This is a genomic window from Caulobacter sp. GW821-FHT11A05, from assembly GCF_058809015.1.
In genome coordinates, this window is record NZ_JBXASF010000023.1 from 1 (window position 1) to 52,649 (window position 52,649).

The window sequence follows — 52,649 nt, forward strand, 5'->3', positions numbered from 1 at the left end:
CCCCCCCCCCCCCCCCCCCCCCCCCCCCCCCCCCCCCCCCCCCCCCCCCCCCCCCCCCCCCCCCCCCCGCGCCGGCTTGTCAGGATGGAGAACGTTCTGGCGCGGACGAAGATGACAGCGTTCAGGATCAACCCGCACCGCCGGTGCTGCCCCCTCCACCACCGGCCCTAAAGTCGGGCCGGCGGTCCCCCTCCCCCGTCGCTTCGCGCCGGAGGAGGAATTAGGCCTTGGCCAGCCGCGCCAACACGCTCAGCACCTTCTCGGCGGCATCGAGCCGCGCCGCCGAGGTGTCCCACTCGCCCTTCACCACGATCTTCTGGTCCGGCCGCAGCTTCCACACCGCCGCGTTCTTGGCGATATGCCCCACCAGCGCCCCGGGGTTCTCGAAGGTGTCGTTCCTGAACTGGATCACCGCGCCCTTCGGTCCGACGTCGATCTTCGAGACATTGGCCTCGCGGCACAGGCCCTTGATGGCGACGACCTTCAGCAGGCTGTCGGTCTCCGGCGGCAACGGACCAAACCGGTCGATCAACTCCGCCGCCAGGGCTTCGCGGTCGGCGGACTTCTCGGCCTCGGACAGGCGGCGGTAGAGGGACAGGCGGACGTTGAGGTCCGGCACATACTCTTCGGGGATCAGCACGGCGGCGCCGGTGTTGATGGCCGGCGACCAGCCGCGGTCGCTGAGCGACTCCTCGCCGGCCCGTTCCTTCAGCGCCGCCACCGCCTCTTCCAGCATCTGCTGGTACAGCTCGACGCCAACCTCGCGGATATGGCCGCTCTGTTCGTCGCCCAGCAGGTTGCCGCCGCCGCGAATGTCGAGGTCGTGGCTGGCCAGCTGGAAGCCGGCGCCGAGGCTGTCGAGGCTCTGCAGCACCTGCAGCCGCTTCTCGGCCGACAGGGTCAGCTGCTTTTCGACCGGCGTGGTCATATAGGCGTAGGCCCGCGCCTTGGACCGCCCCACCCGGCCGCGCAGCTGGTAGAGCTGGCTGAGGCCAAACATGTCGGCCCGGTGGATGATCATCGTATTGGCCGAAGGGATATCCAGGCCGCTCTCGACGATCGTCGTCGACAGCAGCACGTCGTACTGGCCGTCGTAGAAGGCGGTCATCACCTCCTCGAGCTGGGTCGGGGCCATCTGGCCATGGCCGACCACGAACTTGATCTCGGGCACCGAGACGCGGAGGAATTTCTCCAGGTCCGGCAGGTCCTTGATCCGCGGGGTGACGAAATAGCTCTGGCCGCCGCGATACTTCTCGCGCAGCAGGGCCTCGCGCAGGGAAACCTCGTCCCAGGGCATGACGTAGGTGCGCACTGCCAGCCGGTCGACCGGCGGCGTGGCGATGATCGACATCTCGCGGATGCCGCTCAGCGCCATCTGCAGGGTGCGCGGGATCGGCGTCGCAGTCAGGGTCAGCATATGCACGTCGGCGCGAAGCTCTTTCAGCTTCTCCTTGTGCTTGACCCCGAAGTGCTGCTCCTCGTCGACGATGACCAGGCCCAGGTCGCGGAAGCTGACCAGCTTCGACAGCACCGCATGGGTGCCGATGACGATCTCATACTCGCCGTTGGCCAGCCCCTCACGGGTCTCGGCCGCCTCGGCCGCCGGGGCCAGGCGCGACAGCCGGCGGATCTTCACCGGCCAGCCCTGGAAGCGTTCGACAAAGGTCTTGTAATGCTGCCGCGCCAGCAGGGTCGTCGGACAGACCACCGCCACCTGCTGGCCGCTCATGGCCATGACAAAGGCCGCGCGCAGGGCCACCTCGGTCTTGCCGAAGCCGACATCGCCGCAGATCAGCCGATCCATGGGCTTGCCCGATGACAGGTCGGTCAGCACGTCGCCGATGGCGTTGAGCTGGTCTTCCGTCTCCTCATAGGGGAAGCGGGCGCAGAACTCGTCGAAGACGCCGGACGGCGGGTCGATTTCCTCGACCGACTTGGTGGCGCGGGCGGCGGCGATGGCGATCAGGCCCTCGGCCATGACCCTCAAGCGTTCCTTGGCCTTGGACTTGCGCGACTGCCAGGCGGCCCCGCCCAGCTTGTCGAGCTGCACGCCGTCGCCCTCGGCGCCGTAGCGGGTCAAGAGGTCGATGTTCTCGACCGGCAGGTAGAGCTTGGCCTCGCCGCCGTACTGCAGCTCCAGGCAGTCGTGCGGCGCCTGCTGCACCTCCAGGGTCTTGAGGCCCTCGTAGCGGCCGATGCCGTGGTCGATGTGGACGACCAGGTCGCCGGGGGTCAGGGCGCTGGCCTCGGCCAGGAAGTTGGCGGCGCGGCGCTTCTTGCGCGGCCGGGCCAGCCGGTCGCCAAGAATGTCGGTCTCGGAGATGACGGCGAGGTTGTCGGTCTCGAAGCCGTTCTCCAGCGGCAGGACCACCCGCTGCGGGGTCTTGGGATCGTTGGCCTTGGCCGCCTGCCAGTAGCGAGCGACCGGCAGCTTCTTCATGCCGTGGTCGGCCAGCATCGTCCCGAGCCGTTCGGAACTGCCCTCTGACCAGCTGGCGAACAGCACCCGCTTGCCGGCCTCGCTGAGGGCCTTGGCGTGGGCGGCGGTGGCCTCGAACAGGTTGACGCTGTCCTGCTGGCGCTCGGCGGCGAAGGTGCGGCCCAGTTTCGCGCCCATGTCGACGACGGCCGCGCCCTCGCGTTGGAACGGCGTGAACCAGCGGGTGGCGCGCAGACTCATCAGGCCGTCGAATTCCTTGGCCGTCAGGTAGAGGGCGTCGGGCTTCAGCGGCCGGTAGCTGTCCTTGCGCTGGGCGTCGGCGCGGGCGTCGTAGGCGTCGGTGATCACCGACAGCCGCTCTTCGCGGGCCTCCAGGGCCTGGTTGTCGAAGGCGATCAGGGCCTCGTCCGGCAGATAGTCGAACAGGGTCTCCAGCCGCGGGTAGAACAGCGGCAGCCAGTGCTCCATGCCGGCCCGCCGGCCACCGTCGCTGACCGCCGCATAGAGGGCGTCCTCGCCGGGGGCGCCGAACTCGCCGACATAGCCCTTGCGGAAGCGGGCGACCGCCTCCTTGTCGAGCAGCGCCTCGCTGACCGGCAGCAGGCGGATGTCGTGCAGCTGTTTGGTCGAGCGCTGGGTCTCGGGATCGAAGGCGCGAATCGATTCCAGCGTGTCGCCGAACAGGTCGAGCCGCACGGGCTCCTCGGCCGCCGGCGGAAAGACGTCGATCACCCCGCCCCGGATGGCGAACTCGCCGCGCTCGGAAACGGTGGAGGCCCGGTGGTAGCCGTTGACCGCGAAATAGCGTTCCAGGTCGGCGATCTTCACCGTCGCGCCGGGCCGGGTCGAATAGCTGGCCTCGGTGACCGCCTGGCGCGGCGGCACCCGCTGCATGGCCCCGGCCATGGCGGCGACCAGCAGCAGCGGCTTCTTGGCATCGACGCCGGCCGCCAGCCGCGACAGGGTGGCCATGCGCTGGGCGGCGACGCTGGGGGCCGGGCCGACCCGGTCGTAGGGCAGACAGTCCCAGCTGGGGAAATGCACCACCTCGAGCTCGGGGGCGAAGAAGGCCATGGCCCCGATGAAGGCCTCGGCCCGCGCCCCGTCCCGGGCGACGAACAGCGCCGGCCCGCCCCGGGCCCGCAACAGGTCGGCCATGACCAGGGCGCCAAAGCCTTCCGGCGCCGAGGTCAGCTCCAGGCGGCCCTCGGCCTTGGCGATGGTCTTCAAATCCCCATCACGCGCCACGGATGATGCCCTGGCTGGGGTCGAAGGCCTGCAACCGCTTCATCAGGGGGGTGTCGTGCTCGGGCGGCGGCGGTTCCCGGCCGATGATCCAGCCGTAGACGTCCTGGTCGGGGGCATTGAGCAGGGCTTCGAAGGCCGCGAAGTCCTCTTCGCTCAAGGTATGGGCGTGCTGGTCCGCGAACGGCCCCAGAATGAGGTCCATTTCCCGGAAGCCGCGGCGCCAGGCGCGAAGCCGGGCTCGTTTCAGTCGTGCATCGTCCATGAGGAGCGGCGGATATAGGTCGCGCCGACGACGGGGGCTAGGGGGAAAACCCCTGCCGACAGCAGGCGATAATCCGGGGACACTATATAGATTTCCTTGGCTCCCGGTCCGAGCCCACAAAGCGGCGTGCGGAAATCTATATAGTGTCCCCGGATTATCGGCCGCCGCCGCCGGAAGGGTGTTGGCCTGGGCGTGGGGCCAGCCCGCCGACGCCTTCAGGCTTTCAACGCCCGGCCGACACAAGCTATCCACAGGCCCATGAAGGCGCCCGCCAAACGCTCCGGATCGAAGAAAACCCTCAACCTCGCCAACCTGGAGCGGCTGGGGCCCGAGCGGCTGGCCGCCCTGATGATGGAGATCACCGAGGGCCAGGCGGCGATCAAGCGGCGGCTGCGGCTGGAGCTGGCCGGCGAGGCCGGGCCCGAGGACCTGGCCAGTGAGCTCGACAAGCGGCTGGCCTCGATCGCCGAGAAACGCACCCGCATCACCTGGCGCCGCTACGCCGAGTTCGTGCGTGAGCTGAGGCAGCTGCGGGCCGCCATCGCCGGCAAGATGGCGGAGCTCAATCCGTTCGTGGCGCTGGAGCTGCTCTGGCGGCTGCTGGCGCTGGCCGATCCGGTGGTGGATCGCATCGACGATAGCAAGGGCGAGGTCGGGGCCGTCTTCGTCGCTGCCGTGCAGGACCTGGGGCCGCTGGCCATGGCCGCCAAGGCGCGGCCGGCGGGCCTGGCCGACCGGGTGTTCGAGACCCTCACCGCCGACACCGAAGGGCTGATGTCGGGGATCGTCGCCGCCGTGCTGCCGGCCCTCGACGACGCGGCCATGTGGTCGCTGCGCGAGAAACTGACCGGGGCCATCAACCGCCGGGCCCGCACCAGCCCGACCTTGCGCCGCGCCGTACAGCAGATCGCCGACGCCCAAGGCGACGTCGAGGGCTTCATCGAGACCTGGACGCCCAAGGAGCTGGAGGAGCCTCTGGTCGGGGCCCATATCGCCTCGCGCCTGCTGGCCGCCGGCCGGGTGGCGGAGGCCTTCGCCGCCCTGGAGCGCTCGCGGCCGACCGGCGGGGTGCGGACGCGGAGCACGGCCGACTGGGAGCGCGGCTGGCTGGCCGCCCTGGAGGCTGACGGGCGCGAGGCCGAGGCGCAGGAACTGCGCTGGGCGGGGTTCGAGGCGCGCCTCGACGCCGACCTGTTGCGGGCTCACCTCAAGCGGCTGGGCGACTTCGACGACGTCGAGGCCGAGGACCGGGCCATGGCCTTTGCCCGGGGGTATCCGAACGCGGCGATGGCCCTGCGCTTCTTCGTGGAGTGGCCGGAGCCGGCCGAGGCGGCGCGGCTGGTGCTGGGCCGGACGGGCGATCTGAAGGGCGACGCGGTCGACCTCCTGGAGCCGGCGGCGCGGCTGCTGGAGGCGCGCCATCCGCTGGCGGCGGCGCTGGTGCTGCGGGCGATGATCGAGGACACGGCCAAGTGGCGGCGGCACGAGCGCTACGGCTCGGCGCAGCGCTGGCTGCTGGAGGCGGCCTCCCTGGAGCCGCAGATCGACGACCACCAGGGGTTCGGGACGCACGAGGATTTCCTGAGGAAAATCGAGCCCTTGCGACGCTTCTGAGCAATATGTCTAGACATATTCAGGCGCCGTGGAGGCCTGTCCAAGCCCCCGACGGATCGTCGCGCGGCCGGCGTTGGTCGCGCCGGGCAGGCATCAACCAACATTTCCCGCCGGTCGACCAACCCCCAGGCCAACGCCCGGACCCACATTCACGGCCGGTCAGCCCATCGGAAAGCCAACGCCGCCGGGCTTTTCCCGGCTCCGGCGCGGACTCGCGGCATGATGTTGGTCTCTCGCCGGCGCGGTATAATGGTTGGCCGCTTCGATAACCGTTCAGGCGGGCTTTCGGTGTCGGCCTCCCCGCCCCCGCGCTATAGCTTGAGCCCATGCGTCCGGAGATTCTCTTCCCGCTGTTCGCCCCGATCTCGACCCTCAAGGGCGTCGGGCCCAAGGTCGCGCCTCTGGTCGAAAAGCTGGCCGGGCCGCTCGTCCGCGACGTGCTGTTCCTCAAGCCCCACAGCCTGATCCGCCGCAAACCCTCCAGTTTCCTCAGCCTGGTCGACGGCGAGGTCGCCACCCTGTCGGTGGTGGTCAACGACCACGCCCGGCCGCGTGGCCCCAACCAGCCCTGGCGCATCCGGGTCGTTGACGGCGAGAGCGGCTTCGTCACCATCACCTTCTTCAAGGGCCACGGTCCGCATCTGGAGCGCCAGCATCCGGTCGGCGCCAAGCGCATCGTCAGCGGCAAGGTCGAGCGCTTCCACGACAGCTGGAACATCGTCCATCCCGACTACTTCGTCGACGTCGCCCGGGCCGACGAGGTGCCGGAGCTGGAAGCCATCTATCCGGCCACCGCCGGTCTCGCCGCCCGCACGGTGCGCAAGCTGGCGCATGAGGCGCTGGAACGGGCGCCGGAGCTGGCCGAATGGCAGGATCCGGCCTGGCTGGCGCGTGAACGCTGGCCCAGCTGGCGGGCGGCGCTGGAGCAGCTGCACAACCCGCAGAGCGAGGCCGACATCGCCCCGCTGGGGCCGGGGCGCCGGCGGCTGGCCTTCGACGAACTGCTGGCCCACCAGCTGGCCCTGGCCCAGCGCAAGGCCGCCCGCAAGGCCGAGCCAGCCCCGGCCATCCTGGCCGGGCCGATGGCCGACCGGCTGGAAGCGGCCCTGCCGTGGAAGCTGACCGGCGCGCAGATTCGGGCGCTGTCGGAAATCCGCGGCGACCTGCAGGCCGGCGAGCGGATGAGTCGCCTCCTTCAGGGCGACGTCGGCTCGGGCAAGACGGTGGTCTGCACCCTGGCCATGGCCGACGTGCTCGACGCCGGGCGGCAGGCGGCGCTGATGGCCCCGACCGAAATCCTCGCCCGCCAGCATTTCGAGACCATCGCCCCGATGCTGGAGGCGCAGGGGGTGCGGGTCGTGCTGCTGACCGGACGCGACAAGGGCGGGGTGCGAGCCGAGAAGCTGATGGCGCTGATGGATGGCACGGCCGGCGTCGCCGTCGGCACCCATGCGCTGTTCCAGGACGAGGTGAAGTTCCGGGGGCTGAGCCTGGCGGTCATCGACGAACAGCACCGCTTCGGGGTCAATGAGCGCAAGCGGCTGACCGACAAGGGCGAGGGCGTCCACCTGCTGGCCATGTCGGCGACGCCGATCCCGCGCACCCTGGAACTGACGGTGTTCGGCGACCTCGATGTCAGCCGCATCGACGAGAAGCCGCCCGGCCGCACGCCGGTGGCCACCGCCGCCGTCCCCTCCCCGCGCCTGCCGCAGGTGATCGATCGGCTGAAAAAGGCGGTGGCCGAAGGGGCGCAGGCCTTCTGGATCTGTCCGTTGGTCGCCGAGTCGGACGAGCTGGACGTCATGGCCGCCGAGACCCGGGCCACCGAGCTGCGCCAGGTGATGGGTTCACAGGTCGGGCTGGTGCACGGCCAGATGAGCGGCGGTGAAAAGGACGAGGTGATGGCCGCCTTCGCCGAGGGGCGGCTGCCGGTGCTGGTCGCCACCACGGTGGTCGAGGTCGGGGTCAATGTGCCCAACGCAACCATCATGGTCATCGAGCACGCCGACCGCTTTGGCCTGGCCCAGCTGCACCAGCTGCGCGGCCGCGTGGGTCGGGGGCGGCGGGAGAGCGCCTGCCTGCTGATCTACGACCCGCCGCTGGGCGACATCGCCGAACAGCGGCTCGACATCCTGCGCAAGACCGACGACGGCTTCGAGATCGCCGAGAAGGACCTCGAGCTGCGCGGCGGCGGCGATCCGTTGGGCCTCAAGCAGAGTGGCTTCCCGGCCTACCGCCTCGCCGACCCGGCGGCGCACCGCGACCTGATCGCGGTGGCCGCCGACGACGCCCGGCTGGTGCTGGCCCGAGACCCGGACCTGAAGGGCGAGCGCGGACAGCGCCTGCGCCTGCTGCAGGAACTGTTCGACTGGCGGCCGGGCGGGCCTGGGGACTGAATTTTTTCACCGTCATCCCGGCCGTAGCGGAGCGGAGAGCGGGGACCCAGGGGCCGCCGCACAGCACGCGGCCCCTGGGTCCCGGGTCGCCCTGCGGGCGCCCGGGATGACGGATTGGGTTTAGGCCTGGGAAGCCGTCTCCCCATTGGGCAGTTCGCGTAACGTCCGCAGGGGCGAGAAGATTGGGATCAGCCCGGCCAGCACCATGCCGATGACCGCCACCCACATGGCCTCGCGAATGCCGATCGCCTGGCCCAGTCCGCCGCCGATCAGGGCGCCGAGGACGCTCATCGCGCCGCGGGCCACATGGAAGACGGCGCCCGTCCGACCAAGCTTGGCCTGGGCGAACACCGACTGGCGCAGGGTCCCGGCCGGGATCATCGCCGCCACCGCCAGGGCATCGCCGAGGATCTGGCCGATGATCAGGAAGGCCGCGCCGCCGGCTACGCTCGCCGGAGCCAGCGGAATGACCACGGCCGAGGCGGCGGCCGCCAGGCCAAGCCCGATGATGGCGGGGCCAAGGCCCAGCCAGCGGACGGCCAACGGCGCGATCAGGGCCCCCAGCAAGGCTCCGCCGCCGCCGACGGCGATGACCAGGCCCAGGAGATCGGTGGTCAGGCCCAGGGTCCTGATCGCGAACAACAGGTAGAGGGCCGCGAAGAAGCTGCTGAACAGGGTCTGGACGATGGTCATGATCAGCAGCGGCCGGACCAGCGGCTGGGCGAGGACGGCCCGGACGCCGAACATCAGGTCGGAGAACGGGTGCTCGGCCTTGTCGACCGGCTCCGGCGGCGGCTCAGGCGTGCGGATGGTCCACAGGAAGACGGCCGAGACGAGGTAGGTCGCGGCGTTGACGGCCAGGGCGAAGGGGGCGGTCAGGTATTTGAACAGCAGGCCGGCCAGGGCCGGCCCACCGATCTCGGCGATCGACTCGGTGACGCCGAGCTTGGCGTTGCCGTCCATCAGCTGCTCGCGGCCGATCAGGCCTGGCAGATAGGCATGGTCCGCGATGGCGAACATCAGGCCGGCGGCCCCGACGATGGCGGCCACGACATAGAGCTGGGGCATGGTCAGCCAGTGCATCCAGGCGGCGACGGGCACGCTGAGCAGGACCAGCACCCGCAGGATGTCCGTGCCGATCAGGATCGGCCGACGATAGTTCCGATCGGCCCAGCCGCCGGCGAACAGGCCGAGGATGACGCCCGGCCCGATGCTGAGGGCGGCCAGCAGGCCAAGCTGCGCCGGTTTGGCGTCGAGGGTGAGGATAGCGGCCATCGGCAGGCCTTCGCGGGTGATCCGCGAGCCGAAGGCGGAGACGGCCTGCGCCGCCCATAGTTTCAGGAAGTCGCGATGGCGCCAGAGAGACTGGGTCATGGATGGCTTTCGATGGAGTCATGAGGCGTCGCCCCGCGCTGCGGGTGACGAAGGTCCGGGCGGCGCGCCTTTGGCGCCGACGGACTACCGGATGGCGGTGGCCTGCATGGTGTTGACTCCTTTCACGGAAGAGACCGGGAAAGCCCGCGCAGGATGACCACAGTTCGTCCAAACCGCAACCGGTTGACTGACGGTGGGTGAAGGGTCGGAATCGAAGGCATGGACGATCTTCAACAGGCCCTCGCGCCCCTCGCCCCGCAGCTGGCGCCAGGCGCCACGACGGTGGTCAACCTGCGCCGCCTATCCGGCGGGGCCAGCCAGGAGACCTGGGCCTTCGAGACCGACACCGGCGCCCCGATGATCCTGCGCCGCAAGCCGCCCAGCGCCACGGGCAGCGGCAACGCCGTGCCGCTGGCCACCGAGGCCGCCCTGATCCGCGCCGCCGCCGCCAATGGCGCCGCCGTGCCCAAGGTGCTGGCCGAGAGCGCGCCCGGCAGCGCCATCGGCGAGGCCTATGTGATGGCGAGGCTGGAGGGCGAGACACTGGGCAAGCGCATCACGCGCGATCCGCCGTTCGAGGGTATTCGGCCTGGCCTGGCCGCGCAGTGCGGCGCGGCGCTGGCCGCCATCCACGCGGTCTCGCTCGAAGGCCTGCCGCCGCTGGCCACCTCCAACGCCCTGACCGAGCTGGAGAAGTACGAGGCGGTCTACCGCGCCTCGGGGGCCGAGCGGCCGATCTTCGAGGCCGCGCTGCGCTACCTGAAGGACCGCGCCCCATCGCTGGCGACGCCGGTGCTGGTGCATGGCGACTTCCGGAACGGCAACATCATGGTCCATCCCGAGCAGGGCCTGGTCGGGGTGCTCGACTGGGAACTGGCCCACCTGGGCGATCCGGCCGAGGACATGGGCTGGATCTGCATGCGCAGCTGGCGGTTCGGCGGGGCCAAGCCGGTCGGCGGCTTTGGCGACTATGCCGACCTGCTGGACGCCTACGAGGCGGCCGGCGGCAAGCCCGTCCCGTTGGAACGGGTGCTCTACTGGGAGATGCTCGGCTCGCTGAAATGGGGCTGCATGTGCCTGACCATGTACCTGGCCTACGCCAGCGGCGCCGACGCCTCGGTCGAGCGGGCGATGATCGGCCGCCGCACCAGCGAGACCGAAATCGACCTCGTCGCCCTGCTGGAGGCCGCCGCATGATCACCCATCCGACCAGCATCGAGCTGCTTGAAAGCGTCATCCGCTTCATTGAGGAACGGGCGGCCCCGCAGCTGAAGGACCGGGATGCGTTTCACGCGCGGGTGGCGGTGAACGCCCTGGCGGCGATCAAGCGGGAGATCGCCGAAGGAGCGGCGGCCGAGGCGGCGCAGGTCGAACGGATGGCCGAGCTGCTCGGGCATGATGGCGACTGGACGGCGCTGAACAGCGAGCTCTGCGGAAAGATCCGGGATGGCGCGATTGCGCCGACCGACCCGGCGCTGCTGGCCCATCTGAGGGCCTCGATCATCGACCAGGTGAGGATCGACCAGCCGCAGTACGCGGGGCTGAAGACGCTCGCGGGCTAGTCGATCTTGTGGGTCGGCACGGTTCCGACCGAGATCGACTGGGTGATCGGCGGCGCGGCGCTGGCGCCTTCCGGCACGCCGAGCAAGGCCGCCACCCGGGCCTGCGCATCCGCCTCCAGGTCGCCGTAGAACAGGTTGTAGGGCGGCATCCGCAGGCGGTCGGCCCAGCCGCCGGACCGGCGCAACGCTCCCGACTTCGGCCGCGACACCTTCAGGATACCCTCGTCGCACCGGGCATGCACCGCCCGGGCGATCAGCGGCGGCCGTTCGCCCCAGGCCAGGCGCGAGGCGTTGGCCGCGCCGAGGTTGGCCCGCTCCGGCGCTTCGTCATTCGTCGCCGTCCCGGTCAGCGGGTTGACGCACAGGGGCGTCCGGCCGGCCAGGTTGACCAGGGTCCCGTTCGGCCCCCAGACCAGCGACCGCTCGCGGATCCGCCCCCGCTCCACCGCCCCGCCCGACTTCCAGGCCAGCACGCAGCCGGCCTGATAGCGGGCCGTGCAGGCGGCCGGCGGGTGGGTCGGGCCGTAGGCGTCGGCCGGCACCACCGTCTCGATGAAATAGGCCGCCGCCATCCGCTTCATCAGCGCCTCGTCCGGCGCGATCTCCTCGGCCAGCAGCCGGGCGGCCAGCAAACCACCCTGCTCCACCCCGACCAGGATGAAGGGGCGCGTCCCCCCGTACTTGGTCTTCCACTGCCGGAAGGCGCCCAGCACGTCTCCATAGGCGAAGGCCCGCGCCTCCCGCGCGTCCTCGCGCAGGGTCAGCTGGGCGTAGAGGCTGGCCTGGCGGTAGTGGGGCGCGAACACCCGGCCGGCCTTGGCGAACGGTCCGGCGTAGTTGGGCAGCATGACCTCGCGCGTCAGGCGGGTGGCTTTCGAATCGCGGAACGGGCCGTTCCAGTGGTCGCCGCCGTCATAGGTGGTCGGGTGAATGAAGAAGACGTCGGCGACCGGGTCGTCGACCCGCGGCTTGTCCGGCGCTCCCGGCAGCAGAGCCCAGGCCCGCGCCTGGAAATACTTGGGCGCGCCCGGCGGGTCGTAGGTCTGGAACGGCACCCGGGGGTCCAGCGAGGCGCGCAGCACGTCGACGCCATAGACCATCCAGCCAAGGCCAAGCAGCGCCGCGAGCGCCACGGCGCCCAGCGCGATCCAGAGTCGGCGTCCTGTAAGCCACGGCGGCATGAGGTCAGCCTCGCATGCCGCGCCCTGAGGGTTAAGCCCCCTCCTGTTCGATGATGGCGCGGGGGCGATCATGACCCTGAAGCAGGCGCTCGCCGGTCGCTGGACAGGCGCCCGACCTCGTGGGAGGGTCTCGGTTGTATTTCGCAGGCCGCTATCTTGAGGCGTTTCCGACAGGCGGCCAGATCAAACCCGGATCCCAGCCATGACCAATGCTCCCGCCCCGGCGCCGCCCCTCACCCGGCTGCAGAAGATTCTCCAGGCGCTCAAGGCAAAGCTGGGCTCCGGCAACCCGCCGCCCGCGCAGAACGCCGACCCGGGCATATTCTATGAGCCCAAGCCCCAATTCCATGACGTCGAGCCGCCGACCGGCGGCCCGACGTCCTGACCGCGGTTATCGGTACGGGTCGCTCGCCGCCAGGTACCTGGTCACATACTCGGTAATGCCGTCCTCGAGCGGCGTGAACTGGCCCGGGTAGCCGGCCTCGCGCAGGCGGTCCATCTTGGCCTGGGTGAAGTACTGGTACTTGTCGCGGATGCTGTAGGGCATGTCGACATAGTCGATCAGCGGAGCCTTGCCGGCCGCCTTGAACACCGCCTGCGCCATATCCGCGAAGCTGCGCGCGGCCCCCGAGCCGAGGTTGTAGATGCCGTTCACCGACGGCGTCTCCAGGAGCCAGGCGATGACGTCGGCGACGTCGCGCACATAGACGAAGTCACGCAGCTGGCCGCCATCGGCGTAGTCGGGGTTGTGGCTCTTGAACAGCTGGACGGTGTGGCCGGACTTCACCTTCGGGAAGATCTGGGCGGCCACCGACTTCATGCTGTCCTTGTGGTGCTCGTTGGGGCCGTAGACGTTGAAGAACTTCAGCCCCACCCATTGCGGCGGCTTGTAGTCCCGCGCCGCCTGCCGGGCCGCGAAGACGTCGAACAGGGCCTTGGACCAGCCGTAGGCGTTGAGGGGTTTCAGGGCCTTGAGCGCCTCCAGGTCGTCGTCGTCGGCGAAACCGGTGTCGCCGTCGCCGTAGGTGGCGGCGCTGGAGGCGTAGATGAACCGGCGCTGGCGGTCGGCGCACCAGCGGAACAGGTCGCGGCTCAGGCAGAAGTTGGTCTGCATGATCTTGTCGGCGTCGGCCTCGGTGGTCGAGCTGATGGCGCCCATGTGGATGACCGCCTCGACGTCGCGCCAGCGCTTCTCCAGCCAGTCGAACATCTCTTCGGGCGGCACGAAGTCGCCGATCGGGTGCTTGGCGATGTTCTTCCACTTGCCGCCGTCGGCCGTGCCCAGCCAGTCGCAGACCACGACGTCGAGGCTTGGGTCCTCGCAGAGCCTGGCGACGATGTTGGAGCCGATGAAGCCGGCCCCGCCGGTGACAAAGACGATGCGGCGGGTCATTGGGCGGATTCCTTCCCAGTCTGCAGGGGCGATGTCATGCGCGCGATGGCGGCGGAGGTCGAATAGCCGTCGACCAGCGGCGCGAGCTTCACCTCGCCGCCCCACCCCTGAACCAGGTCGTGGCCGACCACGCCCTCGACGGTGTAGTCGGCGCCCTTGATCAGCACGTCGGGCCGGGCGGCCTCGATCAGCTTGACCGGCGTCTCCTCGTCGAAGGCGGTGACCAGGTCGACGCCGGCGAGGCCCGCCAGCACCATGGCCCGGCTTTCCAGGTCGTTGACCGGCCGGCCCTCGCCCTTGAGGGCGCGCACCGAGGCGTCGCTGTTGACCGCCACGATCAGCCGGTCGCACCAGGCCCGGGCCTGGGCCAGGTAGGCGACGTGGCCCTTGTGCAGGATGTCGAAGCAGCCGTTGGTGAAGCCGACCTTGAGGCCCTGCTTGCGCCACTCGGCCGCCTGCTGGGCCATCTGGGCCGGGCTGGCCAGCTTGGCCTCGGCCGGGGCCAGGTGGGCGGCGATCTCCGCCTCGACCAGGTCGCGCGGGGTGGCGGTGGCGGTGCCGGCCTTGCCGACCACCACGCCGGAGGCCAGCAGGGCGAAGCTGACCGCGTCGTCCATCGCCTGGCCGGCCGCCAGGGCCAGCCCCAGGGCCGCCAGGGCGGTGTCGCCGGCCCCGGAGACGTCGAACACTTCGCGCGGCCGGCCGGGGTAGTGTTTCACCCCCTTCCCGCGCACCGCCAGGCTCATGCCCTTGGCCGCCCGGGTGACCAGCACCGCCTTGCAGCGCGACAGTTCCAGGGCGTGTTTCAGCGCCGCCTCGACCTCTTCGTCGGTCTCGGTCGGCATGTCGGTGGCCCGGGCCAGTTCGCTGGCGTTGGGCTTGACGATGTCGGCGGCGCCGTAGCGGGCGAAGCTGCGGGCCTTGGAGTCGACGATCAGCACCACGCCGTTGGCGCGGGCCTCCAGGCAGGCCTCGATGACCTTCTGGGTCACCGCCCCCTTACCGTAGTCCGACAGCAGGATGGCCCCCGCCCCTTCGGCCGCGTAACGCGCCGAGGCGGCCAGCTTTGATTCCGTTTCACGCACGGCCGGCGAGGCGTCTTCCGAATCGACCCGCAGCAGCTGCTGGCCGGAGGCGACGTAACGGGTCTTCACCGTGGTCGGGCGTTTGGCGTCGGTGATCAGGTGCGATTCCAGGCCGGCCTCGGCGCTGATCATCCGCAGGGCTTCCCTGCCCGCGCCATCGTCGCCGATCAGCCCGGCCAGGGCCGCCTTGCCACCCAGGGCCGCGACGTTGCGCGCCACATTGCCCGCCCCGCCCAGCATCGCCGTCTCGCGGCCCAGCGCCAGCACCGGCACCGGCGCCTCCGGGCTGGTGCGGGAAACGTCGCCGTAGACGAAGCGATCGACCATCACATCGCCCACGCAGGCCACGCGGGCGCCGACGATGGCGTCGAGGAGTTTCTGAAGGCCGGCAAGGTCCATGGATCGCAGGCTGTGCTCTTTGACGTTGGGACGGTCAAGACCGCCGGTGGCAGGCTCCCGAATTTGCGAAACCTGTCGAAGCCGGTCATCCATATGGCCAGGACGACCGTATCTTAAAGTGCTTGGCCGGGCTGGAGACAGCCTGGACGTGATTGCCCGAAGCCCCATCGACCAAGGCGAGGCTCGGGATCGTGCGCTGAATGTTTACGTGGTCTCTTGGGGCCGCGCCTCGGGGAGACGGACCTCACGTGAAGATCGCTGTCATCGGTTCGGGCGTCGCCGGCCTGAGCGCCGCCCTGGCGCTCAAGGATACCCACGCCGTCACCCTGTTCGAGAAGGACGGCCGGCTGGGCGGCCACGCCAACACCGTCACCGTCGACTGTTCGGACGGCCCGGTGGCCGTCGACACCGGCTTCATCGTCTACAATGAGAGCAACTACCCCAACCTCGTCGGCCTGCTGGACAGCCTGGGGGTCGAGAGCCGGCTGACCGACATGAGCTTCGCCTGCGCCGGCGGCGGGGTCGAATGGTCGTCCAACTTCCCCAAGGGGGTGTTCGCCCAGAAGCGCAACCTGCTCAATCCCTCCTTCCTGTGGATGCTCAATGACATCCGGCGGTTCAATGACCTGGCCCGCAACGACCTCCTGAAGGCCGACCTGAAGGACCTGTCGCTGGGCGCCTATCTGAAACTGCGCGGCTTCGCCGAGGGCTTCCGCGACCGCTACCTGCTGCCGATGGGCGCCGCCATCTGGTCGACCACCGAGGGGCGGATCGGCGACTTCCCGGCCGAGAGCTTCCTGCGCTTTCTGTCGAACCACGGCCTGCTGCAGTTCACCCCGCCGATGTGGAAGACCGTCACCGGCGGCAGCCGCGCCTATGTCGAGAAGATCGGCGCGCTCCTCGGCGACCGGGTGCGGACGGGCGCGGGCGTCGCCTCGGTGCGCCGCGCGCCGGGCGGGGTGCTGATCGAGGCCGGGCATGGGCCCGAACTGTTCGATCAGGTCATCCTCGCCTGCCATTCCGACCAGAGCCTGCGGATGCTGGCCGACGCCGATCCCGAGGAGCGCGCCTTCCTTGGCGCCGTCCGCTACTCGGCCAACAAGGCCGTCCTGCACCGGGACCCGGCCCTGATGCCGGTGCGCCGCCCGGCCTGGGGCAGCTGGAACTACATCGGCGATAAGCAATCATCTTCAACACCTTATGTGACTTACTGGATGAATAACCTTCAGATGCTCGACACCGCCGACCCGCTGTTCGTCACTCTCAACGGCCCGCCCGCCGACCCGACCCTGGTCATCGCCGAGTACGACTACGACCACCCGCAGTTCGACACGGCGGCGCTGGCCGCCCAGCGCCGCATCGGCCGCATCCAGGGCCGCGGCGGCGTCTGGTACGCCGGCGCCTGGCTGGGCTACGGCTTCCATGAGGACGGCGTCACCTCCGGCGTCAAGGCCGCGCTGGCGCTGGGCGGCCGCGTGCCGTGGGACTTCGTCGACCACCGCGTCGCCAGCTTCGAAGGCTCCACGCCGGCCTTCGCCAAGGCCATCGCCGCATGAGCGCCGCCGCCCTCTATGTGGGCGAAACCTGGCACAAGCGTTTCGGCCCCCGTCCCCACGACTTCCGCTACCGGCTGTTCCAGCTGCTGGTCGATGTTGATCAGCTGGATCAAGCCTTTGCGGGCCTCAAGTGGATGAAGCTCGGCCCCAAGGGCCTGATGAGCTTCGACCCGCGCGACCACGGCGACCGCCGCAGTGAGCGCCTGAGGCCCTGGGTCGGGATCACCCTGGCCCAGGCCGGCGTCCCGGCGACAGCGGTGACCATCCGCCTGCTCTGTTTCCCGCGCGTGCTGGGGTTCGTGTTCAACCCGCTGTCGATCTTCTTCGTCCATGCGGCGAACGGACGGCTGGAGGCGGTGATCTATGAGGTCAACAACACCTTCGGCCAGACCCACGCCTATGTGATCCCGGCCACCGGCGGCCCGCGCGAGACCCAGCGGGCCGCCAAGCGCCTCTACGTCTCGCCCTTCTTCAAGGTCGAGGGCGAATACCGGTTCGACATCTCCAGCCCCGGCGAGACCCTCGATCTGCGCATCGTCAAGGCTGTGGCCGGCAAGCCGGACTTCGTCGCCACCCAGACGGCGAACCGGGAAGCGCTGACAGATCAACGCCTTAAGGCGCTCTTCTGGTCGATCCCGCTACTCACCCTGAAGGTGGTCGCCGCCATTCACTGGGAGGCGCTGCGGCTGTTCCTCAAGGGCGCGCCGTTCGGGGCGCGGCGACCCGGACCGAAAACCGGACTCAGCGCGGGCGAGCCCTTGGGTCTCGCGCAACCGAAAAACGGTGGTACAGTTTCCCCAGAGACGCGGAGCGACCATGAGCGAAATCGCCGCAAACGCCACGTCGGAGTGGGAAACGCCTGACTTCAGGGCCGCGCCCGCGGCCTTCCGCACGGCCATGAAGGTCCTGCGCAGCAACTGGGATACGGGCGAACTCGACGTGGTCATGCCGGGGGGCCGGCGCCTGTTGTTCCGGGGAACCCAGCCGGGTCCGGCGGCAGAGCTGATCGTCAAGGATTACAAGGCCATAGGGCGGGTCATGTCAGCCGCCGACATCGGCTTCGCCGAGGGCTACATGGCCGGCGAGTGGGACACTCCCGACCTGCCGGCCCTGCTGACCGCCTTCACCTACAACCTCGACCGGATCGGCCGGATCATGGCCGGCAACCCGCTGGTCAAGGCCTGGAACTTCCTGATCCACCTGACGCGGCGCAACGACCGCGAGGGGTCCCGGCGCAACATCCACGCCCACTACGACCTGGGAAACCAGTTCTACGAGCTGTGGCTGGACCGGACGATGACCTACTCCTCGGCCCGCTTCGAACGCCCCGACCAGCCCCTGGAAGAGGCCCAGCGCGAGAAGTACGCGGCCCTGGCCCGCGCCATCGACTTGAAGGCCGAGCAGAGCGTGCTGGAGATCGGCTGCGGCTGGGGCGGCTTTGCTGAGTTCGCGGCCAAGGAAGTCGGCGCCAAGGTCACCGGCATCACCATCTCCCAGGCCCAGTACGACTACGCCCGGGAACGCCTGTTCAAGCAGGGCCTGGCCGAGAAGGCCGACATCCGGCTGATCGACTATCGCGACGTCGACGGCCGTTTCGACCGGGTGGCCTCCATCGAGATGTTCGAGGCGGTCGGCGAGCAGTACTGGCCGGCCTATTTTGGCAAGATCCACGACGTGCTGTCGCCGGGCGGCCGCGCCGGCCTGCAGATCATCACCATCCGCGACGAGCTGTTCGGCCACTACCGCGCCCACGCTGACTTCATCCAGAAGTACATCTTCCCGGGCGGCATGCTGCCCAGCGAGGAGAAGCTCAAGGCCCAGACCGATCGGGCGGGCCTCAGCTGGACCGGCCTCAACCGCTTTGGCGAATGCTACGCTGACACCCTGAACCTGTGGCTGCACCGCTTCGACGCGGTCTGGGACCAGGTCAAGGCGCAGGGCTTCGATGAGCGGTTCCGCAAGCTGTGGCGCTTCTACCTTGCCTATTGCGAGGCCGGCATGCGCACCGGGCGGACCAACGTCGTGCAGCTGGGCCTGTCACGCGCCTGAATCTTCGTTGAGAGGGTCGTCCTCGACCCGGGCGCGCAAGGCCGCCAGGCTGGCCGTCTGCATGTCGCCGAACCGCGCCAGCCAGCCGTCGTTGAGCGCCCGCAGCGGTTCGGGCCGCAGGCTGTAGTAGCGGCCCCTGCCCCGCCGACTCACTTCGACGACGCCGCAGTCGAGCAGCACCTTGAGATGCCGTGAAATCCCCGGCCGCGAGGCCTTGGCGAACCGGCCGGCGATGTCGCCCGCCGCCAGACCGTCCCGGTCCCGCAGCAGGTCGAGGATGCGCCGCCGGGTCGGGTCGGCGATGGCCACATAGGCGTCCCGCTGGCTCATGCCTCAACGATGGCCCGCAGCGCCTTGAGGTGCTTGATATCCCAGCCCTCCTCATAGCCCTGCAGCTGGTCGGCGGCGTCGGCGCCCAGGCGTTCGAAGCCATGATGGAAGATCTCGACCAGGGTCCCGTCGTAGTGGGCCGTCAGGCGCAGGGTCCAGAAGGTCGGGACCGCCCAGGCCATGGCCGGGTCATGCCACTGGCTGGTGAACGACGCCTCGCGGCCCGGATCGAAGACCAGCACCTCGCCGCCGTAGTGGCGGCGCACGCCGTCGATCTCGACCGAGAACTCGGTCCGCGCCCCGACCCTGGGCTCGAAGGCGTGCAGGGTGTGACCGATGCCGAACCAGGCGGCGAACCGCTCGGTCTCCTCGAACTCCTGCCAGACCCGGACCGGCCGGGCGCGGATGAACAGGCTGCGACGGACGTGCAGAACACCGATCTCGAGACCCATGATCCCCTCTCCCTTCCGGATGATGGCCAGTCGATACTATATGTAACACATCGGTTACGCAAATTGGCGGCTTGGGTCGCCCTCAGTTTTTCTCCCCTTGCGGATCGGGGGGCGCTCACGATCTAGAGGACCTGAACAAAGACCATCGAAGGCCCCCCGCATGACTGTCCGCCCCAGCGTGATCGAGGCCATCGGCAACACGCCCCTGATCCGCCTGCGGGCCGCCAGCGAGGCCACCGGCTGTGAGATTCTCGGCAAGGCGGAGTTCATGAACCCCGGCCAGTCGGTGAAGGACCGGGCGGCGCTCTACATCATCCAGGACGCCGTCGCCTCGGGGGCGTTGAAGCCCGGCGGCCGTATCGTCGAGGGTACGGCCGGCAACACCGGCATCGGCCTGGCCATGGTCGGCTCGGCGCTGGGCTACAAGACCACCATCGTCATCCCCCGCACCCAGAGCCAGGAGAAGAAGGACGCCATCCGCCTGGCCGGCGCCGACCTGGTCGAGGTGGACGCCGTGCCCTACTCGAACCCGGACAATTACGTGAAATATTCCGGGCGCTTGGCGGCCGAACTTGACGCCAGAGAGCCGGCCGGGGCGATCTGGGCCAACCAGTTCGATAACGTCGCCAACCGCCTGGCGCACGAGGAAACGACCGGCCCGGAGATCTGGGAACAGACGGCCGGCGGCGTCGACGGCTTCATCTGCGCCGTCGGCTCGGGCGGCACCCTGGCCGGCGTCGCCGCCGCCCTGCGCGCCCGCAAGCCCTCGGTGAAGATCGGCCTGGCCGACCCGCACGGCGCGGCCCTGCACAGCTGGTACACCACCGGTGAGCTGAAGGCCGAGGGAAGCTCGATCACCGAAGGCATCGGCCAGGGCCGGATTACCGCCAATCTTGAAGGCTTTACGCCGGACTTCTCCTACCGCATCGACGACGAGGAACTGGTCCGCATCGTCTTCGAATTGGCCCAGCACGAGGGCCTGCTGATGGGCGGCTCGACCGGCATCAACATCGCCGGGGCCATCCGCCTGGCGCGGGACCTCGGCCCTGGCCACACCATTGTGACGGTGTTGTGCGACCACGGATCGCGCTATCAGAGCAAGCTGTTCAACCCGGCCTTCCTGGCGGAGAAGGGATTGCCCTCCCCCGGCTGGCTGTAAGAAGGACCCGTCCATGGCGCAGGACCCGCTCGTTTCCACGGCCTGGCTGGCCGAGCACCTGGATGCGCCGGACGTGCGCGTCATCGACGCCAGCCTGTTCATGCCGGGCGACCCGCGCGATCCCAGGGCAGAGTACGCCCTGGTCCACATCCCGGGCGCGGTGTTCTTCGACGTCGAGGAGATCGTAGACGAGACCAGCGACCTGCCGCACATGCTGCCCAGCGCGGTGAAGTTCGCCGCGCGGATGCGCCGGCTCGGCGTCGGCGACGGGGCGCGGCTGGTCATCTACGACAGCCAGGGTCTGTTCTCGGCGGCCCGCGTCTGGTGGACCTTCCGGGCCATGGGCCACGAGGACGTGGCGGTGCTGGACGGCGGCCTGCCCAAATGGATCGCCGAGGGGCGCCCGGTCGAGGACGGCGTTCCGCCGCCGCGCGAACGCCACTTCACCGCCCGCTACCGCAACGACCTGGTCCGCGACCAGGCCCAGGTCCGCCGCGTCCTGGCCAGCGGCAAGGAACAGCTGGTCGACGCCCGCTCGGGGCCCCGCTTCCGCGGCGAGGCGCCCGAGCCCCGCGCCGGCCTGCGCGGCGGCCACATGCCGGGCGCCCTGAACATCCCCTTCCAGCAGGTGATCGCGCCCGACGGCACCATGAAGACGCCCGAGCAGCTCAAGGCCGTCTTCGAAGCGGCCGGGGTCGACCTGGCCCGGCCGATCGTCACCACCTGCGGCTCCGGCGTCACCGCCGCCATCCTGAGCCTGGCGCTGGCGCGCCTGGGACACGACCGCAACGCCGTCTACGACGGCAGCTGGTCCGAATGGGGCCTGCCGGGCGACACCGAGGTCGTCACCGGCGCCTGACTCTGAAAGGTTGATCCGGGCCCGTCCCGGGCCGTAACTGAGCCGATGGACGAGAAGACCCGCCTGATCCACGCCGGCCGCAAGGTGGAGCCCCGCGCCCGCACCGTCGGGCCGGCGATACAGCGCGGCTCGACGGTGCTGCTGCCCAACTCCCGCGCCCTCTACGAGGACGACCTCGGCTACGGCCGCGCCGGGCTGTGCGCCCAGGACGCCCTGCGCCAGGGGCTGGCCGAGCTGGAGGGGGCGACATCGGTCCACCTCTACCCCAGCGGCCTGGCGGCCCTCTCCGGGGCCCTGACGGCGGTGCTGAAGGCCGGCGACGCCATCCTGGTCACCGAGGGCGCCTACAAGCCGACCCGCATCTTCTGCCAGCGGGTGCTGAGCCGCTTCGGCGTGCGGGTGGAGCTCTACGACGCCCGGCTGTCGACCGACGCGCTGATGGCGCTGGTGAAGGACGACACCCGCCTGATCCTGCTGGAATCGCCCAGCTCCCTGACCTTCGAGATGCAGGACGCGCCGGCCATCGCCGCCGCCGCCAAGGCTCGCGGGGTGCTGACCCTGATGGACAACACCTGGGCCGCGGGCCTGTATTTCAAGCCGCTGGCCCACGGCGTCGACATCGCCGTCCAGGCGCTGACCAAATACGTCTGCGGCCACAGCGACATCTTCATGGGCAGCGCCGCCACCAACGACGCGGGGCTGGCCGCCAAGCTGGAGGCCGGGGTCCACGACTTCGGCTGGGCGGTCACCGGCGACGCCGCCTACGACATGCTGCGGGGCCTGCGCACCCTGCCCACGCGCCTCGCCCGCCACGACGAGACCGCCCGCGCCGTCGCCGGCTGGCTGAGCGCCCAGCCGCAGGTCGCCCGGGTGCTGCACCCCGCCCTGCCCGGCGACCCCGGCCACGCGATCTGGGACCGCGACTACAGCGGCGCCAGCGGCCTGTTCGGCTTCGTGCTGAACCCCTGCCCCATCGAGGCCGAACACGCCTTCCTCGACGCCCTGACTATCTTCGGCCTCGGCTTCAGCTGGGGCGGCTTCGAAAGCCTGGCCATCCGCTGCGACCCGCAGCTGAAGTCGCGGACCTTCGTGAAGGAGTTGGAGGGACCGCTGTTTAGGCTGCACATCGGGCTGGAGCAGGCGAGCGACCTGATCGCCGATCTGGCGGCGGGGTTCTCGGCGCTCGACGGGGCGCGTTGAACCGCAGCCATTTGGATAGGATACTGTGGCCGTTGGTCACGGAGGCGATCATGAAGACGATGCCAATCCGCCAAGCAGCTGCTCATCTTTCGGCCCTGATTAGGGCCGCTGAGAATGGCGAACCGACGACCATCACTCGTAACGGCAAACCGATGGCCGTGCTGATGTCGGTCGAAGATGCAAAGCGAGTCTACGAACAGACGAAGCCCTCCTTCGCCGAGCTCCTGCTTGCTTGTCCGGGCGGCATCGAATTCGAACGTGATCGGACGCCGCCGCGAGAAATCGATCTTTGAATTGGCGACTCCAGTAGGATTCGAACCTACGACCGTCCGCTTAGAAGGCGGATGCTCTATCCAGCTGAGCTATGGAGTCTCAAGGCGCTCAAATATCACGCCTAGTGCGTCCAGGGGGCCCGTCTGTTGGTGGCGAAGTTGTCGGCGTAGGCCTTGATGATCTTGCGGGGCTCTTTGGGCTCGATGACCTGGAAGGCGATGCCGTGCTTCTGGGCGTAGGCGACAGCCTCGTCGCGGGTCTCGAAGGTCAGGCGGATCTGGCCGTTCATGTCGCCGCTCTGGGTCCAGCCGGTCAGCGGGTCGTTGCGCTTGGCGGCGGCCGGTTCGAATTCCAGCACCCAGTCCTGGGTCTTGGCCTTGCCCGACTGCATGGCGGTCTTGGCGGGGCGGAAGATGCGAGCGAGCATGCGGCGTTCCTTGACGTCTCTTCCCGTGATGGTCGGGGCGGCAGGATTTGAACCTGCGACCCTCTGCTCCCAAAGCAGATGCGCTACCAGGCTGCGCTACGCCCCGTCATCATCGGAACGGCGGTGTTTGCCACTTTGCGCCGCGCGATGAAAGGCCTCAGGGCATCTTCCGGCGCAGGGGTTTGAAGATGGCCGTGGCGCGGGCGACGTCGCGGCCGGACGCGTGGATGCGGCCCTCGACGAAGACCAGGTCGCGGGTCTCGCGGGTGACGCTCCCCTCGCCCAGCAGCCACTCGCCCTTGCGGCCGGCGCTGAGGTAGTCGAGCGACAGGTGGACGGTCACCGCCGCATGGCCGCCGGTGGCCCCGTGCACGGCCCTGGCCAGCACCCCGTCCATGAAGGTGGCGATCATGCCGCCGTGGACGAAGCCCATGCCGTTGCAGTGGCGCGGCAGGACGAAGAAGGCGTGCTCATAGGTCCCGTCGGCCCGGTTCTTGTGGAACATCGGGCCGTTGTGGGTGGTGTAGGGGCCACGGGCGGAAGGCTCGAAGCCCTCGGGCGGCGTGGGGACCTGGTCGTCACTCACCCCCAGAATCCAGGTTGAAGATCCGATGCGTGACCTTGTCGCCGGGCTTGATGCCCAGCTCGCCGGCCCGGCCGCCGGCGATCTCCAGAACGCCCAGGGCCGCGCCGTGCGAGGGGAGCGACTCCTCGGACTTGGGCATGGCCATGGCGGCGATCGACACCACCGTGCCGTCGGCGGCGATGTAGATGATGTCGAGCGGGATCAGGGTGTTCTTCATCCAGAAGGACCGCGGCGCCTCGGCCTTGAAGTCGAACAGCATGCCGCGGTCGGGGGCCAGGCTCTCGCGCCACATCAGGCCATTGGTGCGTTCGGCCTCGTCGTCGGCGATCTCGACCTGGAACTTCGCGGGGCCATTGGCTGTGGTGACGGTCAGAGGCTCCAGCGGCGAGATCAGGGTCTCGGCCTTGGCCTCCTGGCCGCCCTTGCAGGCGGCAAGGCCGGAACAGGCCAGGACCGCCGCCAGAGCCAGGGCGCGGCCGATACGATACGCTGGGGTCAAAGGGGTACTCCGAACCGTCGAGGCGCTCTACGGGGCCTCGATCTGCGCCACGACCAGACCCTTGGGCCCTTCGGCGAAGCGCACCATGACGCCTTCCCCGGGCTGCAGGTCATCGAGGCCGCTGCGCCGCAGGGTCTCGATATGGACGAAGATATCGCCCGGCTCGTTGTCGCGCACCACGAAACCGTAGCCCTTGGTGCGGTTGAACCATTTGACCGTGGCCCGCTCCATCGGCCCGTCGGCGACCACCAGGGTGGCGCGGTGGCGGGACTCCTTGGCGCCGACACGGCTGTCGCGGCGGGGCTCGTCGACGCGGCGCGGGCGCTCGGCCGGGGCCGGGGCGCTGCTTTCGTCCAGCTCGACGATGTCGGTCACCTGCCAGCCCTTGGGCCGCTTGACCGCGTCGCAGACGATCAAAGATCCCTCAAGGACAGAATCGCGACCCAGGTTGCGCAGAGAAGTCACGTGCAGGAGCACGTCGCGGAGCTCGGTGATGTCCGGGTCGTCGGGCACGATGAAACCGTAGCCCTTGCCCAGATCGAACCACTTGATCCGGCCACTGATCCTCACGGCGTCTTCGTGAGAATCCTCAATATGCATATCCAGACTCGACATCACTCTCCCCCACCTACCGGAAACAGGTCGGTAAGCGCCTCAGGAATAACAATGTTCTCCTGTGGGGTGAGCCGTCAATCACAGAATAGCGCGAGACGGGTCCAGCTGTGCTGAATCGCGACAGTCGGTCGCACTCATTGCGGGTAGAATAGTAACGATTACGGAAAGGCCTCGTGGCACGCCCTAGGGGAGTCGAACCCCTCTTACCAGATTGAAAATCTGGGGTCCTAACCGATAGACGAAGGGCGCGCGGCGAGGAAGCGGCGATATAGCCAACCCTTCCGGGGTGCGCAAGCCCGCGCCGAAGAGAAAAGATCAGCCGACCGCCATTCGCGGGTCGGCGGCGTCCTCGATCTCCAGTTCAACGCCCTCGCGGCCCTGCCAGTCATCGGGTTTCAGCTTGCCGGCCAGGTGCAGGCCGCCACCGCCGGCCAGCAGCCGCTGGCCCATTTCCGTCTCGCCGGCCCGCCAGGCCACCGCCTTCAGTCGCTGGCCGGACGAATCGATCAGGGTGACCCGCACATGGCCGCCGCGCATGGCGATCGGCCGCTCGATTCGGGCGTCGGGGATGGCGAACAGCGGCTCGGGATTGCCGGGGCCGAAGGGGGCGAGGCGCTGGAAGTCGCTCCACAGGGCTCTGGTCGCGCCGCCGGGGCCGATCAGGGCGTCGATCTCGACGGCGTCCTGGGCGGCGGCGTCGACCATCTCGCCGGCCAGTTTCTCGGACAGGTAGGCGCGCAGCTCGGGGATGGCCGCGGGGCGCACGGTCAAACCGGCCGCCATGGCATGGCCGCCGCCGGCCAGCAGCAGGCCGTCGTCATAGGCCGACTGGATGGCCCGGCCGAGGTTGACCCCCGGCTGCGAGCGGCCCGAGCCCTTGCCGATGTCGGCCGGGCGGTCGATGCCGATGACGATGACCGGCTTGCGGTAGCGTTCGCGCAAGCGGCCCGCCGCGATGCCGACCACGCCCGGGTGCCAGCCGTCGCCGGCGACGACGATGACCGGGGCGTCGGGGTCGAAGTTGCTCTGCTTCTCGATGGAGAGGACGGCCTCCTCGATCACCGCCTTCTCGACCTCCTTGCGGGAGGCGTTGAGGGCGTCGAGCTCCTGGGCCAGGGCGGCGGCCTCTTCCGGGTCCTCGGTGCTGAGCAGGCGGGCGCCGAGGTCGGCCCGGCCGATGCGGCCGCCGGCGTTGATGCGGGGGCCGAGGATGAAGCCGACGTGGAAGGTGGTGGCCGGCCCCTGGGCCTTGGCGACGTCGAGCAGGGCTTTCAGGCCGATATTGCGCCAGCCGCTCATCACCTTCAGGCCCTGGGCGGCCAGGGCGCGGTTGAAGCCGGTCAGGGAGGTGACGTCGCAGACGGCGCCCATGGCGGCCAGGTCCAGCCAGTCCATGACGTTGGGGGCGGCGCGGTCCTCGAACAGGCCGCGCCTGCGAGCCTCGCGGTTGAGGGCGGCCATCAGCACGAAGACGACGCCGGCCGCCGCCAGGTGGCCTTGGCCGGAGGCGTCGTCGGGGCGGTTGGGGTTGACCAGGGCGGCGGCCGGGGGCGGCTCGCCGCGCATCAGGTGGTGGTCGATGACCACGACGTCGAGGCCGATGCGGGCGGCCTCGATCAGGGCGTCGTGGGCGGCCGCGCCGCAGTCGACGGTGATGACCAGCTCGGCGCCGCTGTCCTTGAGCTTGCGGAAGGCGGCGGGGCTGGGGCCGTAGCCCTCGAGGATGCGGTCGGGAACATAGACCGGCAGGTCGCGGCCCATGGCCCGGAACCAGCGGACGATCTGGGCGGCGCTCGAGGCCCCGTCGACGTCGTAGTCGGCGAAGACCACGGCGGGGCGGCCGCTGACGGCGGCGTCGACGAGAATCTCGGCCGCCCGGTCCATGTCGGCGAAGCTGGAGGGGTCGGGGAACAGGGCCTTGAGGGTGGGATTGAGGAAGTCCCCTCCCCCCTCGGCGGTGATGCCGCGCGAGGCCAGGGCCCGGGCCAGGGGCTCAGAGAGGCCGTGGCGCAGCTGGTGCTCGCGGGTGATGGCTTCGTCGGCCGGGCGACGACGCCAGACACGGCCGGTCAGGGACTTTCGGACGCCCAGGAAGTCAGTCGGCGGCGAGCCGTCAGCCATCAGAGGGCCCGCTTCATCCGCACTTCGCGCACGGTGTGGCTGTGGCTGTTCATGACCAGGGAGTGGGTGTGGACGAAGCCGTTGCGATAGGTGACGCCGTCGAGCAGCGCCCCCGAGGTGACCCCGGTGGCCACGAAGATGGCGTCGGCCTGGACGATGTCGTCCAGGTCGTACTTGCGGTCCAGATCGGTGATGCCCAGCCGGGCGGCGCGGGCCCGTTCGTCGGCGTTGCGGAACATCAGCCGGCCCTGGAACTGGCCGCCGACGCATTTCAGCGCCGCGCAGGCCAGCACCCCCTCGGGCGCGCCGCCGGCCCCGATGTAGAGGTCGATGCCGGTCTCCGGATCGGCGGTGTTGATCACACCGGCCACGTCGCCGTCGGAGATCAGATAGACCCGCGCCCCGACCGACCGCAGGCTGGCCATGATCTCGGCATGGCGCGGCCGGTCCAGCACGCAGACGGTGACCTGGTCGGCGGTCGTGCCCTTGGCGGCGGCGATGGCCAGGACGTTGTCGGCCGGGCTGCGGTCCAGATCGAGGATGCCGGCCGGGTAGCCCGGGCCGCAGGCGATCTTGTCCATGTAGGTGTCGGGGGCGTTGAGCAGGGTCCCGGCCGGGGCCCAGGCCATGACGGCCAGGGCGTTCGCCTGGGCCTTGGCGGTCAGGCTGGTGCCTTCCAGGGGGTCGAGGGCGATATCGACGCGGGGGCCGCCCTTGCCGACCTTCTCGCCGATATAGAGCATCGGAGCCTCGTCCCGCTCGCCCTCGCCGATGACGATGACGCCCTCGATGTCGAGGTCGTTCAGGGCGTTGCGCATGGCGTCGACGGCGGCCTGGTCGGCGGCCATCTCGTCGCCGCGGCCCACCAGAGCCCAGCTGGCGATGGCGGCGGCCTCGGTGACGCGCACGGCGTCGAGGACCAAACCACGATCGAGGGTGTCGGAACTCATACAGGCGTCTCCCGGCCCTTGCCCGTCTTACGCGGGAACAGGGGGTTTAGCGGCTGCCGGGAGTCGGCGCGAGGGGCAACTGGAGCGGCCGGGCAGGGCGTCGGTTGTCGAAGCGGGCAACATTATAACCCGGGCGCAAACGGTCGAGGGGGAAGTTTCGGCTAAGTGGTTGAAATCCTGTGCCCGGCGGGTTGGTTCAGGGTTCGCGAATGTGGGTCGCCGCGTTGGTCAGCCTGCAGGTCGAGCGTTGCCGAATGTAGGCCGGTTCCTGCCCGCCCCGACCAACAGATTTGCGGCGCCGCGTTCAGGTCCATTTTGGGTCAATTCGAATATGTCTAGACATATTCATCGCCGGACAGACCGCATTGCGGCCGGACGCCCCGTCTTGCAAGCTGCGGCGAGCGGGGAGATTCCATGGGCGCGTTCGAGTTCTTTTTCAGCTTCTACGGCCTGCTGCTTGGCCTGTCGGTTGCGGTGCTGGCGACGGGGGCGGCGCGGGCCTTCAAGCACCGCAAGGCGCGGCCGGTCGGCTGGCTGACGCCGCTTCTGGCCGTCTTCGTGGCGCTGGACATCGCGACCTTCTGGGAGGCCGCCTGGGTCAACTACCGGACACTGCCCTTCAGCTACGGGCTGCTGGTGGGCGGGCTGGTCGTGGCGGTGGTCTATTTCATCGCCGCCGCGCTGGTGTTTCCCGACGAAGGCGACGCGCCAGGGCCGTTGGACGATCATTTCTGGGCGCACAGGCGCACGACGCTGTGCCTGCTGATCCTGGCCAATGTGCTGGGCATGTGCGGGCAGCTGGCGGTCAACCTGACCCGCGAGAATGGCCAAGCCTTGGCGATTGCCTATGCGGCGAACCTGGCGATCTACGTCGTTCTCGTCGGCGGGGCCGCCTGGACGAAGCGGCGCTGGCTGTTCGCGGTGGCGATCGGCCTGCACACGGTCCTCTATCTTTACATCGCGGTCGTCTCGATCGTGTCGCCGCCGCCCCCCGATACGCCGCTTGGTCAGGCGACGGCCGCCGCGCCCTGAGGTCTGCTTTTCGAACCCTTGCGGGCATGCCGGGTCGGATTGCCTTCAAGACTCAGGAGGACCCGATATCGTTTGGCTCTTACCGCTATCGCGTCGTCGCCGACTGGACGGATCCCGACGATGGACAACCGCGGGGGGCGGAGCCTGCCGATTGGCAAGCGCGGATCCGCGAGGGTCAGAGCCGTGAGGTATCCAGGCGGGCCAGGCGTTCGCGGCGCTCGGCATAGCGGTCGCCGAGGGCGGTGGTGGTCAGAAAGACGCCCAGGATCTGCTCGGCCGTCGCGGCGTCGAGGGTGTCGGCTCCAAGCACCAGCATGTTGGCGTCGCCATGTTGCCTGGCCCCGGCGGCCTCGCTGACGGTGTGCAGCAGGGTCGCGCGGATGAAGGCGAAGCGGTTGGCGGTGATGGCCATCATCTGGCCGCTGCCGCAGATGCCGACGGCGAAATCCGCCCGTCCGTGCTTGATCTCGGCGGCCAGGGCGAGGGCGTAGTCCATGGCGTCGACCCGTTCCTCGGCGCTGTCGGCGCCACAGTCGAGGACGGCATGGTCGTGGGCCCGCAGCCACGTCTTCAGCTGCTCTTTCAGGGCGAAGCCCCGGTGGTCGGCGGCGATGGCTATCGGCCTGGCGGTCGGTGCGCGGTTCATCCGTCCAGCCTAGCGCGCCCGGCGCGGGGAACAACGTCTGCTTTCGCCGCCGCGCCGCGCCCTGCCCTGCCCGCTCGCGTCACTCGGCGGTCAGCAACGCTTCCAGCTTGCCGTAGATCTCGTCCATGCCGTGGAGGAAGCCGGCGGCGATGGCGGCGGCCCGCTGCTCGGCGTTGGCGTAGCGCCTGACCTGGGTCATGCGCGTGCTCGTCCCATGGGCGACCAGGTCGGTGATGACCGTCGGGCTCGCCGTCGTGTCGCCGTTGAAGTGTTCGACATGGACCATGTGATGCGGCGCGTCGGCGGCCAGGATCGGCCCGGAGAAATAGAATTCCTCCCATTCCAGGTGAAAGCTGCCGCCGGGACGCGCGTCCCATTCGCAGCGGATGAAGTCGTCCGATCCGGCCCAGTGGCGGATCAGCGCCGGCTCGGTCAACGCACGCCAGACGCGGGCGGGCGGATGGGTGAAGTCGCGGCTGACGACGACATCGGTTTCGCCGTCCAACGAGACGGTCGGGTCCAGGGTCAGGGTCATGAGGGGGTCCTTTCAGGGGTGTCGGCGGGCGGCTCGTCCGGCTCGTCCGCCAGGCTGTCGAGCACCGCATCCAGCTTCTTGAACTGCGCCTCCCAGAGCGCGCGGTATTGGCCCAGCCAGTCCCAGAGCGCCTCGACGGCGTCCGGTTTCAGCCGGCGGGGGCGGGCCGTGCCGTCGATGCGGGTCTCGATCAGCCCCGCCTCCTCCAGCACCTTCAGGTGGCGGCTGATGGCCGGCTGGCTGATGGAAAACGGCCGGGCGAGGTCCTGCACCGTCGCCTCCCCCGCCGCCAGGCGCGCGATGATGGCGCGGCGAGTGGGGTCGGCCAGGGCGGCGAAGGACTGATCGAGGGCGGGCATGGCGGTGGCTCGTTATGTAACCATGACGTTATATAACAACTTGTGCACATAAGGAAGCCCCGACCGTGCGAGGCGCCGGAGCGTGGGCCCATTGCCGTGGTTCGCGGAGTTCGATTACCTGTGACGCCGCACCGCAGGGCATGGGGACATCCATGAGCGCCAGATCGTCGGACGCCAGGCTGGGGCTGTTGCTCCGGCTCCTTCTTGGCAGCCTGTTCGTCGCGCATCTGTACTGGAAGCTCGCCGTTTTCCCCGGCGGCGTTGAGGGATGGTGGGCGAACCTGGTCCGGGCAGGATACCCGCCGTTCGTCCCTGCCTACGTGTTGTCGGCTGAGGTGGCCGGCGCCCTGTTGCTGATCCCGGGGGTGCTCACCCGGTACGTCGCGGTTTACGCCATTCCCATGATGGTGGGCGCCGCGCAGTTCTGGCTGGTCCGCAAAGGCTTCTACTTCACGAACGGCGGCGCGGAACTGCCCCTGGTCTGGCTCGCCCTCCTGGGCATCCTGGCCGTGGTGGGCGACGGAGGCTGGGCGCTGGTGCGCTCGCCCTCCCCGCGCGACCTGCTGGCGCGTCCTGGGCCCCCGGCCTCATGACTGAGCTCATCTACCTGGAGCCTGGCGAACAGATGCCCGAGCTGGCCGATGACGAGCCGTGGCTGGTGGTCGAGGCGAGCGGTGACGGCCGGTTCTTCGGCTCGGGGTACGGACGCACATCGTCGGGCAAGGAGGTCTTCTACGCGTCCTTGCCTGAGCACGATATCAGTTTGCCGGCAGCCCTGGCGGCGGCCGCCGAATGGGCCCGCCAGCGGGGTGTTTCTCGAATCTGGGTGCAGACGAGCGCGGACATCTAGGCTCCGCCCCCCCGGCAAACCGTCATGTCTGGAGGATCGCGAGCATAACCATGGCAAGCGGGCGGGGGCGAGGCAAGCCAACTTAAGTTGCCTTGCGAGCCGGCCGGCCGGGCGCGAATTCGTGGCTCTCAGGCAGGGAGATTGCGATGAGCGGACTCGCGGCGACGGAGCGGGCGGCGGCGAACGTCATGGAGACGACGGCCGAGAACCAGGCGGCCACCTTTCGTAACCAGGACCAGGTCTGGCCGGTGCGGGCGATCCGGCGCGGCGCGCAGGTGCGGGCGCTGCCGCCTCACGGGCGATCGCTTGGCGAGCTGACCTGGCGGCTGGGCGACCAGATCGTTGGCGTCGACGACTTCATGCAGCGCCATCGCGCCGCCGGGCTTCTGGTCCTCAAACGCGGCGAGATCGCGCTGGAGCGCTACGGCATGGGCAACGGTCCGGAGAGCCTGTGGACGGGCTTCGCGATCACGACCTCCATCACCGGGACGCTGGCCGGGGCCGCGCTGCACGAGGGCGCCATCGAGAGCCTCGATGACCCCTGCGACCTCTATCTGCCGGCGCTGCTGGGCTCGGCCTACGAGGGGGTCACGATCCGCAACGTCCTGCGGATGTGCTCGGGCGTGGGCTGGCGCGAGGATGAGGGCGCCGAGGCGCGCTCCGACGCCCGGCGCCTGGGCCGGGCCATGGCCCGTCGGCAGCCGGGGGCCGTCCTGGATCAGCTCTGCCGGCTACCGCGCGCCCATCCCCAGGGGACGGTGTTCAACTATTCGACCGGCGAAGGCTGCCTGCTGGCCGCGGTGATCGCCGCTGCGACGGGCCGTCCGTTGGCCGACTATCTGGCGACACGGATCTGGGGCCCCGGCGGGATGGAGGCCGACGGGCACTGGCAGCTGGAGGCGGAGGACGGCCTGGAGCTTGGGGGATTTGGCGTCAGCGCCTGCTTGCGCGACCTGGGCCGGTTCGGGCAGTTGATGCTGGAGGACGGCGAGGTGCCGGACGGGCGACGGGTCTTGCCGCCTGGCTGGCGCGACCTGGCGGGCCGGCCCGATTGCGCGGCGACCGCCTTTGGCGCCGTGACGCCGGGCCATGGCGGCGGCTACGGCTATCACTGGTGGGCGACGCCGCCGGCGCCGGGCGTCCACAGTGGCGTCTTCGCGGCGGTCGGCGCCTTCGGTCAGCTGGTCTACGTCAACCCCGGCGAGCAGCTGGTCGTTGTCATGCACAGCGCGCGGCGTGCGGCTGAGGACAGCGCCGCCGGCGCCGAGACCGTGACGCTGTTGCGGGCGGCCGCGGAGGCGCTGCGGGAGGACGCCGCACCTTAGGGCCAATCGGCCTTCAGGCCCTCTTCCCTTCGGGTCGCCGGGATGAGCGGACTTAAGGGGCGCGACCTCAATCGAATGCCGGATGGAAGCTGACATCTCCCTCCCGGGGCGGGGCCCCTAGAACGAGGCGCTGGAAGTAGCGGTTGGGTTTGCCCCGATAGGTGAGTGTGGGAACGCTCACGAAGCCGAAGCGGCTGTAGTAGTTCGGATCGCCCAGGAGAACGCATCCCCCGGCCTTCAACGCTCTCAGGCGATCCAATCCCTCCGTGATCAGGGCGCCGCCGATGCCGCGCCCTTGGATCCCTGGCGCGACCGAGACGGGTCCGAGCCCGTACCAGTCGCTCGGCTGGCCATCGATGCGAACGGGCGAGAAGGCGACATGGCCGACCAACTCCCCGTCAGCGGCTATGGCCACAAGGGAGACGGTCAAGGCCTCGGCCTCGCGCAAGGCGTCGATGACGCGAGCTTCGTCGCCGTCGCTGAACGGCATGGGCGCGAACGCCGCGGTGGTGATCTGGCCGATCCTGATCGCGTCGCCGGGACGCTCAGATTCGATTCGCGGGCGCTCGGGAGGGCGCGGTGGGATCGTTTTCAACGGGAATTCCTTCAACGGGCGTGACGCAGCATTGCGGCCGCAGCTTCCGCGGTCCGCGGTGGAGGCTGGCGACGCCGCGGCGCGCGGCGTCAGGGTCACGCAATCGTTGACATGCGGGAACGCTAGGGAGTCGCCGTCCGATGGTCAACGGAGGGCGCGCCGGGACCGCAAAGCCCGCCGCGGTTCATGCCCGGAGTTGTCAGCCGGGAACGGTTGCTGCCAAGCCGTTGTCAGCAGCCTCGGGATAGGTTGTCGCAAACAACCGGAGCCGCCCATGTCCAGCCTCGTCTTCTACACCAACCCCATGTCGCGCGGCCGCATCATCCGCTGGATGCTCGAAGAGGTCGGTCAGCCCTATGAGACCCGAATCCTGCGCTGGGAAACCGGAGACGCCAAGGCCGCCGACTACCTGGCCATCAATCCGATGGGCAAGGTGCCCGCCATCGTCCATGACGGGGTGGTCGTTACCGAATGCGCCGCCATCTGCGCCTACCTCGCCGACGCCTTCCCTGAAGCCGGTCTCGCTCCGCCCGCACAAAGTCCGCTGCGCGGTCCCTACTATCGCTGGCTGTTCTTCGGAGCCGGCCCGATCGAGCAGGCCGTGGGCGCCAAGGTGGTGAACCTGGAACCGACGATCGAGCAACGCCGCTCGCTGGGCTTCGGCTGCATCGAGGACGTGCTGGGCGCCGTCGAGGCGGCGGTCGAGGACCGCCCCTATCTCGTGGGAGACGGCTTTACGGCCGCCGACCTCTACCTCGCCTCTCACCTGTCCTGGGGCATGAACTTCGGCACGATCGAAAAGCGCCCGGCGTTCGAGACCTATGTGGAGCGCCATCTGCAGCGCCCCGCCGCCCGGCGCGCCGACGAGATCGACGACGCGCTCATTGCGGCCGCAGCCCAGCCGGCGTCCTGAGCCTGGCGTCCGAACATCACCCGTTGCCGACATTCCTAAATCGCAAGGTACAAATCGACATGACTGTCTACGGAAGCTGCCACTGCGGCAACGTGCGGATCGCGTTGCCGAGCAAGCCCGAGTGGGTTGCGGACTGCAATTGCTCGCTTTGCCGCCGGCTCGGCTGGCGGGTCGCCTATTTCCCGCCAGACCAGGTGAGCATTTCAGGCGAGACGACGGCCTATGTCTGGGGCGACCGGATGATCGGCATTCACCACTGCCCCGTCTGCGGCTGCGGCACGCACTGGCAGACCCTAGGGCAAGATTTCGGCAAGATGGGCGTCAATGCGCGCCTGATCGACGGCTTTGACGAAGGCGCCGTCGAGATCCGGAAATTCGACAACGCCGATTAAGTCCGCCGTCCGCTTTCCACCCATAGCCGTCGTCAGGGGCGTCCGCTCAGACCAGCGCATGGGAGTCGGTCACAAGTCCTGACGGTTTCCGCCGGGCGCCCTCCCCCTTGCCTGTCGCCGATCCATGGCGTAAACACTGAACCTAATGGTTCAGTTTCAACAACCCCACCTCGACTCCTCGTTCGCCGCCCTCTCGGACCCCACCCGGCGTGGGGTGCTGGAGCAGCTGGGGCGGGCGGACGCCTCGATCACGGACCTGGCCGACAGGTTCCACATGACCCTCACCGGCATGAAGAAGCATGTCGGCATCCTGGAGCAGGTGGGGCTGGTCGCCACCGAGAAGGTCGGCCGCGTGCGGACCTGCAGGTTGGGGCGGCGGCGGCTGGAGGAAGAAATGGCCTGGATCGCCGCCTACCGACAGCTGTGGGACGCGCGCTTCGATGAACTCGACAGAATCGTCGACGAACTGAAAGAGAAGGAGAGAAACGGTGGGTGAGAAGCAAGACAGCCGGGGTGGCCGCACGAAGATAGAGCGGACCTCCGACACGGAACTGGTGGTGACGCGGACCTTCGACGCCCCGGCCCGCATCGTGTTCGAGGCCTGGACGACGCCGGAACTGTTCAAGCGCTGGTGGGCGCCCAAGTCGCTGGGGATGCCGATCCTGTCCTGCGAGATGGATGTGCGGACCGGCGGCGGCTACCGCCTGACCTTCGGCCTCGACGACGGCCAATCGTTCAGCTTCTTCGGCAAGTACCTGGAGGTGATCCCGAACGCCCGCCTGGTCTGGACCAACGAGGAAGGCGACGAGGGCGCGGTGACCACCGTGACTTTCGAGGATCGGGGCGGCCAGTGCCTGCTGGTCTACAGCGACCGCTATCCGACCAAGGCGGCCCTGGAGGCCGAGCGCGGGGCGGAGGACGGCCTGCCCGAGCAGTTCGAGCAGCTGGATGCGTTGCTGGCCGGCATGGGCGTGAGCTGACGTCTGTGGGGACAGGTTCGGCGCGGAGCGGCGTACCTGTCCCCGGTCGGCGCCGGCGATGGGGTGGCCCCCAGGTCAGACGGTTTCATCGCGGCTGGACCGCGCCCGGTTTCAAGTCCGGCGCTGACCGGGGACAGGTAGGCCGCTTTGCGGCCAACCTGTCCCCTAGATCCGCGCGATCCGCAGGAGTTTCGGCCGCTCGATCACCACTTCCAGCCGTTCCAGCCGGTCGATGGCGTCGGTGAGCACTGACTCCGCCACGGCATGGGTCGTCAGCACGATCGGCACGCCGCCGACGTCTTCGACCGGCTTCTGCAGGAAGCTGTCGATGGAAACGCCGCATTCGGCCAGGGTCTCGGACACCGCCGCGATGACGCCGGCCTGGTCCTTGACCAGCAGGCGCAGGTAGGCCTTGCCGACCCGGCGGGTCGGGGCGACGGCGATGAAGGGCGGCAGGTCGCCGGCCGGGGCCTGGAAGACCGGGCGTTTGGCCAGGGTCATGACGTCGGCGATGTCGGCGGCGACGGCGGCCGCCGTGGGGCCGGAACCGGCGCCGGGGCCCTGGATGAAGATGCGGCCGATGCGCGTGCCCTCGATGAACAGGGCGTTCGTGGCGCCGCGCGTCTCGGCCAGGGGATGGCCGAAGGCGACCAGGCTGGGGTGGACGCGGACGGCGACGCCGTCCTCGGTGCGCTCGGTCGAGGCGATCAGGCGGATGCGGTAGCCGAGGTCCTTGGCCAGCGCGATGTCGAGCTGTTCGACCCCGTCGATGCCCTCGATCTCGGCGGCGGCGAAGTTGGGGGCGCAGCCGAAGGCCAGGGCGGCCAGGATGGAGATCTTGTGGGCGGCGTCGAAGCCGCCAACGTCGGTGGTCGGGTCGGCCTCGGCGTAGCCCATGGCCTGGGCGTCCTTCAGCACGTCGGCGAAGGCGCGGCCCTTGGACTCCATCTCGCTGAGGATGAAGTTGCAGGTGCCGTTGAGGATGCCGGCCAGGGCCGAGACGTCGTCGCCGACCATGGCCTCGCGCAGCATCTTCACGGCCGGGGTGCCGCCCATGACGGCGGCCTCGAACAGCAGCGGCACGCCGGCGGCTTCCGCCAGGGCGGCCAGTTCGGCGCCGTGGACGGCGATCAGGGCCTTGTTGGCGGTGACGACGGGCTTGCCGGCCTTGAGGGCGGCCTCGACGGCGGCCTTGGCGGGGCCGTCGGAGCCGCCGATCAGCTCGACGAAGATGTCGATGTCGGGGCTGCTGGCCAGGGCCACGGGGTCGTCGAACCAGGCGAGGCTGGAGATGTCGACCGGCCGGTGGCGCGTGCGGTTGCGGGCTGAGACGGCGGTGATCACCGCATCATCTCCGGCGGGGGCGAATCCGGGGCGTTCGGCGAGGAATTCGAGCAGGCCGCCGCCGACGGTGCCGAGGCCGGCGACGCCGACGCGCCAGGTTTTCTTGGTCATGAGGTCAGTCTCGAAACTTGAAGGCGGCCAAGAACGTCAAAGCTGCCGTGAGAGTACCCTTCTCCCCTTGTGGGAGAAGGTGTCGGCGTAGCCGACGGATGAGGGGTCGCACCGGCCTCCGACACAGTCCGGCCCAGCCACCTCTGCGCGGCTTGACGAGTCATCGACCCCTCATCCGGCGCTTCGCGCCACCTTCTCCCACAAGGGGAGAAGGGAGCCCAGAGGCGAACTCTCAGGCCATTGCTCATCACTGCGCCGCCAGGGCGTTATGAGCCCGCCCCAGAATCTCGGACGAATTCGCCAGGAACTTCTTCACGTTGCGCGCCGCCTGGCGAATGCGCTGTTCGTTCTCGACCAGGCCGATGCGGACATAGCCTTCGCCGTATTCGCCGAAACCGGAGCCCGGGGCGACGGCGACGCCGGCTTCCTCGACCAGCAGCTTGGCGAACAGCATCGAGCCGGCCTCCTTGTACTGCTCGGGGATCGGGGCCCAGGCGAACATCGAGGCGGGCGGGCTGGGAATGTCCCAGCCGGCCTGGGCCATGGATTTGACCAGGGTGTCGCGGCGCGACTTGTAGGTGGCGCGGATCTCGTCGACGCAGTCCTGCGGGCCGTTCAAGGCGGCGGCGGCGGCCACCTGGATCGGGGTGAAGGCGCCATAGTCGAGGTAGGACTTCACCCGTGCCAGGGCGGCACACATCCGCTCGTTGCCGACCACCATGCCGACGCGCCAGCCGGCCATGGCGTAGGTCTTCGACAGGCTGTTGACCTCGACGGCGCAGTCCTTGGCGCCCTCGACCTGCAGCACGCTGGGCGGCGGGTTGTCGTCGAAGTATATCTCCGAATAGGCGACGTCGGAGATGACCAGCAGCTCGTGCTTCTTCGCGAGCTTGATGGCCTCCTGGTAGAAATCGAGGTCGACCCATTGCGCCGTCGGGTTGGACGGATAGCTGAGGATCAGCACGCTGGGCGGCGGCACGGAGTTCTTCACCGCCCGGCTGACCCCGGCCAGGTACTCTTCCGGCGACAGGGCCGGCACGTGGCGGATCACCCCGCCGGCCATGATGAAACCGAAGGCGTGGATCGGATAGGCGGGGTTGGGACAGATGATGACGTCGCCCGGCGCGGTCAGGGCGTTGGCCAGGTTGGCGAAGCCTTCCTTGGAGCCGAGGGTGGCGATCACCTCAGAGTCGGGGTTCAGCTTCACGCCGTAGCGGCGCTCGTAATAGCCGGCCATGGCCCGGCGCAGGCCGATGATGCCGCGTGAAGCGCTGTAGCGGCCGGCCTTGGGATCGCGGGCGGTCTCGACCAGCTTGTCGACGATGTGCTTGGGCGTCGGCATGTCGGGGTTGCCCATGCCGAAGTCGATGATGTCGACGCCCTGGCCGCGCAGGCGGGCCTTGATGCGGTTGACCTCTTCGAAGACGTAGGGCGGCAGGCGTCGGATACGGTGGAAATCGGTCGTCATTGGGGGCTCTTCGCCGCAAATCGGCGCATGGGAGCTAAAAGTCGCGCATGGATAGCCCACCGAAGGGGCCCAACCAAGCAGGCTCTTGGAAGATCATGCCTCCGATGCCCGCAGGTTTCCCTACTTCGGCTTCGGAGGCGCCTTAGCTCGCGCCCGGGCGGCGGCGGCGAAGGCCTCGGATTCGGCGATCTCGGCGTCGGTCGGCGGGTGGATGTTTCCAACGTCGGCGTCGGCCATGGCGCGGGCGGCGAAGGCGTCGCTGGCGTCGAGGTCCCAGGTTTCCGGGGCGGTGCTGTTGGTGACGTAGACGCCTTCGGCGGCCTGGTCCTCGACCTGGGCCTTCATGGCCTCAGGCGTCGGCAGGTCGGCCGGCGGGGCCGGGATGGAGGCGAAGGTCGGGAAGCCGCCGGGCTTGGCCAGCACCGCCTCGATGTCGGCCTTGGCCGGCGAGGTCGGATTGACCGGGACCTCGGCGAACGGACGCCGGCCCGAGGGCGAGGCGCAGGCGGCAAGGCTCAGGGCGCCCAGAACCAGGACACTGGCGCTCATCTTGCGCGACAACGGAATGCGGGCTTGGCCGTTCATAGCAAGTCCGGTCATATGCGATGATTGCGGCAAGCGAAAGGGCGACCCGTCGCCCTTCCAGGTGAGGAAACGATGCATGGCCGGTGAAGCCAAGGCCCCGACCCGCAAACAGGCCAAGGCGAAGGCCGGCGGCAAACCCAAGGCGGCGAAGGCGAAAACCGCTTCGAAGGCCGCCAAACAACAGCCCGACGACCGCGTCCACGCCGCCCGCCAGGCGACCGCCGAGGCGAGCGCGCCGCCGCCCGAGATGCCGAAGTTCCCGCCACCCCTCTCTTCTTTGGGCGACGACCCGGCCGGCTTCATTCCCAAGGGACAGCGTGAGCAGTTCGAGAAGCTGTCGGCGAATCTGGCCCGCGCCGCCGTCACCGCCCAGGGCGCCATCGCCGAGGCCGCCCTGCGCCAGGCCGACGCCCCGGCGGCGCTGAACACAGACCCCTTCCACGTCGGCCCGGCCCTGACCCAGGTCATGGGCAAGCTGGCGTCCGAGCCCGACCGCATGCTGCGGGCCCAGGCTGACCTGTTCTCGCGCTACCTCGACCTGTGGCAGAACACCGCCAAGCGGATGGGCGGCGAGACCGTCGAGCCCACCGTCGTCCCGGCCAAGGGCGACAAACGGTTCAACGATCCCGACTGGGGCAACCACCCGCTGTTCGACGTCATGAAGCAGTCCTACCTCTTGACGTCGAACTGGCTGAACAGCCTGGTCTCCGAGGTCGAGGGCGTCGATCCGCTGGAGAAGCGGCGGGTGGAGTTCTTCATGAAGACGCTGACCGACGCGGTCAGCCCCAGCAACTTCCTGATGAGCAACCCGGCGGCCTTACGCGAAGTGGTGGCGACCGGCGGCGAGAGCCTGGTGCGCGGCATGGACCAGTTCGCCGAGGACCTGACCCGCGGCGGCGGCCAGCTGTCGATCAGCCAGACCGACATGGACGAGTTCGTGGTCGGCCAGAACGTCGCCACCGCGCCGGGCAAGGTGGTCTATCAGAACGACATCCTGCAGCTGTTGCAGTTCACGCCGACGACCGACGAGGTGCGGGAAATCCCGCTCTTGCTGTTCACGCCGTGGATCAACAAGTTCTACATCACCGATCTTAGGCCCGATAACAGCCTGATCCGCTGGCTGACCGGCCAGGGCTTCAGCGTCTTCGTGACCAGCTGGGTCAACCCCGACGAGACCCTCGCCGCCAAGACCTTCGAGGACTATCTGGTCGAGGGCATCTACGACGCCACCGCCCAGGTGATGAAGCAGTGCGGCACCGACAGGGTGAACACTGTCGGCTACTGCATCGGCGGGACCCTGCTGTCCTGCGCCCTGGCCCACATGGCGGCCAAGGGCGACAAGCGGATCAATTCGGCGACCTTCTTCGCGGCCCAACAGGACTTCGAGGAGGCCGGCGACCTGCGGCTGTTCGTCGACGAGGGCTGGCTGAAGGACATCGAGGCCCAGATGGACAAGGCCGGCGGCTTCCTGCCCGGCAAATCGATGGCCGATACGTTCAACGCCTTGCGCGGCAACGACCTGATCTGGTCGTTCTTCGTCAACAACTACCTGATGGGCAAGGAGCCCAAGCCCTTCGACCTGCTGTTCTGGAACAGCGACCAGACGCGGATGCCCAAGGCGCTGCACCTCTTCTACCTGCGCCATTTCTACAAGGACAACGCCCTGTCGAAGGGTGAGCTGACCCTGGCCGGGGAGAGGCTGGACCTGAAGAAGGTCAAGACGCCGATCTATGTGCAGTCGAGCCGCGAGGACCACATCGCCCCGTTCCGCAGCATCTATCGCGGGGCCAAGCTGTTCGGCGGGCCGGTGACCTTCACCATGGCGGGCAGCGGCCACATCGCCGGGGTGATCAACCATCCGGACGCCAGGAAGTACCAGCACTGGACCAACAGCGCCCTCCCCGACTCCGTCGAGGAATGGGTGGCCGGGGCGGTGGAGCATCCGGGCAGCTGGTGGCCGCACTGGGCCGTCTGGCTGAACGAGCGGTCGGGCGACATGGTCCCGGCCCGCGACCCGACCAAGGGGCCGCTCAAGGCCCTGGAGGACGCGCCGGGGTCGTTCGTGAAGGTGCGCAGCTAGACCGCGCCGTAGCCGCGGTTCAGGGCGGCGATGGCGATCTCGTCGACGCGCTTCTGGCTGAGGTTGGTGTTGTTGAGCAGGACCAGGGTCGGGCCGCCGTCCAGGCCGTGGGCCAGCAGGCATTTGTAGCCGCCGGAATTGCCGGTCTCCCAGGCGAAGCGCCGTTCGGCGCCGCCCAGGGTCAGGGTCTTCACCCGGCCGCCCAGGCAGTAGTTCTGGTCGGCCACGCGGACCGTCGTCAGCAGCTTGCGCGAGGCGGGCGACAGGAAGCGGCGCTCGAAGACGGCGATGGCGAGGCGGTGCAGGTCGCCGACCGTCGAGCAATAGCCGCCGCTGGCGGTGGCGAAGGGCGGGCTGAGCTGCAGGTTGCGGACCGGCGGCGTGGTGGTGCGGTAAGGCGCCGCCACCGGGTCGATCATGGTCGGCAGCAGCCGGCCGGTGTCCTTCATGGCCAGGGGCTTCAACACGCGGGCGGCGATGACGTCCTCGAACGGCGCGCCGGCGGCGGCCTCGACGATGGCGCGGACCAGGATCCAGTTGGTCAGCGAGTAGTCGAACTGGGCGCCGGGCTCGAAGGTCAGGTCGCCGGAGGCGTAGCGCTTGATCGCCTCGGCCATCGGCAGGTCGAGGCTCATGAGGGATGCATCCAGCTTCACCGCCGCGATGTAGCCGTTGGGGATGCCGCTGGTGTTGGACAGCAGGTGGGCCAGGGTCACCTTGTCGCCGGTGTCGCGCCGGTAGTCCTTGAGCACGCTGGTGATCGGCGCCTCGAGGACCAGCTTCTTCTCCTCGACCAGCTTGAGGATGGCCAGCGTTGTCAGGAACTTGGTGATCGAGGCGATGCCGAAGGGGGTGGCCGGGGTGATCGGGCGCGGGGTCTCGATGTTGGCCAGGCCGACGGCCGTGGTGCGCGGCTTACCGCCCGGCCCGGCGACCAGCAGGGCGCCGTTGAAGGGCTCGCTGGCCGCCGCCGCAGACAGGGAGGCCAGGGTGGCCGCCGCGTCGAACTTCGCCGCCGCCGACACGCCGCTGGCCGTCATCAGGGCTAGGGCGCCGCCGCCCGCCAGAACCTGTCGCCGATTGCCGATCATCACGTCACTCCCCGGATTGGGCCAAAGAGCAGCGTGGACCCGGGGCCGCAAGTTAAGCTTCGGTCATGTAGGAAGGCGCCTACAGATTTAGCCGCAGCTTCGGCCGCTCCCAGGTGATCTCCCCGACGGGCGGCGAGACTCCGACATCCACCGCCCCCATCCGCCGATAGAATTCCGCCGCCTGAGGGTTGGACGAGATGACCACGGCGCTGGCCCCCAGCGCCCTCGCCCGCTGCGCCATCTGTTCGAACAGCCGGCGGCCGACGCCCTTCCCCTGGGCGGCGTTGGCGGTGAAGAAGAGGTCCAGTTCCAGGGCCGTCCCGTCATGCGGGATCAGCTGGTGGAAGCCCATGACCTCGCCGGCCTCTTCGTCCAGCCAGACCTCGTCAGCCTCGGTGAAGACCCAGCGCGGGATGAAGGCGGCGATCATCGCCCTCGCGGCCGGGACCTCGTAGCCGTTGCTGGCTTCCATCAACGCCACCAGGGCGGCGCGGTCCTCCGGCCTCGCCCGGCGGATCATCAGATGTGCAGCGGCCGGGCGTAGGCGTCCAGCGACGCCTCGTGCATGGCCTCGCTCATCGTCGGGTGCGGGAAGACGGTGGCGAACAGGTCTTCTTCCGTCGCCTCCATGGTCATGGCGATGGCGTAGCCCTGGATCATCTCGGTGACCTCATGGCCGATCATATGGGCCCCGAGCAGCGCCCCGGTCTTGGCGTCGAAGACGGTTTTGACAAAGCCATCCAGCTCGCCCGCGGCGATGGCCTTGCCGTTCACCCGGAACGGGAAGCGGCCGACCTTGACCTCGTAGCCCGCCGCCTTGGCCGCCGCCTCGGTCAGGCCGACCGAGGCGACCTGCGGGGTGGCGTAGGTGCAGCCCGGGATCGGGGCGGTCAGATTGGGCGTCTTGAAGCCGGCGATGTGCTCGATGCAGTGGACGCCCTCGTGCATGGCCTTGTGGGCCAGCCAGGGGGCGCCGGCGACGTCGCCGATGGCGTAGAGGCCGGGCACGTTGGTGGCGCCGTGGCTGTCGGTGACGACATGGCCGCGATCGAGCTTCAGGCCCAGGGTCTCGGCGCCGAGGTTCTCGGTATTGGGGCTGATGCCGATGGCGACGATGGCGATGTCGGCTTCCAGGGTCTCGGCCTTGCCGCCGACTTCCAGGGCGACGCTGACGCCGGCCTTGGTCTTGGCCAGCTTGGACACCTTGGCGGCGACGCGGAACTTGATGCCGCGCTTTTCGAAGGCCTTGTGGGCGGCCTTGGAGATCTCCTCGTCCTCGACCGGCAGGATGCGGTCGAGGGCCTCGATCACCGTCACCTCGGAGCCGAGGGCGCGATAGAAGCTGGCGAACTCGATGCCGATGGCGCCCGAGCCGATGACGATCAGGCTCTTGGGCGCGGCCTTGGGGACCAGGGCCTCGCGATAGGTCCAGATGCGGTCGCCGTCCGGTTCGAAGCCGATGGCGGGGATGGTGCGGGCCCGGGCGCCGGTGGCCAGGATGACGTGCTTGGCGGTGACCGTGCGGCTGCCGCCGGCCTTGAGGGCGATGACGACCTTGGGGGCGCCAGCTGCCTTCTCGAGCTTGGCGGCGCCTTCGATGACCTCGATCTTGTGCTTCTTCATCAGGAAGGCGACGCCGGCGGTCAGCTGTTTGGCCACCCCGCGCGAGCGTTCGACGACCTTGGTGAAGTCGAAGGCCCGGCCGGTGACCGACAGGCCGTAGGCCTCCAGGTGGCCCAGCTGCTCATAGACCTCGGCGGTCTTGAGCAGGGCCTTGGTTGGGATGCAGCCCCAGTTGAGGCAGATGCCGCCGAGGTTCTCCCGCTCGACGATGGCCGTCTTCAGGCCCAGCTGGCTGGCGCGGATGGCGGTGACATAGCCGCCGGGGCCGGCGCCGATGACGATGACGTCGAAATCGCTCACGAGACTGCTCCGTAGTCAGTAGTCGGGCCGCAGGGCATTCTCTTGATCCGCTCGTCCCGGCGAATGCCGGGATCCATTTGACGGATCTCGGTGCTCGGGGAGTGCCAATGAGAAAAGCCGGACAGATCAGCGCCCTATGAAATGGGTCCCGGCATTCGCCGGGATGAGCGGAAAGGAGAGAGGTCGCGGAGCGACCTCAGACAATCATCGTCAGCGGGTCTTCGATCAGCGATTTGAACACCTGCAGGAAGCGGGCGCCGATGGCGCCGTCGACGACGCGGTGGTCGCAGGTCAGGGTGACGGTCATTACCGTGGCGACGGCCAGTTCGCCCTTTTTCACCACGGGACGCTGCTCGCCGGCCCCGACGCTCATGATGCAGCCCTGCGGCTCGTTGATGATCGAGGCGAAGGACTTGATGCCCATCATGCCGAGGTTCGAGACCGTGAAGGTGCCGCCCTGGAATTCCTCGGGCTTCAGCTTGCGGTCGCGGGCCCGGCCGGCCAGGTCCTTGGCCTCGGTGGCGATCTGGGCCAGGCCCTTGGTGTCGGCCGCCCGGATGATCGGGGTGATCAGGCCGCCGTCGATGGCCACGGCCATGGCGATGTCGGCGTGGTGGTGCATGGCCAGCCCCTCGGGGCTGTAGCTGGCGTTGGCCTCCGGCACCCGGGTCAGGGCGACGGCGACGGCCTTGATCACCAGGTCGTTGACCGAGACCTTGACGCCGTCCTTCTCCAGCATGGCGTTGATCTTGGCGCGGGCGGCCAGCAGGCCGTCGATCTCCAGGTCGATGGTCAGCGGGAAATGGGGGACGTCACGGAAGCTCTCGGTCATCCGCCGGGCGATGGCCTTGCGCATGCCGTCGAGCGGCACGAGGTCGTAGGTGCCGTCCGGGATGCCCATCTGGGCCAGGCTTTGCGGGGCGCGGGCCGGAGCGGTGGCCGGCGCGGCGCCGGGGGCGGCCGGGGGCTGGGCGGGAGCCTTGCCTCGGGCGGCATCGACGTCGGCCTTGATCACCCGGCCGTGCGGGCCGCTGCCCTTGACGGAGGCGAGGTCGAGGCCGGCGGCCTGGGCCAGGCGGCGGGCCAGCGGCGAGGCCATGACCCGGTCACCCGAACCATTGAGCTGGGCCGGCGGGGCGGCCGGCGCGGGCGCTGGCGCGGCGGGCGCCGGCTTCGGCGCCTCGGCGGCCTTGGGAGCTTCGGCTTTCGGAGCCTCAGCCTTAGGAGCGGGCGCCGGCGCGTCGCCCTCCCCGGCCATTCGGGCGATGGGGGTGTTGACCTTGACGCCTTCGGTGCCGGCGTCGACCAGCAGGGCCTCGATGACGCCCTCGTCGACGGCCTCGACCTCCATGGTCGCCTTGTCGGTCTCGATCTCGGCGATGACGTCGCCGGCCTTGACGGTGTCGCCGGGCTTCACATGCCACTTGGCCAGCGAGCCCTCCTCCATGGTGGGCGACAGGGCGGGCATCAGGATTTCAATAGACATTCGTCTGCTCTCTCATGCGCTCGGAGACGCTTCGACAAGGGTAAGGGGCGTCCACATCGCCTGGCGGCGGGCGGCGCGGTCCTCGGCGGGTTGCTCGCCGAAGTCCATGGATTGGGCGGGACGGTCTTTCAGTTCCTCGATGTCGGTCCCCACGACATTGAGGGTGGCGCGCAGGCCGGTGTCGGTCTCGACGCTGGAAAACACCAGTACGCCGCACTGTTCGCACAGCCAGAAGTCGGCCGCCTGGGCGGCGAAGCGATAGAGGCCCAGAACGCCCGGCGCGGCAGTAACGTGAAGGCTGCCGGCCGGATCGCGGGCGTAGCGGGCGCCGTGGCGGCGGCAGAAGCTGCAAGTGCAGGCGAACACCGGCACGGCGTCCATGTCCGGACTCTCGAAGGAAACCCGCACCGAGCCGCAGTGGCAGGCGCCGTTGAGGGCGTGGCTCATGCGCCCTCCTCCGACAGATGCGCCAAGTCGGCGGCATGCGCCTCCCAGTTCTGGCCGTCGAAGGGCTCGATCCGCAGGTCCAGCCCCTCGGTGCTGTCCAGGCAACGGGCGTTGACCGACCAGCCGTCCGGATTGGAGCGCGGCCGGTAGAAGGGCTTCACGCCGCAGACCGAACAGAAGGTGTGTTTCGCCACCCCGGTGTTGAACCTGTAGGTGGTGATGACGTCCGCGCCGGCCGTCAGCCGGAACCGGCTCTCCGGCACGATGACATGCACGAAGCCCACCTTCTGACACATCGAACAGTTGCAGCTCTGCGCCTCGACGACGGCCGGCAAGGCCGCCTCGAACCGCACGGCGCCGCAGTGGCAGCCGCCGGCATGCCAGCTGTGCGCCGCCTGGGTCACTTGTAGCTCACCGCCTTGGCCGCCTTGACGATCTTCTCGACCGACGGCAGCGACAGCACCTCCAGGTTGGCCGCGTAAGGCAGCGGCACGTCTTCCTGGTGGACGCGCAGCGGCGGGGCGTCGAGGTAGTCGAAGGCGTGCTCGATCACCCGCGCCACGATCTCGGCGCCGACGCCCATCGGGCCCCAGCCTTCCTCGACGCAGACGATGCGGTTGGTCTTCTTGACGCTCTCGACGATGGTCTCGTGGTCGAGCGGGCGGATGGTGCGCAGGTCGATGACTTCCGCCTCGATGCCTTCGGCGGCCAGTTCCTCGGCGGCTTTAAGCGCCAGGCCGACCATGCGGCTGTGGGCGGTGATGGTGACGCCCGAGCCCTCGCGGCGGACCTTGGCCTTGCCGATCGGCACGATCCAGTCCTCGACATCGGGGATGTCGAACTCGACGCCGTACATCATCTCATGCTCGAGGAAGACGACGGGGTTGGGGTCGCGGATGGCGGCTTTCAGCAGGCCCTTGGCGTCGGCGGCGTCGTAGGGGGCGACGACCTTGAGGCCGGGCACCTGGCCGTACCAGGCGCTGTAGTCCTGGCTGTGCTGGGCGCCGACCCGGGCGGCCGCGCCGTTGGGGCCGCGGAAGACGATCGACGACTTGATCTGGCCGCCGGACATGTAGAGCGTCTTGGCGGCGGAGTTGATGATCTGGTCGATGGCCTGCATGGCGAAGTTCCAGGTCATGAACTCGACGATGGGCTTCAGACCCGCCATCGCCGCGCCGACGCCCAGGCCGGCGAAGCCGTGCTCGGTGATCGGGGTGTCGATGACACGGCGGTCGCCGAACTCCTGTAAGAGCTCGCGGCTGACCTTGTAGGCGCCCTGGTACTGGGCGACTTCCTCGCCCATCAGGAAGACCTTGTCGTCGCGGCGCATCTCCTCGGCCATGGCGTCGCGCAGGGCGTCACGGACCGTGATCTTGACCATCTTCGTCCCGGCCGGGATCTCCGGGTCGAGCAGCGGCGCCTTGGCCGGCGCCGCAGCGACCGGCGTCGGCTGCGGCTTGGCCTCGACGGGCGCGGCGGCCTCGGGTTCGGCGGGCGCTGGCGTCGGCGCGGGCGAAGCGCCCTCGTCACCGTCCAGGCGGGCGATCGGCGTGTTGACCTTCACCCCTTCGGTCCCGGCGTCGATCAGCAGGGCGCTGATCACGCCCTCGTCGACGGCTTCAACCTCCATGGTCGCCTTGTCGGTCTCGATCTCGGCGATGACGTCGCCGGCCTTGACGGTGTCGCCGGCCTTGACGTGCCACTTGGCGAGCGTGCCCTCCTCCATGGTGGGGGAGAGGGCGGGCATCAGGATGTCGGTCATTACTCGGCCGCCTCCAGGTAGACGTCGGTGTAGAGTTCGGAAGCGTCCGGCTCAGGCGAAGTGCGGGCGAATTCGGCGGCTTCGGCGACGATGCGCTTCACCTCCGCGTCAATGGTTTTCAGTTCGTCCTCGGAGACCTTGGCCTTGTCCAGCTTCTCACGCAGGTGATCGATGGGGTCGCGGGTCTTCTTGACCTCGTCCACCTCCTCCTTGCTGCGGTACTTGGCCGGGTCGCTCATCGAGTGGCCGCGGTAGCGGTAGGTCTTCATCTCGAGGATGTAGGGGCCCTTGCCCGAGCGGGCGTGCTCGGCGGCGCGGGCGCCGGCCTCGGCCACGGCGTCGACATCCATGCCGTCGACCTCTTCCCCCGGGATGCGGAAGGAGATGCCGCGCTTGTGCAGGTGGGTTTCCGACGCCGAACGCTCGATCGAGGTGCCCATGGCGTACTGGTTGTTCTCGATCATGTAGACGACCGGCAGGCTCCACAGCTGAGCCATGTTGAAGCTCTCGTAGACCTGGCCCTGGTTGGCCGCGCCGTCGCCGAAGTAGGCGAAGGAGACGTTGCCGTTGTCCTGGTACTTGTTGGCCAGCGCCAGGCCGGTGCCCAGGCTGACCTGCGCCCCGACGATGCCGTGGCCGCCGTAGAAGCCGGCCTCGGTCGAGAACATGTGCATCGAGCCGCCCTTGCCCTTGGACGAGCCGCCGGCCCGGCCGGTCAGTTCGGCCATGACCTCGCGCGGGTCCATGCCGGCGGCCAGCATGTGACCGTGGTCGCGGTAGCCGGTGATGATCTGGTCGCCCGGCTTGCGGATGGCCTCCATGCCGACGGCGATAGCTTCCTGGCCGATGTAGAGGTGGCAGAACCCGCCGATCAGCCCCATGCCGTACAGCTGCCCCGCCCGCTCCTCGAAGCGGCGGATCAGCAGCATGTCCTTGTAGTATTTCAGCAGCGTCTCGCGGCTGGTCGTGACACCGGTGTCAGAACCTTTCCCCGATGTCTTGGCCTTAATAGCCCGCGCCATTCATCTCTCCCTGGACCGATCTCAATGCGGCCTTTTCCTTCCCTCGGCTCTTCACCGGGCGAAAGGATCGACCCGGGTCAGGGCTGCAGACGGATCACATAATCCCTCGGGTCCGCGAAGCCTAGGACAGAACGCGCGCGTTCTTCCAAAAGGTCCCGCGAAAGGCTGCCGTCGCGTAATAGCCGAGCCCTGGCTTCGAGGTCCATCCTCTCCTGCCGGGTCAGCTTCAGCTTTTCGTGTAACTGCGTCTGTTCGGCCCGCCGTTGCTGAGACAATAGCCAGCCCAGCTCCCCGGTCAGGCCGTGGAAGACGAAATACACGATCAAACCCAGCAGGGTGATCGTCGGCAGGTAGGGGCGGATTTGCGCGAGCATGCGCTGAACGAGCTTCCTGGAACGCGGAGAACCCGGGCAGAATCACATTGTCATGCTTAATGGAGTGCTACTCGCGGGTGAGTTCCTGCCTCAGGAACAGCAGGACGGTCAGTCCGGCCAGCACGGCGATCCAGATCAGCAGCATGACGGTCGCCAGTTCCGCCCCCTGGGCGGTGACCCCGCCGATGCCCACCGGCCCGCCGCGCAGCACCTGGGCCGAGAGGCCCGGGAAGCTGAGCAGCATGTCCCACTCCGGATGCACGGGGTCCGGCCGCACCACGCCCATGACGATGGCCTGGGCGAAGGCCAACAGCAGGGTGACGATGATGGCCGCCACATTGGTGCGGGTCAGCACCGCCACCAGGGCGGCGATGAAGCCAACGACAAGCAGCTCCAGCCAGGCCCCGGCGAAGCCGCGCAGGAAGGCCGGCGCGAAGGCCGCCCAGTTCACCGGCTCGAACGGCACGGTTTCGATCACCGCCCGCGCCAGGCCGCTGAGCAGCCCGCCCAGGGCCATGCCGATGAGACCCAGGGCCGCGGCGGCGGCGTAGACGGCGAACTTGGCCAGCATCAGGTTCAGCCGGCTGTTGCGCGGCGTCTGCAGGCGCCAGGTCTCCCAGCGGTAGTCGGTCCCGAAGATGGCCGCCGCGCCGATCAGGAAGAAGATCTGCGTGATCGGCGACCCCGCCCCCGAGAGCGCCCCGACGATGTCGGATCCGAGATTGACCAACCCCGGCAGCTTGGTCTTGGCGACCAGCTTGACGAACAGGGTGGCGATGACGCCGAGGGCGAACACGCCGATCCCCGGGATGGCGAAGCCCCAGATCACCGCGCCGCGATCGCGCCAGAAGCGGAACTGCTCGGCCTTCAATGCGTCCAGCAGCATGCTCAAGACCCCGTATGGAAGAGATAGGCCCGTTCCAGGTCGCCGCCGACCCAACGGGCCTCGACGATGTCGATGCCCCTCGTCGCCAGGGCGCGGATCAGGTCGGGCGCCTCGGCGCGGGTGATGGCGGCCAGCACGGCGTCGCCGTCGGCGGCCCCGCGCTTGCCCAGGACGTCGAGCACCGCGGCCTGCGGCGCGGCCAGGATGCGCAGCTGCTCCTTGGTCTGGCTGAGATCCTCGATGGCCGTGAGCTTGCCCTTGGCCAGGAAGGCGACGCGGTTGCAGACTCGCTGCACCTCGTCCAGCTGGTGGCTGGCCAGGATGACGGTGACGCCGTCGCGGTCGGCCAGCTCGCGGATCAGGGCGCGGATTTCCAGGATGCCCGACGGGTCCATGCCGCTGGTCGGCTCGTCGAGGATCACCGCCTCGGGCCGGGTGATCAGGGCGGCGGCCAGGCCCAGCCGCTGTTTCATGCCGACCGAGAAGCCCTTGGTCTTGCGGTCGGCCGCCTCGGTCAGGCCGACCCGGGCCAGCCAGCCCGCGACATCCGGCGAGGCCGCGCCGCTCTGGGTGCTGAGCATGACCAGCGTCTCGCGGGCGGTCAGGTAGGGGTGAAAGCGCGGCGTCTCGATCATCGAGCCGATGCGGCGCAGGGCCTTGGGATCACCGGCCGGCTGTTCCAGCAGCCGCACCTCGCCGGCAGTCGGCTTGATCAGCCCCAGCGCCAGCCGGAACAGCGTCGACTTGCCGGCCCCGTTCGGTCCCAGCACGCCGAACACCCCGCCGCGCGGAATCTCCAGGCTGAAGTCGTCCAGCGCCTTGACCCCGCCCGCGCCGGACCCGAACGTCTTGGTTAGGCCGATGGCCTGGAGGGCGAAACTCATGGACGCTCCGAAGCCATCATCGGCCTGTCGTGACCGGCGACTATGGCCGTTGCGCTGAGAGTCGCCAAGGAGGGCTCAAGATGGTTCGGATGAGAGTGTGGATGGCGGTCATCGCCGTCCTCGTGGTCGGCGCCTGCGCCACGGCGCCGCCGGCGCCGGCCGGGCCCCGCCCCCTGACCATCCTGATCTCGATCGACGGCTTTCGCCCCGACTACCTGAACGCGACGGACGCCCCCACCCTCGCCCGGCTGGCGGCGGAGGGCGTGGTCGCGCCCCAGGGCATGCGCCCCTCCTATCCGTCGCTGACCTTTCCCAACCACTACACCCTGGTCACCGGCCTGCGCCCCGATCACCACGGCATCGTCGCCAACAACATGGACGACCCGGCCCTGGGCGGCTTCACCATGAGCAACAAGCAGGCGGTCGTCGACCGGCGGTGGTGGGACCAGGGCGAGCCGCTGTGGGTGACCGCCGAACGGGCCGGCGTGCGCACCGCCACCATGTTCTGGCCAGGCTCCGAGGCTGACATCGGCGGCGTGCGGCCGGCCAAATACGCCCCCTTCGACCAGAAACTGTCCTCCGCCGCCCGGGTCGACGTGCTGCTCGGCTGGCTGGACGATCCGGCCGTGAAGCCGGGCTTCGCCACCCTCTATTTCGACATCGTCGACACCGCCGGCCACAGGTTCCAGCCGGGCGCGCCCGAGGTCCGGACGGCGGTCGGGGAAGTCGACGGCGCGCTGGCCCGGCTGCTGGACGGTCTCAAGGCCCGGGGGCTCGAGGGCCGGGTCAACCTGGTCATCGTCGCCGACCATGGCATGGCCCCGGTGCCACCCGGCCAGGTCATCGTCGTCGACGCCGCCGACCCGGGCGGCGTGCGCCTGGTCTCCGGCGGCCCGGCCGCCACCTTCGCCCTGCTGCCGGGCCAGGAGGCGCGGGGCGAGGCTCTGCTGCTCAGGCCCCACGAGCACATGACCTGCTGGCGCAAGGCCGACGTGCCCAAGCGCCTCGCCTACGGGAGCAACCCTCGCATCCCGGCCATCGTCTGCATGGCCCAGGTCGGCTGGCTGATCAGCAACGTCGAGGGCGCCGCGCGGCGCAAGCCGGAAACCGCCATCACCGGAGCCCATGGCTATGACAACGCCGCGCCGGAGATGCGGGCCCTGTTCCTGGCCTGGGGGCCGGGCGTGCGGCGTGGCGCGACGGTGGCGACCTTCGACAATGTCGACGTCTATCCCCTGCTGGCGCGGCTGATCGGGGTGAAGGCCGTAAAGGGCGACGGAACGCTGCCCAAGGGCGTGCTCAAGTAAATTCCGCCTTCGGGGCGCGCAGCGCCACGGGGGAGGGGGACCGCCGGCCCGACTCAGGGCCGGTGGTGGAGGGGGCAGCGCCGGCGGATCGGGCTGCCATGAACGCAGCTGTCACAGCCGCGCCAGAACGCGTTCTTCCCGACAGGCCGGCGCGGGGGGGGGGGGGGGGGGGGGGGGGGGGGGGGGGGGGGGGGGGGGGGGGGGGGGGGGGGGGGGGGGGGG

At 69.2% G+C, this 52,649-nt stretch carries 54 protein-coding genes and 3 tRNA genes; 22 read left to right on the forward strand and 35 right to left on the reverse strand.

The window, feature by feature from the left end; translation table 11 throughout:
- Positions 1-220: 220 nt before the first annotated feature.
- Both mfd and AC1RSK_RS22645 read right to left on the reverse strand, forming a co-directional pair.
- Complete coding sequence (gene mfd, locus AC1RSK_RS22640) at positions 221-3,688, reverse strand: transcription-repair coupling factor (RefSeq protein ID WP_492909950.1); 3,468 nt, start codon at positions 3,686-3,688, stop codon at positions 221-223.
- A complete protein-coding gene (locus AC1RSK_RS22645; protein ID WP_492909951.1) occupies positions 3,678-3,950 on the reverse strand; it encodes an FAD assembly factor SdhE in 273 nt (90 codons plus the stop codon). The genes mfd and AC1RSK_RS22645 overlap by 11 nt, the downstream gene beginning before the upstream one ends.
- Before the next feature lie 258 nt (positions 3,951-4,208).
- Between AC1RSK_RS22645 and AC1RSK_RS22650 the strand changes: the two genes are divergently transcribed.
- Both AC1RSK_RS22650 and recG read left to right on the forward strand, forming a co-directional pair.
- Positions 4,209-5,564, forward strand: a complete 1,356-nt coding sequence (locus AC1RSK_RS22650) for a DUF6880 family protein (RefSeq protein ID WP_492909952.1) — start codon at positions 4,209-4,211, stop codon at positions 5,562-5,564.
- Positions 5,565-5,890: 326 nt separating this feature from the next.
- On the forward strand, positions 5,891-7,960 hold the full coding sequence (gene recG, locus AC1RSK_RS22655) for an ATP-dependent DNA helicase RecG (protein WP_492909953.1): 2,070 nt from the start codon (positions 5,891-5,893) through the stop codon (positions 7,958-7,960).
- Between the two features lie 120 nt (positions 7,961-8,080).
- Here the strand turns inward: recG and AC1RSK_RS22660 are convergent, their stop codons facing one another.
- The gene (locus AC1RSK_RS22660; protein WP_492909954.1) at positions 8,081-9,334 is read right to left on the reverse strand and encodes an MFS transporter; all 1,254 of its coding nucleotides are present in this window, start codon (positions 9,332-9,334) and stop codon (positions 8,081-8,083) included.
- Positions 9,335-9,553: 219 nt separating this feature from the next.
- Here AC1RSK_RS22660 and AC1RSK_RS22665 point away from each other — a divergent pair, with 219 nt between their 5' ends.
- Together AC1RSK_RS22665 and AC1RSK_RS22670 are read left to right on the forward strand one after the other, a co-directional pair.
- On the forward strand, positions 9,554-10,531 hold the full coding sequence (locus AC1RSK_RS22665; RefSeq protein ID WP_492909955.1) for a phosphotransferase family protein: 978 nt from the start codon (positions 9,554-9,556) through the stop codon (positions 10,529-10,531).
- Positions 10,528-10,896 (forward strand): DUF6285 domain-containing protein, encoded by a 369-nt coding sequence (locus tag AC1RSK_RS22670; RefSeq protein WP_492909956.1) that lies wholly within the window; start codon positions 10,528-10,530, stop codon positions 10,894-10,896. The genes AC1RSK_RS22665 and AC1RSK_RS22670 overlap by 4 nt, the downstream gene beginning before the upstream one ends.
- On the opposite strand, the gene AC1RSK_RS22675 is transcribed toward AC1RSK_RS22670, so the two are convergent.
- The gene (locus AC1RSK_RS22675) at positions 10,893-12,077 is read right to left on the reverse strand and encodes a DUF3089 domain-containing protein (protein WP_492909957.1); all 1,185 of its coding nucleotides are present in this window, start codon (positions 12,075-12,077) and stop codon (positions 10,893-10,895) included. The two genes, AC1RSK_RS22670 and AC1RSK_RS22675, sit on opposite strands and share 4 nt — an antisense overlap.
- Before the next feature lie 202 nt (positions 12,078-12,279).
- Between AC1RSK_RS22675 and AC1RSK_RS22680 the strand changes: the two genes are divergently transcribed.
- On the forward strand, positions 12,280-12,462 hold the full coding sequence (locus AC1RSK_RS22680) for a hypothetical protein (protein WP_492909958.1): 183 nt from the start codon (positions 12,280-12,282) through the stop codon (positions 12,460-12,462).
- A gap of 6 nt (positions 12,463-12,468) precedes the next feature.
- Here the strand turns inward: AC1RSK_RS22680 and rfaD are convergent, their stop codons facing one another.
- Positions 12,469-13,470: an ADP-glyceromanno-heptose 6-epimerase gene (gene rfaD, locus AC1RSK_RS22685; RefSeq protein ID WP_492909959.1), complete on the reverse strand. Its 1,002-nt coding sequence runs from the start codon at positions 13,468-13,470 to the stop codon at positions 12,469-12,471.
- Positions 13,467-14,954, reverse strand: a complete 1,488-nt coding sequence (gene rfaE2, locus AC1RSK_RS22690; protein ID WP_492909960.1) for a D-glycero-beta-D-manno-heptose 1-phosphate adenylyltransferase — start codon at positions 14,952-14,954, stop codon at positions 13,467-13,469. Before rfaE2 ends, rfaD begins: the two co-directional genes overlap by 4 nt.
- A 248-nt stretch (positions 14,955-15,202) precedes the next feature.
- Here rfaE2 and AC1RSK_RS22695 point away from each other — a divergent pair, with 248 nt between their 5' ends.
- Genes AC1RSK_RS22695 through AC1RSK_RS22705 form a run of 3 tightly spaced genes read left to right on the forward strand, consistent with a single transcriptional unit; the run spans position 15,203 to position 18,559 of the window.
- The gene (locus AC1RSK_RS22695; protein WP_492909961.1) at positions 15,203-16,510 is read left to right on the forward strand and encodes an NAD(P)/FAD-dependent oxidoreductase; all 1,308 of its coding nucleotides are present in this window, start codon (positions 15,203-15,205) and stop codon (positions 16,508-16,510) included.
- The gene (locus AC1RSK_RS22700) at positions 16,507-17,373 is read left to right on the forward strand and encodes a DUF1365 domain-containing protein (protein ID WP_492909962.1); all 867 of its coding nucleotides are present in this window, start codon (positions 16,507-16,509) and stop codon (positions 17,371-17,373) included. Before AC1RSK_RS22695 ends, AC1RSK_RS22700 begins: the two co-directional genes overlap by 4 nt.
- Complete coding sequence (locus tag AC1RSK_RS22705) at positions 17,327-18,559, forward strand: class I SAM-dependent methyltransferase (RefSeq protein ID WP_492909963.1); 1,233 nt, start codon at positions 17,327-17,329, stop codon at positions 18,557-18,559. The genes AC1RSK_RS22700 and AC1RSK_RS22705 overlap by 47 nt, the downstream gene beginning before the upstream one ends.
- Here the strand turns inward: AC1RSK_RS22705 and AC1RSK_RS22710 are convergent.
- Positions 18,548-18,889: an ArsR/SmtB family transcription factor gene (locus AC1RSK_RS22710; protein ID WP_492909964.1), complete on the reverse strand. Its 342-nt coding sequence runs from the start codon at positions 18,887-18,889 to the stop codon at positions 18,548-18,550. The two genes, AC1RSK_RS22705 and AC1RSK_RS22710, sit on opposite strands and share 12 nt — an antisense overlap.
- Positions 18,886-19,341, reverse strand: coding sequence for an SRPBCC family protein (locus AC1RSK_RS22715; protein WP_492909965.1), 456 nt, complete (start codon positions 19,339-19,341; stop codon positions 18,886-18,888). Before AC1RSK_RS22715 ends, AC1RSK_RS22710 begins: the two co-directional genes overlap by 4 nt.
- A gap of 160 nt (positions 19,342-19,501) precedes the next feature.
- Here AC1RSK_RS22715 and AC1RSK_RS22720 point away from each other — a divergent pair, with 160 nt between their 5' ends.
- From AC1RSK_RS22720 to AC1RSK_RS22735, 4 genes are read left to right on the forward strand one after another with little or no spacing between them, the layout of a single operon-like run.
- Positions 19,502-20,500, forward strand: coding sequence for a cysteine synthase A (locus AC1RSK_RS22720; RefSeq protein WP_492909966.1), 999 nt, complete (start codon positions 19,502-19,504; stop codon positions 20,498-20,500).
- 13 nt (positions 20,501-20,513) lie between these two features.
- Positions 20,514-21,359: a 3-mercaptopyruvate sulfurtransferase gene (sseA, locus tag AC1RSK_RS22725; RefSeq protein ID WP_492909967.1), complete on the forward strand. Its 846-nt coding sequence runs from the start codon at positions 20,514-20,516 to the stop codon at positions 21,357-21,359.
- Between the two features lie 45 nt (positions 21,360-21,404).
- Positions 21,405-22,559, forward strand: a complete 1,155-nt coding sequence (gene metC, locus AC1RSK_RS22730) for a cystathionine beta-lyase (protein WP_492909968.1) — start codon at positions 21,405-21,407, stop codon at positions 22,557-22,559.
- 50 nt (positions 22,560-22,609) lie between these two features.
- Positions 22,610-22,852: a type II toxin-antitoxin system Phd/YefM family antitoxin gene (locus AC1RSK_RS22735; RefSeq protein WP_492909969.1), complete on the forward strand. Its 243-nt coding sequence runs from the start codon at positions 22,610-22,612 to the stop codon at positions 22,850-22,852.
- Between the two features lie 2 nt (positions 22,853-22,854).
- On the opposite strand, the gene AC1RSK_RS22740 is transcribed toward AC1RSK_RS22735, so the two are convergent.
- From AC1RSK_RS22740 to glpX, 9 genes are all read right to left on the reverse strand, one after another.
- Positions 22,855-22,931 (reverse strand) — tRNA-Arg (locus AC1RSK_RS22740).
- 22 nt (positions 22,932-22,953) lie between these two features.
- Positions 22,954-23,259 carry an ETC complex I subunit gene (locus tag AC1RSK_RS22745; RefSeq protein WP_492909970.1) on the reverse strand — a complete coding sequence of 102 codons (306 nt, stop codon included), beginning with the start codon at positions 23,257-23,259 and terminating at the stop codon, positions 22,954-22,956.
- 29 nt (positions 23,260-23,288) lie between these two features.
- Positions 23,289-23,365: transfer RNA gene (locus tag AC1RSK_RS22750), tRNA-Pro, on the reverse strand.
- Positions 23,366-23,416: 51 nt separating this feature from the next.
- On the reverse strand, positions 23,417-23,845 hold the full coding sequence (locus AC1RSK_RS22755) for a PaaI family thioesterase (protein WP_492909971.1): 429 nt from the start codon (positions 23,843-23,845) through the stop codon (positions 23,417-23,419).
- Positions 23,838-24,344, reverse strand: coding sequence for a DUF192 domain-containing protein (locus tag AC1RSK_RS22760; protein ID WP_492909972.1), 507 nt, complete (start codon positions 24,342-24,344; stop codon positions 23,838-23,840). Before AC1RSK_RS22760 ends, AC1RSK_RS22755 begins: the two co-directional genes overlap by 8 nt.
- 27 nt (positions 24,345-24,371) lie before the next feature.
- Positions 24,372-24,959, reverse strand: a complete 588-nt coding sequence (locus AC1RSK_RS22765) for a cold-shock protein (protein ID WP_492909973.1) — start codon at positions 24,957-24,959, stop codon at positions 24,372-24,374.
- 174 nt (positions 24,960-25,133) lie between these two features.
- Positions 25,134-25,208: transfer RNA gene (locus AC1RSK_RS22770), tRNA-Glu, on the reverse strand.
- Between the two features lie 66 nt (positions 25,209-25,274).
- The gene (recJ, locus tag AC1RSK_RS22775; RefSeq protein WP_492909974.1) at positions 25,275-27,080 is read right to left on the reverse strand and encodes a single-stranded-DNA-specific exonuclease RecJ; all 1,806 of its coding nucleotides are present in this window, start codon (positions 27,078-27,080) and stop codon (positions 25,275-25,277) included.
- On the reverse strand, positions 27,080-28,030 hold the full coding sequence (gene glpX / locus AC1RSK_RS22780) for a class II fructose-bisphosphatase (protein WP_492909975.1): 951 nt from the start codon (positions 28,028-28,030) through the stop codon (positions 27,080-27,082). Before glpX ends, recJ begins: the two co-directional genes overlap by 1 nt.
- Before the next feature lie 414 nt (positions 28,031-28,444).
- On the opposite strand from glpX, the gene AC1RSK_RS22785 reads away from it, so the two are divergent.
- A complete protein-coding gene (locus AC1RSK_RS22785) occupies positions 28,445-29,062 on the forward strand; it encodes a hypothetical protein (RefSeq protein WP_492909976.1) in 618 nt (205 codons plus the stop codon).
- 175 nt (positions 29,063-29,237) lie between these two features.
- On the opposite strand, the gene AC1RSK_RS22790 is transcribed toward AC1RSK_RS22785, so the two are convergent.
- The 3 genes from AC1RSK_RS22790 to AC1RSK_RS22800 form a co-directional block, all read right to left on the reverse strand.
- Positions 29,238-29,708, reverse strand: coding sequence for an RpiB/LacA/LacB family sugar-phosphate isomerase (locus AC1RSK_RS22790; RefSeq protein ID WP_492909977.1), 471 nt, complete (start codon positions 29,706-29,708; stop codon positions 29,238-29,240).
- A gap of 79 nt (positions 29,709-29,787) precedes the next feature.
- The gene (locus tag AC1RSK_RS22795) at positions 29,788-30,243 is read right to left on the reverse strand and encodes an SRPBCC domain-containing protein (RefSeq protein ID WP_492909978.1); all 456 of its coding nucleotides are present in this window, start codon (positions 30,241-30,243) and stop codon (positions 29,788-29,790) included.
- Positions 30,240-30,602, reverse strand: coding sequence for an ArsR/SmtB family transcription factor (locus AC1RSK_RS22800; protein ID WP_492909979.1), 363 nt, complete (start codon positions 30,600-30,602; stop codon positions 30,240-30,242). The genes AC1RSK_RS22795 and AC1RSK_RS22800 overlap by 4 nt, the downstream gene beginning before the upstream one ends.
- A gap of 152 nt (positions 30,603-30,754) precedes the next feature.
- Between AC1RSK_RS22800 and AC1RSK_RS22805 the strand changes: the two genes are divergently transcribed.
- The 3 genes from AC1RSK_RS22805 (at position 30,755) to AC1RSK_RS22815 (ending at position 32,777) form a co-directional block, all read left to right on the forward strand.
- Complete coding sequence (locus AC1RSK_RS22805; RefSeq protein WP_492909980.1) at positions 30,755-31,195, forward strand: DoxX family protein; 441 nt, start codon at positions 30,755-30,757, stop codon at positions 31,193-31,195.
- Positions 31,192-31,452, forward strand: coding sequence for a hypothetical protein (locus AC1RSK_RS22810; protein WP_492909981.1), 261 nt, complete (start codon positions 31,192-31,194; stop codon positions 31,450-31,452). Before AC1RSK_RS22805 ends, AC1RSK_RS22810 begins: the two co-directional genes overlap by 4 nt.
- Before the next feature lie 146 nt (positions 31,453-31,598).
- Complete coding sequence (locus AC1RSK_RS22815; protein WP_492909982.1) at positions 31,599-32,777, forward strand: serine hydrolase domain-containing protein; 1,179 nt, start codon at positions 31,599-31,601, stop codon at positions 32,775-32,777.
- A gap of 67 nt (positions 32,778-32,844) precedes the next feature.
- Here AC1RSK_RS22815 and AC1RSK_RS22820 read toward each other — a convergent pair whose 3' ends face one another.
- On the reverse strand, positions 32,845-33,471 hold the full coding sequence (locus AC1RSK_RS22820) for a GNAT family N-acetyltransferase (protein WP_492909983.1): 627 nt from the start codon (positions 33,469-33,471) through the stop codon (positions 32,845-32,847).
- A 175-nt stretch (positions 33,472-33,646) separates the two neighbouring features.
- On the opposite strand from AC1RSK_RS22820, the gene AC1RSK_RS22825 reads away from it, so the two are divergent.
- The 4 genes from AC1RSK_RS22825 (at position 33,647) to AC1RSK_RS22840 (ending at position 35,657) form a co-directional block, all read left to right on the forward strand.
- The gene (locus tag AC1RSK_RS22825; protein WP_492909984.1) at positions 33,647-34,285 is read left to right on the forward strand and encodes a glutathione S-transferase family protein; all 639 of its coding nucleotides are present in this window, start codon (positions 33,647-33,649) and stop codon (positions 34,283-34,285) included.
- Between the two features lie 59 nt (positions 34,286-34,344).
- Positions 34,345-34,677 carry a GFA family protein gene (locus tag AC1RSK_RS22830; RefSeq protein ID WP_492909985.1) on the forward strand — a complete coding sequence of 111 codons (333 nt, stop codon included), beginning with the start codon at positions 34,345-34,347 and terminating at the stop codon, positions 34,675-34,677.
- A 145-nt stretch (positions 34,678-34,822) separates the two neighbouring features.
- Entirely contained in the window at positions 34,823-35,173 is a 351-nt protein-coding gene (locus tag AC1RSK_RS22835; RefSeq protein ID WP_492909986.1) for an ArsR/SmtB family transcription factor, read from the forward strand.
- Positions 35,166-35,657 carry an SRPBCC family protein gene (locus tag AC1RSK_RS22840; RefSeq protein WP_492909987.1) on the forward strand — a complete coding sequence of 164 codons (492 nt, stop codon included), beginning with the start codon at positions 35,166-35,168 and terminating at the stop codon, positions 35,655-35,657. Before AC1RSK_RS22835 ends, AC1RSK_RS22840 begins: the two co-directional genes overlap by 8 nt.
- Positions 35,658-35,822: 165 nt before the next feature.
- On the opposite strand, the gene AC1RSK_RS22845 is transcribed toward AC1RSK_RS22840, so the two are convergent.
- From AC1RSK_RS22845 to AC1RSK_RS22855, 3 genes are all read right to left on the reverse strand, one after another.
- Entirely contained in the window at positions 35,823-37,112 is a 1,290-nt protein-coding gene (locus tag AC1RSK_RS22845) for a homoserine dehydrogenase (protein WP_492909988.1), read from the reverse strand.
- Positions 37,113-37,359: 247 nt separating this feature from the next.
- Positions 37,360-38,580 (reverse strand): LL-diaminopimelate aminotransferase, encoded by a 1,221-nt coding sequence (locus AC1RSK_RS22850; RefSeq protein WP_492909989.1) that lies wholly within the window; start codon positions 38,578-38,580, stop codon positions 37,360-37,362.
- 120 nt (positions 38,581-38,700) lie between these two features.
- On the reverse strand, positions 38,701-39,180 hold the full coding sequence (locus AC1RSK_RS22855) for a hypothetical protein (protein WP_492909990.1): 480 nt from the start codon (positions 39,178-39,180) through the stop codon (positions 38,701-38,703).
- A 232-nt stretch (positions 39,181-39,412) separates the two neighbouring features.
- Here AC1RSK_RS22855 and phaC point away from each other — a divergent pair, with 232 nt between their 5' ends.
- Positions 39,413-41,245, forward strand: coding sequence for a class I poly(R)-hydroxyalkanoic acid synthase (gene phaC, locus AC1RSK_RS22860; RefSeq protein WP_492910003.1), 1,833 nt, complete (start codon positions 39,413-39,415; stop codon positions 41,243-41,245).
- Here the strand turns inward: phaC and AC1RSK_RS22865 are convergent.
- From AC1RSK_RS22865 to AC1RSK_RS22915, 11 genes are all read right to left on the reverse strand, one after another.
- Positions 41,242-42,336: a serine hydrolase domain-containing protein gene (locus AC1RSK_RS22865; protein ID WP_492909991.1), complete on the reverse strand. Its 1,095-nt coding sequence runs from the start codon at positions 42,334-42,336 to the stop codon at positions 41,242-41,244. The genes phaC and AC1RSK_RS22865 overlap by 4 nt on opposite strands.
- A gap of 79 nt (positions 42,337-42,415) precedes the next feature.
- A complete protein-coding gene (locus AC1RSK_RS22870) occupies positions 42,416-42,856 on the reverse strand; it encodes a GNAT family N-acetyltransferase (RefSeq protein ID WP_492909992.1) in 441 nt (146 codons plus the stop codon).
- The gene (gene lpdA, locus AC1RSK_RS22875) at positions 42,856-44,259 is read right to left on the reverse strand and encodes a dihydrolipoyl dehydrogenase (RefSeq protein WP_492909993.1); all 1,404 of its coding nucleotides are present in this window, start codon (positions 44,257-44,259) and stop codon (positions 42,856-42,858) included. The genes AC1RSK_RS22870 and lpdA overlap by 1 nt, the downstream gene beginning before the upstream one ends.
- Before the next feature lie 196 nt (positions 44,260-44,455).
- Positions 44,456-45,745, reverse strand: coding sequence for a pyruvate dehydrogenase complex dihydrolipoamide acetyltransferase (locus tag AC1RSK_RS22880; protein WP_492909994.1), 1,290 nt, complete (start codon positions 45,743-45,745; stop codon positions 44,456-44,458).
- 12 nt (positions 45,746-45,757) lie between these two features.
- Positions 45,758-46,192, reverse strand: coding sequence for a GFA family protein (locus AC1RSK_RS22885; RefSeq protein ID WP_492909995.1), 435 nt, complete (start codon positions 46,190-46,192; stop codon positions 45,758-45,760).
- The gene (locus tag AC1RSK_RS22890; protein WP_492909996.1) at positions 46,189-46,596 is read right to left on the reverse strand and encodes a GFA family protein; all 408 of its coding nucleotides are present in this window, start codon (positions 46,594-46,596) and stop codon (positions 46,189-46,191) included. The genes AC1RSK_RS22885 and AC1RSK_RS22890 overlap by 4 nt, the downstream gene beginning before the upstream one ends.
- Positions 46,593-47,954 carry a pyruvate dehydrogenase complex E1 component subunit beta gene (locus tag AC1RSK_RS22895; protein ID WP_492909997.1) on the reverse strand — a complete coding sequence of 454 codons (1,362 nt, stop codon included), beginning with the start codon at positions 47,952-47,954 and terminating at the stop codon, positions 46,593-46,595. Before AC1RSK_RS22895 ends, AC1RSK_RS22890 begins: the two co-directional genes overlap by 4 nt.
- Positions 47,954-48,976: a pyruvate dehydrogenase (acetyl-transferring) E1 component subunit alpha gene (pdhA, locus tag AC1RSK_RS22900; RefSeq protein ID WP_492909998.1), complete on the reverse strand. Its 1,023-nt coding sequence runs from the start codon at positions 48,974-48,976 to the stop codon at positions 47,954-47,956. The genes AC1RSK_RS22895 and pdhA overlap by 1 nt, the downstream gene beginning before the upstream one ends.
- Positions 48,977-49,053: 77 nt before the next feature.
- Positions 49,054-49,350 (reverse strand): FtsB family cell division protein, encoded by a 297-nt coding sequence (locus AC1RSK_RS22905; RefSeq protein ID WP_492909999.1) that lies wholly within the window; start codon positions 49,348-49,350, stop codon positions 49,054-49,056.
- A 67-nt stretch (positions 49,351-49,417) separates the two neighbouring features.
- Positions 49,418-50,236, reverse strand: a complete 819-nt coding sequence (locus AC1RSK_RS22910; RefSeq protein ID WP_492910000.1) for an ABC transporter permease — start codon at positions 50,234-50,236, stop codon at positions 49,418-49,420.
- Positions 50,237-50,238: 2 nt separating this feature from the next.
- Complete coding sequence (locus tag AC1RSK_RS22915; protein ID WP_492910001.1) at positions 50,239-51,120, reverse strand: ABC transporter ATP-binding protein; 882 nt, start codon at positions 51,118-51,120, stop codon at positions 50,239-50,241.
- 80 nt (positions 51,121-51,200) lie between these two features.
- On the opposite strand from AC1RSK_RS22915, the gene AC1RSK_RS22920 reads away from it, so the two are divergent.
- On the forward strand, positions 51,201-52,427 hold the full coding sequence (locus AC1RSK_RS22920; protein ID WP_492910002.1) for an alkaline phosphatase family protein: 1,227 nt from the start codon (positions 51,201-51,203) through the stop codon (positions 52,425-52,427).
- Positions 52,428-52,649: the final 222 nt, after the last annotated feature.

Bases quoted from the DNA above. Each gene is read 5' to 3' on its own strand.
- AC1RSK_RS22645 (WP_492909951.1), bottom strand. From the start codon at position 3,950: ATGGACGATGCACGACTGAAACGAGCCCGGCTTCGCGCCTGGCGCCGC.
- AC1RSK_RS22650 (WP_492909952.1), top strand. From the start codon at position 4,209: ATGAAGGCGCCCGCCAAACGCTCCGGATCGAAGAAAACCCTCAACCTC.
- recG (WP_492909953.1), top strand. From the start codon at position 5,891: ATGCGTCCGGAGATTCTCTTCCCGCTGTTCGCCCCGATCTCGACCCTC.
- AC1RSK_RS22660 (WP_492909954.1), bottom strand. From the start codon at position 9,334: ATGACCCAGTCTCTCTGGCGCCATCGCGACTTCCTGAAACTATGGGCG.
- AC1RSK_RS22665 (WP_492909955.1), top strand. From the start codon at position 9,554: ATGGACGATCTTCAACAGGCCCTCGCGCCCCTCGCCCCGCAGCTGGCG.
- AC1RSK_RS22670 (WP_492909956.1), top strand. From the start codon at position 10,528: ATGATCACCCATCCGACCAGCATCGAGCTGCTTGAAAGCGTCATCCGC.
- AC1RSK_RS22675 (WP_492909957.1), bottom strand. From the start codon at position 12,077: ATGCCGCCGTGGCTTACAGGACGCCGACTCTGGATCGCGCTGGGCGCC.
- AC1RSK_RS22680 (WP_492909958.1), top strand. From the start codon at position 12,280: ATGACCAATGCTCCCGCCCCGGCGCCGCCCCTCACCCGGCTGCAGAAG.
- rfaD (WP_492909959.1), bottom strand. From the start codon at position 13,470: ATGACCCGCCGCATCGTCTTTGTCACCGGCGGGGCCGGCTTCATCGGC.
- rfaE2 (WP_492909960.1), bottom strand. From the start codon at position 14,954: ATGGACCTTGCCGGCCTTCAGAAACTCCTCGACGCCATCGTCGGCGCC.
- AC1RSK_RS22700 (WP_492909962.1), top strand. From the start codon at position 16,507: ATGAGCGCCGCCGCCCTCTATGTGGGCGAAACCTGGCACAAGCGTTTC.
- AC1RSK_RS22705 (WP_492909963.1), top strand. From the start codon at position 17,327: ATGAGCGAAATCGCCGCAAACGCCACGTCGGAGTGGGAAACGCCTGAC.
- AC1RSK_RS22710 (WP_492909964.1), bottom strand. From the start codon at position 18,889: ATGAGCCAGCGGGACGCCTATGTGGCCATCGCCGACCCGACCCGGCGG.
- AC1RSK_RS22715 (WP_492909965.1), bottom strand. From the start codon at position 19,341: ATGGGTCTCGAGATCGGTGTTCTGCACGTCCGTCGCAGCCTGTTCATC.
- AC1RSK_RS22720 (WP_492909966.1), top strand. From the start codon at position 19,502: ATGACTGTCCGCCCCAGCGTGATCGAGGCCATCGGCAACACGCCCCTG.
- sseA (WP_492909967.1), top strand. From the start codon at position 20,514: ATGGCGCAGGACCCGCTCGTTTCCACGGCCTGGCTGGCCGAGCACCTG.
- metC (WP_492909968.1), top strand. From the start codon at position 21,405: ATGGACGAGAAGACCCGCCTGATCCACGCCGGCCGCAAGGTGGAGCCC.
- AC1RSK_RS22735 (WP_492909969.1), top strand. From the start codon at position 22,610: ATGAAGACGATGCCAATCCGCCAAGCAGCTGCTCATCTTTCGGCCCTG.
- AC1RSK_RS22745 (WP_492909970.1), bottom strand. From the start codon at position 23,259: ATGCTCGCTCGCATCTTCCGCCCCGCCAAGACCGCCATGCAGTCGGGC.
- AC1RSK_RS22765 (WP_492909973.1), bottom strand. From the start codon at position 24,959: ATGTCGAGTCTGGATATGCATATTGAGGATTCTCACGAAGACGCCGTG.
- recJ (WP_492909974.1), bottom strand. From the start codon at position 27,080: ATGGCTGACGGCTCGCCGCCGACTGACTTCCTGGGCGTCCGAAAGTCC.
- glpX (WP_492909975.1), bottom strand. From the start codon at position 28,030: ATGAGTTCCGACACCCTCGATCGTGGTTTGGTCCTCGACGCCGTGCGC.
- AC1RSK_RS22785 (WP_492909976.1), top strand. From the start codon at position 28,445: ATGGGCGCGTTCGAGTTCTTTTTCAGCTTCTACGGCCTGCTGCTTGGC.
- AC1RSK_RS22790 (WP_492909977.1), bottom strand. From the start codon at position 29,708: ATGAACCGCGCACCGACCGCCAGGCCGATAGCCATCGCCGCCGACCAC.
- AC1RSK_RS22795 (WP_492909978.1), bottom strand. From the start codon at position 30,243: ATGACCCTGACCCTGGACCCGACCGTCTCGTTGGACGGCGAAACCGAT.
- AC1RSK_RS22800 (WP_492909979.1), bottom strand. From the start codon at position 30,602: ATGCCCGCCCTCGATCAGTCCTTCGCCGCCCTGGCCGACCCCACTCGC.
- AC1RSK_RS22805 (WP_492909980.1), top strand. From the start codon at position 30,755: ATGAGCGCCAGATCGTCGGACGCCAGGCTGGGGCTGTTGCTCCGGCTC.
- AC1RSK_RS22810 (WP_492909981.1), top strand. From the start codon at position 31,192: ATGACTGAGCTCATCTACCTGGAGCCTGGCGAACAGATGCCCGAGCTG.
- AC1RSK_RS22815 (WP_492909982.1), top strand. From the start codon at position 31,599: ATGAGCGGACTCGCGGCGACGGAGCGGGCGGCGGCGAACGTCATGGAG.
- AC1RSK_RS22825 (WP_492909984.1), top strand. From the start codon at position 33,647: ATGTCCAGCCTCGTCTTCTACACCAACCCCATGTCGCGCGGCCGCATC.
- AC1RSK_RS22830 (WP_492909985.1), top strand. From the start codon at position 34,345: ATGACTGTCTACGGAAGCTGCCACTGCGGCAACGTGCGGATCGCGTTG.
- AC1RSK_RS22835 (WP_492909986.1), top strand. From the start codon at position 34,823: ATGGTTCAGTTTCAACAACCCCACCTCGACTCCTCGTTCGCCGCCCTC.
- AC1RSK_RS22845 (WP_492909988.1), bottom strand. From the start codon at position 37,112: ATGACCAAGAAAACCTGGCGCGTCGGCGTCGCCGGCCTCGGCACCGTC.
- AC1RSK_RS22850 (WP_492909989.1), bottom strand. From the start codon at position 38,580: ATGACGACCGATTTCCACCGTATCCGACGCCTGCCGCCCTACGTCTTC.
- AC1RSK_RS22855 (WP_492909990.1), bottom strand. From the start codon at position 39,180: ATGACCGGACTTGCTATGAACGGCCAAGCCCGCATTCCGTTGTCGCGC.
- phaC (WP_492910003.1), top strand. From the start codon at position 39,413: ATGCCGAAGTTCCCGCCACCCCTCTCTTCTTTGGGCGACGACCCGGCC.
- AC1RSK_RS22865 (WP_492909991.1), bottom strand. From the start codon at position 42,336: ATGATCGGCAATCGGCGACAGGTTCTGGCGGGCGGCGGCGCCCTAGCC.
- AC1RSK_RS22870 (WP_492909992.1), bottom strand. From the start codon at position 42,856: ATGATCCGCCGGGCGAGGCCGGAGGACCGCGCCGCCCTGGTGGCGTTG.
- AC1RSK_RS22880 (WP_492909994.1), bottom strand. From the start codon at position 45,745: ATGTCTATTGAAATCCTGATGCCCGCCCTGTCGCCCACCATGGAGGAG.
- AC1RSK_RS22885 (WP_492909995.1), bottom strand. From the start codon at position 46,192: ATGAGCCACGCCCTCAACGGCGCCTGCCACTGCGGCTCGGTGCGGGTT.
- AC1RSK_RS22895 (WP_492909997.1), bottom strand. From the start codon at position 47,954: ATGACCGACATCCTGATGCCCGCCCTCTCCCCCACCATGGAGGAGGGC.
- pdhA (WP_492909998.1), bottom strand. From the start codon at position 48,976: ATGGCGCGGGCTATTAAGGCCAAGACATCGGGGAAAGGTTCTGACACC.
- AC1RSK_RS22905 (WP_492909999.1), bottom strand. From the start codon at position 49,350: ATGCTCGCGCAAATCCGCCCCTACCTGCCGACGATCACCCTGCTGGGT.
- AC1RSK_RS22910 (WP_492910000.1), bottom strand. From the start codon at position 50,236: ATGCTGCTGGACGCATTGAAGGCCGAGCAGTTCCGCTTCTGGCGCGAT.
- AC1RSK_RS22915 (WP_492910001.1), bottom strand. From the start codon at position 51,120: ATGAGTTTCGCCCTCCAGGCCATCGGCCTAACCAAGACGTTCGGGTCC.
- AC1RSK_RS22920 (WP_492910002.1), top strand. From the start codon at position 51,201: ATGGTTCGGATGAGAGTGTGGATGGCGGTCATCGCCGTCCTCGTGGTC.